The 57,671-nt window shown below is 72.2% G+C and carries 41 protein-coding genes and 1 tRNA gene (2 of these 42 only partly in view); 26 read left to right on the forward strand and 16 right to left on the reverse strand.

The window, feature by feature from the left end; all coding sequences use genetic code 11:
* The 3 genes from ACFVW6_RS20790 to ACFVW6_RS20800 all read left to right on the forward strand — a co-directional run.
* Positions 1 to 21,517, forward strand: the 3' portion of a protein-coding gene (locus ACFVW6_RS20790) for a non-ribosomal peptide synthase/polyketide synthase (RefSeq protein WP_387792409.1). The gene continues 1,373 nt to the left of window position 1, outside the view; 21,517 of the gene's 22,890 nt are visible here — the last part of the coding sequence; its start codon lies beyond the left edge, outside the window; the stop codon is at positions 21,515 to 21,517.
* Between the two features lie 135 nt (positions 21,518 to 21,652).
* Positions 21,653 to 22,984 (forward strand): pitrilysin family protein, encoded by a 1,332-nt coding sequence (locus ACFVW6_RS20795; protein ID WP_357345696.1) that lies wholly within the window; start codon positions 21,653 to 21,655, stop codon positions 22,982 to 22,984.
* A gap of 57 nt (positions 22,985 to 23,041) precedes the next feature.
* On the forward strand, positions 23,042 to 24,481 hold the full coding sequence (locus ACFVW6_RS20800; RefSeq protein WP_378831297.1) for a tetratricopeptide repeat protein: 1,440 nt from the start codon (positions 23,042 to 23,044) through the stop codon (positions 24,479 to 24,481).
* Between the two features lie 4 nt (positions 24,482 to 24,485).
* Here the strand turns inward: ACFVW6_RS20800 and ACFVW6_RS20805 are convergent, their stop codons facing one another.
* Positions 24,486 to 24,818: a helix-turn-helix domain-containing protein gene (locus ACFVW6_RS20805; protein WP_355277778.1), complete on the reverse strand. Its 333-nt coding sequence runs from the start codon at positions 24,816 to 24,818 to the stop codon at positions 24,486 to 24,488.
* A 92-nt stretch (positions 24,819 to 24,910) separates the two neighbouring features.
* On the opposite strand from ACFVW6_RS20805, the gene ACFVW6_RS20810 reads away from it, so the two are divergent.
* On the forward strand, positions 24,911 to 26,116 hold the full coding sequence (locus ACFVW6_RS20810; RefSeq protein WP_355277775.1) for an MFS transporter: 1,206 nt from the start codon (positions 24,911 to 24,913) through the stop codon (positions 26,114 to 26,116).
* On the opposite strand, the gene ACFVW6_RS20815 is transcribed toward ACFVW6_RS20810, so the two are convergent.
* A complete protein-coding gene (locus ACFVW6_RS20815; protein WP_355277861.1) occupies positions 26,113 to 26,508 on the reverse strand; it encodes a VOC family protein in 396 nt (131 codons plus the stop codon). The genes ACFVW6_RS20810 and ACFVW6_RS20815 overlap by 4 nt on opposite strands.
* A gap of 134 nt (positions 26,509 to 26,642) precedes the next feature.
* On the opposite strand from ACFVW6_RS20815, the gene ACFVW6_RS20820 reads away from it, so the two are divergent.
* The 10 genes from ACFVW6_RS20820 to ACFVW6_RS20865 all read left to right on the forward strand — a co-directional run bounded on the left by ACFVW6_RS20820 (position 26,643) and on the right by ACFVW6_RS20865 (position 34,251).
* Positions 26,643 to 27,749 (forward strand): alcohol dehydrogenase catalytic domain-containing protein, encoded by a 1,107-nt coding sequence (locus ACFVW6_RS20820; RefSeq protein ID WP_378831294.1) that lies wholly within the window; start codon positions 26,643 to 26,645, stop codon positions 27,747 to 27,749.
* A 74-nt stretch (positions 27,750 to 27,823) separates the two neighbouring features.
* Positions 27,824 to 28,570: a 4-hydroxy-tetrahydrodipicolinate reductase gene (gene dapB, locus ACFVW6_RS20825; RefSeq protein WP_218717779.1), complete on the forward strand. Its 747-nt coding sequence runs from the start codon at positions 27,824 to 27,826 to the stop codon at positions 28,568 to 28,570.
* On the forward strand, positions 28,567 to 29,064 hold the full coding sequence (locus ACFVW6_RS20830; RefSeq protein ID WP_378831291.1) for a hypothetical protein: 498 nt from the start codon (positions 28,567 to 28,569) through the stop codon (positions 29,062 to 29,064). The genes dapB and ACFVW6_RS20830 overlap by 4 nt, the downstream gene beginning before the upstream one ends.
* Positions 29,065 to 29,067: 3 nt before the next feature.
* Positions 29,068 to 29,520: an NAD(P)H-dependent oxidoreductase gene (locus ACFVW6_RS20835; RefSeq protein ID WP_355277769.1), complete on the forward strand. Its 453-nt coding sequence runs from the start codon at positions 29,068 to 29,070 to the stop codon at positions 29,518 to 29,520.
* Positions 29,517 to 29,753 carry an NAD-dependent epimerase/dehydratase family protein gene (locus tag ACFVW6_RS20840; RefSeq protein ID WP_387792416.1) on the forward strand — a complete coding sequence of 79 codons (237 nt, stop codon included), beginning with the start codon at positions 29,517 to 29,519 and terminating at the stop codon, positions 29,751 to 29,753. Before ACFVW6_RS20835 ends, ACFVW6_RS20840 begins: the two co-directional genes overlap by 4 nt.
* On the forward strand, positions 29,750 to 29,968 hold the full coding sequence (locus ACFVW6_RS20845) for a hypothetical protein (protein WP_378831286.1): 219 nt from the start codon (positions 29,750 to 29,752) through the stop codon (positions 29,966 to 29,968). The genes ACFVW6_RS20840 and ACFVW6_RS20845 overlap by 4 nt, the downstream gene beginning before the upstream one ends.
* A 133-nt stretch (positions 29,969 to 30,101) precedes the next feature.
* Positions 30,102 to 30,776 carry a response regulator transcription factor gene (locus ACFVW6_RS20850; protein WP_355277765.1) on the forward strand — a complete coding sequence of 225 codons (675 nt, stop codon included), beginning with the start codon at positions 30,102 to 30,104 and terminating at the stop codon, positions 30,774 to 30,776.
* Complete coding sequence (locus ACFVW6_RS20855) at positions 30,773 to 31,993, forward strand: sensor histidine kinase (RefSeq protein ID WP_378831282.1); 1,221 nt, start codon at positions 30,773 to 30,775, stop codon at positions 31,991 to 31,993. Before ACFVW6_RS20850 ends, ACFVW6_RS20855 begins: the two co-directional genes overlap by 4 nt.
* Entirely contained in the window at positions 31,986 to 33,011 is a 1,026-nt protein-coding gene (locus ACFVW6_RS20860) for a hypothetical protein (RefSeq protein ID WP_355277761.1), read from the forward strand. The genes ACFVW6_RS20855 and ACFVW6_RS20860 overlap by 8 nt, the downstream gene beginning before the upstream one ends.
* A gap of 40 nt (positions 33,012 to 33,051) precedes the next feature.
* Positions 33,052 to 34,251: a winged helix-turn-helix domain-containing protein gene (locus tag ACFVW6_RS20865; protein ID WP_378831279.1), complete on the forward strand. Its 1,200-nt coding sequence runs from the start codon at positions 33,052 to 33,054 to the stop codon at positions 34,249 to 34,251.
* Between the two features lie 4 nt (positions 34,252 to 34,255).
* Here the strand turns inward: ACFVW6_RS20865 and ACFVW6_RS20870 are convergent, their stop codons facing one another.
* Positions 34,256 to 34,702, reverse strand: a complete 447-nt coding sequence (locus tag ACFVW6_RS20870) for a hypothetical protein (RefSeq protein WP_378831277.1) — start codon at positions 34,700 to 34,702, stop codon at positions 34,256 to 34,258.
* Between the two features lie 149 nt (positions 34,703 to 34,851).
* On the opposite strand from ACFVW6_RS20870, the gene dapA reads away from it, so the two are divergent.
* Positions 34,852 to 35,760, forward strand: coding sequence for a 4-hydroxy-tetrahydrodipicolinate synthase (gene dapA, locus ACFVW6_RS20875; RefSeq protein WP_355277753.1), 909 nt, complete (start codon positions 34,852 to 34,854; stop codon positions 35,758 to 35,760).
* Positions 35,757 to 37,793, forward strand: coding sequence for a ribonuclease J (locus tag ACFVW6_RS20880; protein WP_378831275.1), 2,037 nt, complete (start codon positions 35,757 to 35,759; stop codon positions 37,791 to 37,793). Before dapA ends, ACFVW6_RS20880 begins: the two co-directional genes overlap by 4 nt.
* A 60-nt stretch (positions 37,794 to 37,853) precedes the next feature.
* On the opposite strand, the gene ACFVW6_RS20885 is transcribed toward ACFVW6_RS20880, so the two are convergent.
* Together ACFVW6_RS20885 and ACFVW6_RS20890 are read right to left on the reverse strand one after the other, a co-directional pair.
* Complete coding sequence (locus tag ACFVW6_RS20885) at positions 37,854 to 38,408, reverse strand: hypothetical protein (protein ID WP_378831272.1); 555 nt, start codon at positions 38,406 to 38,408, stop codon at positions 37,854 to 37,856.
* 36 nt (positions 38,409 to 38,444) lie between these two features.
* Positions 38,445 to 38,828 carry a DUF4189 domain-containing protein gene (locus ACFVW6_RS20890; protein ID WP_355277746.1) on the reverse strand — a complete coding sequence of 128 codons (384 nt, stop codon included), beginning with the start codon at positions 38,826 to 38,828 and terminating at the stop codon, positions 38,445 to 38,447.
* 297 nt (positions 38,829 to 39,125) lie between these two features.
* Between ACFVW6_RS20890 and ACFVW6_RS20895 the strand changes: the two genes are divergently transcribed.
* Positions 39,126 to 41,687, forward strand: a complete 2,562-nt coding sequence (locus tag ACFVW6_RS20895; RefSeq protein WP_378831270.1) for a DNA translocase FtsK — start codon at positions 39,126 to 39,128, stop codon at positions 41,685 to 41,687.
* Positions 41,688 to 41,850: 163 nt separating this feature from the next.
* Here ACFVW6_RS20895 and ACFVW6_RS20900 read toward each other — a convergent pair.
* Positions 41,851 to 41,924: transfer RNA gene (locus ACFVW6_RS20900), tRNA-Leu, on the reverse strand.
* Positions 41,925 to 42,360: 436 nt separating this feature from the next.
* On the opposite strand from ACFVW6_RS20900, the gene ACFVW6_RS20905 reads away from it, so the two are divergent.
* Complete coding sequence (locus tag ACFVW6_RS20905) at positions 42,361 to 43,341, forward strand: TerC family protein (protein WP_378831268.1); 981 nt, start codon at positions 42,361 to 42,363, stop codon at positions 43,339 to 43,341.
* A gap of 54 nt (positions 43,342 to 43,395) precedes the next feature.
* Here ACFVW6_RS20905 and ACFVW6_RS20910 read toward each other — a convergent pair whose 3' ends face one another.
* Positions 43,396 to 43,680, reverse strand: coding sequence for a YciI family protein (locus tag ACFVW6_RS20910; RefSeq protein WP_378831266.1), 285 nt, complete (start codon positions 43,678 to 43,680; stop codon positions 43,396 to 43,398).
* Positions 43,681 to 43,716: 36 nt separating this feature from the next.
* On the reverse strand, positions 43,717 to 44,283 hold the full coding sequence (locus ACFVW6_RS20915) for an amino-acid N-acetyltransferase (RefSeq protein ID WP_355277736.1): 567 nt from the start codon (positions 44,281 to 44,283) through the stop codon (positions 43,717 to 43,719).
* Between the two features lie 227 nt (positions 44,284 to 44,510).
* On the opposite strand from ACFVW6_RS20915, the gene pgsA reads away from it, so the two are divergent.
* The 5 genes from pgsA (at position 44,511) to ACFVW6_RS20940 (ending at position 48,222) form a co-directional block, all read left to right on the forward strand.
* Positions 44,511 to 45,122, forward strand: coding sequence for a CDP-diacylglycerol--glycerol-3-phosphate 3-phosphatidyltransferase (gene pgsA / locus ACFVW6_RS20920; RefSeq protein WP_378831342.1), 612 nt, complete (start codon positions 44,511 to 44,513; stop codon positions 45,120 to 45,122).
* Positions 45,119 to 45,610 carry a CinA family protein gene (locus ACFVW6_RS20925; protein ID WP_355277733.1) on the forward strand — a complete coding sequence of 164 codons (492 nt, stop codon included), beginning with the start codon at positions 45,119 to 45,121 and terminating at the stop codon, positions 45,608 to 45,610. Before pgsA ends, ACFVW6_RS20925 begins: the two co-directional genes overlap by 4 nt.
* Positions 45,611 to 45,701: 91 nt before the next feature.
* Positions 45,702 to 46,154, forward strand: a complete 453-nt coding sequence (locus tag ACFVW6_RS20930; RefSeq protein ID WP_355277730.1) for a helix-turn-helix transcriptional regulator — start codon at positions 45,702 to 45,704, stop codon at positions 46,152 to 46,154.
* Positions 46,155 to 46,349: 195 nt separating this feature from the next.
* The gene (locus ACFVW6_RS20935; protein ID WP_355277728.1) at positions 46,350 to 47,174 is read left to right on the forward strand and encodes a PspA/IM30 family protein; all 825 of its coding nucleotides are present in this window, start codon (positions 46,350 to 46,352) and stop codon (positions 47,172 to 47,174) included.
* Positions 47,175 to 47,367: 193 nt separating this feature from the next.
* The gene (locus ACFVW6_RS20940) at positions 47,368 to 48,222 is read left to right on the forward strand and encodes a hypothetical protein (protein WP_355277726.1); all 855 of its coding nucleotides are present in this window, start codon (positions 47,368 to 47,370) and stop codon (positions 48,220 to 48,222) included.
* 59 nt (positions 48,223 to 48,281) lie between these two features.
* Here the strand turns inward: ACFVW6_RS20940 and ACFVW6_RS20945 are convergent, their stop codons facing one another.
* Genes ACFVW6_RS20945 through ACFVW6_RS20975 form a run of 7 tightly spaced genes read right to left on the reverse strand, consistent with a single transcriptional unit; the run spans position 48,282 to position 55,395 of the window.
* On the reverse strand, positions 48,282 to 49,769 hold the full coding sequence (locus ACFVW6_RS20945; protein WP_378831339.1) for a carboxylesterase/lipase family protein: 1,488 nt from the start codon (positions 49,767 to 49,769) through the stop codon (positions 48,282 to 48,284).
* Between the two features lie 50 nt (positions 49,770 to 49,819).
* Complete coding sequence (locus ACFVW6_RS20950; protein ID WP_378831260.1) at positions 49,820 to 50,569, reverse strand: GntR family transcriptional regulator; 750 nt, start codon at positions 50,567 to 50,569, stop codon at positions 49,820 to 49,822.
* Between the two features lie 19 nt (positions 50,570 to 50,588).
* Complete coding sequence (locus ACFVW6_RS20955) at positions 50,589 to 51,803, reverse strand: M20 family metallopeptidase (protein ID WP_378831258.1); 1,215 nt, start codon at positions 51,801 to 51,803, stop codon at positions 50,589 to 50,591.
* On the reverse strand, positions 51,800 to 52,771 hold the full coding sequence (locus ACFVW6_RS20960) for an asparaginase domain-containing protein (protein WP_378831255.1): 972 nt from the start codon (positions 52,769 to 52,771) through the stop codon (positions 51,800 to 51,802). The genes ACFVW6_RS20955 and ACFVW6_RS20960 overlap by 4 nt, the downstream gene beginning before the upstream one ends.
* Positions 52,768 to 53,730 (reverse strand): ABC transporter substrate-binding protein, encoded by a 963-nt coding sequence (locus tag ACFVW6_RS20965; protein WP_378831253.1) that lies wholly within the window; start codon positions 53,728 to 53,730, stop codon positions 52,768 to 52,770. Before ACFVW6_RS20965 ends, ACFVW6_RS20960 begins: the two co-directional genes overlap by 4 nt.
* 40 nt (positions 53,731 to 53,770) lie before the next feature.
* A complete protein-coding gene (locus tag ACFVW6_RS20970) occupies positions 53,771 to 54,544 on the reverse strand; it encodes an ABC transporter ATP-binding protein (protein WP_378831250.1) in 774 nt (257 codons plus the stop codon).
* A complete protein-coding gene (locus ACFVW6_RS20975; RefSeq protein ID WP_378831248.1) occupies positions 54,541 to 55,395 on the reverse strand; it encodes an ABC transporter permease in 855 nt (284 codons plus the stop codon). The genes ACFVW6_RS20970 and ACFVW6_RS20975 overlap by 4 nt, the downstream gene beginning before the upstream one ends.
* Before the next feature lie 51 nt (positions 55,396 to 55,446).
* On the opposite strand from ACFVW6_RS20975, the gene ACFVW6_RS20980 reads away from it, so the two are divergent.
* Both ACFVW6_RS20980 and ACFVW6_RS20985 read left to right on the forward strand, forming a co-directional pair.
* Entirely contained in the window at positions 55,447 to 55,890 is a 444-nt protein-coding gene (locus ACFVW6_RS20980) for a hypothetical protein (RefSeq protein WP_378831246.1), read from the forward strand.
* Positions 55,891 to 55,918: 28 nt separating this feature from the next.
* Positions 55,919 to 56,629, forward strand: a complete 711-nt coding sequence (locus ACFVW6_RS20985) for a PIG-L deacetylase family protein (RefSeq protein ID WP_378831243.1) — start codon at positions 55,919 to 55,921, stop codon at positions 56,627 to 56,629.
* Here ACFVW6_RS20985 and ACFVW6_RS20990 read toward each other — a convergent pair.
* On the reverse strand, positions 56,613 to 57,323 hold the full coding sequence (locus tag ACFVW6_RS20990; RefSeq protein ID WP_378831241.1) for an HD domain-containing protein: 711 nt from the start codon (positions 57,321 to 57,323) through the stop codon (positions 56,613 to 56,615). The two genes, ACFVW6_RS20985 and ACFVW6_RS20990, sit on opposite strands and share 17 nt — an antisense overlap.
* Positions 57,324 to 57,451: 128 nt before the next feature.
* On the opposite strand from ACFVW6_RS20990, the gene ACFVW6_RS20995 reads away from it, so the two are divergent.
* Positions 57,452 to 57,671, forward strand: the beginning of a protein-coding gene (locus ACFVW6_RS20995) for a glycosyltransferase (RefSeq protein WP_378831239.1). The gene runs 932 nt beyond the window's last position; 220 of the gene's 1,152 nt are visible here — the first part of the coding sequence; it begins with the start codon at positions 57,452 to 57,454; its stop codon lies beyond the right edge, outside the window.

Here is a 57,671-nt window from a genome sequence, read left to right on the forward strand (position 1 = left end):
CGGCTATGTGGCCCGGCCCGGACTGACCGCCGACCGCTTCGTCGCCAACCCGTTCGGCGTGCCCGGTGAGCGCATGTACCGCACCGGTGACCTGGTGCGGCAGCTGCCCGGCGGGGACGAGCTGGAGTACCTGGGGCGCACCGACTTCCAGGTGAAGCTGCGTGGCCTGCGGATCGAGCTCGGGGAGATCGAGGCCGTGCTGGCCGCGCACCCGCGCGTCGGCAACGCGGCGGTGGTGCTGCATCGCCATGCCGCCGGTGAGGCGCTGGTCGGCTATGTGGTCAGTGTCGACGGCGCGCCGCTCGACGAGGCCGAGCTGGTCGTGCACGCGAAGGCGTCGATGCCGGAATACATGGTGCCCTCGCTGCTGGTGCAGCTGCCCGCGATGCCGATCAACGCCAGCGGCAAGCTGGATCGGAAGGCGCTGCCGGAGCCCGATTTCCGGGTCGCGGCGGCCGAGTTCCGCGCGCCGGTGACCGCCACCGAGCGCGCCGTGGCCGCGCTCTTCGGTGAACTGCTCGGGGTCGAGACCGTCGGCCTGGACGACGACTTCTTCCGCCTCGGCGGCAACTCGCTGATCGCCACCCGCGCCATCGCCCGCCTGCAGGCGAACTTCGGTGTGCGCGTGGACGTGCGGGACTTCTTCGACAGCCCGACGGTCGCCGTGCTCGCGAAACTGGTCGACGGTGGCGCGATCGACGACCGGCCCGCCCTCGTCGCGGGCCCGCGCCCCGAGGTGCTGCCGCTCTCGCCCGCCCAGCAGCGCATGTGGTTCCTGAACCGGTTCGATCCGGCGACCGGCGCCTACAACATCCCGATCGCGGTCCGCCTGTCCGGCGCGCTGGACCAGGACGCCCTGCGCGCCGCCGTCGGCGATCTGATCGCCCGGCACGAGGTCCTGCGGACGGTGTACCCGGAGGTCGACGGAGTCGGCACCCAGCACGTCCTGTCACCGTCGGCGGCATTCGACTTGCTTGCCGCCGAGTCGAACTCGACGCTCCCCGCTGCTGGCGCTGCTGGCGCTGCTGGCGCTGCTGGCGCTGCTGGCGCTGCTGGCGCTGCTGGCGCTGCTGGCGCTGCTGGCGCTGCTGGCGCTGCTGGCGCGTTGGACGGTCCGGAGGTCGGTGGTGCCGAGACGGTAGCGGCGTCGACGTTGTTCGGTGTGCTCACGCCCATCAGTGTTGTGGCGCAGGACCTTCCCGATGTGTTGGCCGCGGTGATCCTGCGTGGGTTCGACGTCACCGCCGCGCCGCCGCTGCGGGCGCGGCTGTTCGAGGTCGACGGTGACCACGTGCTGGTGCTGGTGGTGCACCACATCGCCTCGGACGGGTGGTCGGCCGGGCCGCTGGTGCGCGACACCATGACCGCCTACTACGCGCGGACCGAGGGCACGGCGCCGGAATGGGCTCCGCTGCCGGTGCAATACGCCGATTACACGCTGTGGCAGCGGGCGCTGCTCGGGGCCGAGGAGGACATCGAGTCCAGGGCCGGGCGGGAGATCGCGTTCTGGCGTGGCGCGCTGGCCGGGCTGCCGGACGAGTCGAGCCTGCCGACCGATCGGCCGCGGCCCGCCGTCGCGTCGATGCGGGGGCAGCGGATCGAATTCGCGCTCGACGCCGATCTTGTCTCGGCGCTGAATTCCGTTGCCGCCGACCAGGGCGCGACCCTGTTCATGGTGCTGCACGCGGCGCTGTCGGTGCTGATCGCGCGCCTGTCGGGCAATACCGATGTGGCGATCGGCAGCCCGGTCGCCGGGCGTGGCGCCGCCGAGCTCGACGATGTCATCGGCATGTTCGTCAACACCGCCATCCTGCGTACCGAGGTGCGCGGCGGGGAATCCTTCGCTGATCTGCTCGGCCGGGTCCGCACCGACGATCTGGCCGCGTTCGAGCACACCACCCTGCCGTTCGAGCGCCTGGTGGAGGTGCTCGCGCCGCCGCGCTCGGCAGGCCGGCACCCGCTGTTCCAGGTCGCGCTGTCACTGCAGAACCTGCCGCAGGCCGACTTCGAGCTGCCCGGCCTGCGGGCCGCCGCCGTCGACCTGCCCTACGACATCGAGAAGTTCGATCTGTCGGTGACGCTGCGTGAGTCCGGCGCCACCGGCCTGTCCGGCGAATTCTCCTACGCCACCGATCTGTTCGACGAGTCCACCGTCGCCCGGATGGTGCGCCGCTTCACCGGCCTGCTCGCCGCGATCGCCGCCGCCCCGCGGACCCCGGTCGCCGACCTGCCGCTGCTGATCGACGCCGAACTCGCCGAGCTGACCGGCCGTTCCGGTGGCCCGGCCGCCCCGTTCCCGCTGCTGCCGCAGGTGCTGGCCGGCGCCGCCGCCGACCCCGGCGCCATCGCGATCCGGGACGGGGACCGCACCCTCACCTACGGCGAACTCGACGCCGCGTCCGCGCGCCTGGCCGCGCACCTGACCGGCCTCGGCATCGGCGCGGGCGACCTCGTCGCCGTGAGCATTCCGCGTTCCGCCGACTCCGTCACCGCCGTCTGGGGTGTCGTGAAGTCCGGCGCGGGCTTCCTGCCGGTCGACCCGACCTACCCCGCCGACCGCATCACCCACATGCTGTCGGATTCCGGTGCGGCCGTGGGTATCACGGTCGACGTGGTGCGCCCTGACCTGCCCGCCACCGTGGAGTGGGTCGTGCTCGACGCCGCGGTCGGCGCCGAACGGGCGGACCGGCTCGGCACGGAGTCGGGTGCCACCGGCGCCGGGTCGGCACCGGGTACCGCCGGAGGTGACGCGGCGGTGTACGCCGATGTGGCAGCACTCGAGGCGGGTGCGTCTCCGCTCGTCTCCGGTCGTCGCGGAACGCGCCGTGCGGTGGATCCACTGGATCCCGCGTATGTCATCTACACCTCCGGCACCACCGGTCTGCCGAAGGGTGTGGTGATTCCGCACGGCGCGGTCGCGGCGTACCTGCCGGTGCAGGCGGGGCGGTACGTGGCGTCGGCGGACGCGCGGGTGCTGCACGTGGCGTCGCCGTCGTTCGACATCTCGGTCGCCGAGCTGCTGCTGACCGTCACCGCGGGCGCGACCATGGTCGTCGCGCCGACCGGCGTGTTCGGTGGGGCGGAGCTGGGTGAGCTGCTGCGGGCCGAACGGGTGACCCATGTGATCATCACCCCGTCCGCGCTGGCCACGGTGCAGCCCGAGGGTCTCGATCAGCTGCGGGTCGTGGTCGTCGGCGGCGAGGCGTGCCCGGCGGAGCTGGTGGCGCGCTGGACCACCGCGATCCCCGGTCTGGTCTTCCGCAACGGCTACGGTCCCACCGAGACCACCATCGTCACCAATATCAGCGAACCCCTCACGGCGACAACGCCGATCACCCTCGGCGCGCCGGTGGAGGGCACCACCGAACTGGTGCTCGACGAGCGGCTGCGGCCGGTCCCGGCCGGTGTGGTCGGCGAGCTGTACATCGCCGGGGCCCAGCTGGCGCGCGGCTACCACCGCAGGCCCGCGCTCACCGCGGGGCGCTTCGTCACCAATCCCTACGGCGCGCCGGGCGAGCGGATGTACCGCACCGGCGACACCGTGCGCTGGGTGCGCACCGACGACGACTGGGACCTGGAGTACCTGGGCCGCAACGACTTCCAGGTGAAGGTGCGTGGCTTCCGGATCGAGCTCGGCGAGATCGACGCCGTCCTCGCCCGGCATGCCACCGTCGACTTCGCCGCCACCCTCGGGCATCGCACCGAGGCGGGCGCGACCGTGCTGGTGGCCTACGTGGTGCCGGTGGCGGGCACGGCCGTCGACACCGCGACGCTGATCGCGCACGCCGCCGACCACCTGCCCGCGCACATGGTCCCGGCCGCGATCGTCGCCCTCGACGCGGTGCCGCTGACCCCGGTCGGCAAGCTCGACCGCGCCGCGCTGCCCGCGCCGGTCTTCGAAGCCGCCGCCTATCGCGCTCCCGAGACCCCGGCCGAGCAGGCCGTCGCCGCCGCGTTCGCCGAGGTCCTCGGCCTGGAGCGGGTCGGCCGCGACGACGACTTCTTCGACCTGGGCGGCACCTCGCTGCTGGCGACCCGCCTGATGGCCCGCCTCGGCACCGACCTCGACATCCGCATCCCGGTCCGGCAGCTCTTCGACACCGCCACCGTGCTCGGCCTCGCCGCGGCCGCGGACCGGCTGCGCGGCACCGGTTCCGGCCCCGCCCTCGTCGCGGGCACCCGGCCCGACCCGCTGCCGCTCTCGCCCGCCCAGCAGCGGATGTGGTTCCTCAACCGGTTCGACCCGGGCTCGGCCACCGACAACATCCCGATGGCGGTGCGGCTCACCGGCGCCCTCGATGTCGCCGCCCTGCACGCCGCCCTCGTCGACGTGCTGGACCGCCACGAGGTCCTGCGCACCCGCTACCCCGAGCGCGACGGCCGGGCGATCGCCGAGATCCTGCCCGCCACCGGCCTGGTCCCCGAGGTCCTGCCGCAGATCGTCACCACGGCGGCCCTGACCGGCGCGGTGCGTGCCTGCGCCACCACGGGTTTCGACCTGACCGTCGACGCGCCCCTCCGGGCCACGCTCCTGCGTGTCACCGACATCGCGGCGGAGTCCGAAGCCGCGGAATCGGGCTCCGGCGATGCCGAGTACGTGCTCGTGATCGTGCTGCATCACATCGCCGCCGACGGCTTCTCCTTCGGCCCGCTGATCCGCGATGTGCTCACCGCGTACGGTGCCAGGGCCACCGGGAACGTGCCGCAGTGGGCGGCGCTGACGGTGCAGTACGCCGACTACGCGGTGTGGCAGCACGGCGTGCTGGGCGATGCCGCCGACCCGGAATCGGTGGCGGCGCGGCAGCTGGCGTTCTGGGCGGACACCCTGGCGGGCGTGCCGGAGCAGCTGGAGCTGCCGACCGATCGGACGCGACCCGCCGTCGCCTCGCGCGGCGGTGCGCTGCACCCGATCGACATCGACGCCGAAACCCACCGGGCGCTGGCCGACTTCGCGCGGGCGCGGGGCGTCACCGTGTTCATGGCCGCGCACGCGGTGTTCGCGGCGCTGCTGGCGCGGCTGTCGGCGACCACCGACATCGCGATCGGCACCCCGGTGTCGGGGCGGGGTGACCGGGCCCTCGACGACCTGGTCGGCATGTTCGTCAACACCCTCGTGCTGCGGACCGAGGTCAGCCCCGCCGCCCCGTTCACCGAGCTGCTGGCCCGGGTGCGCGAGACCGACCTCGCCGCGTTCGACCACGCCGATGTGCCGTTCGAGCGGCTGGTCGAGGTGCTCGACCCGGTTCGCTCCACCGCGCGCAATCCGCTGTTCCAGGTGATGCTGTCGCTCAACGAGGACACGCAGCGCGCCCTCGCCCTGCCCGGGCTCACGGTGGCCGGCGTCGACCTGCCCACCTCGGTCGCCAAGTTCGACCTCGAACTCACCCTCACCGAGCACCGCGACGAGCACGGCGCGCCCGCGGGCCTGTCCGGCGCGTTCCTCTACGCCACCGATCTGTTCGACGCGAGCACCGTCGCCGGATTCGCCACCCGCCTGCGCCGCCTGCTCGACGGCGTCCTCGCCGACCCGGCCCGTCCGGTCGGCGATCTCGACCTGCTCGACCCGGCCGAAGCCACCGAGGTCCTGACCACCTGGAACGCCACCGACCTGGTCCTCGACCCCGCGGCCACGCTCGCTTCGCTGTTCGCCGACCAGGTCGCCGCCACCCCGGACGCTGTCGCGGTGGTCGTGGATACCGAGCCGGTGCCGGTCGGTGCGGCGGGCCTCGGCGACGATCCGGACGCCGTCGAGTCGCTGACGTACGCGGAATTCGCGCGCCGGGTCCATCGGCTGGCGCGACACCTCATCGGTGTCGGCGCCGGACCGGGCTCGGTGGTCGCCGTGGCCCTGCGGCGCGGTCTCGATCAGCTCGTGGCCGTGCACGCTGTGCTCGCGGCGGGCGCCGCGTATGTGCCCGTCGACCCGGACCATCCGGCCGAGCGGACCGCGTACGTGCTCGACCGGACGGCACCGGTGTGCGTGCTGACGGCCGCCGGTCACGGTGTGGCCGTGGCGGATTCGGTCGTCGAGATCGACACCCTCGACCTGGCGGAGCTCTCGGATCAGCCTATCGCCGATGCCGAGCGGGTCACCCCGCTGCGCCCGGACCACCTCGCCTATGTGCTGTTCACCTCCGGCTCGACCGGCAGGCCGAAGGGCGTGGCGGTACCGCACCGGGCCGTGGTGAACCAGCTGCGGTGGCTGCAGCGCGAGTACGCGCTCACCGCCGGTGACGTCGTCCTGCAGAAGACCCCGTTCACCTTCGACGCGTCGGTGTGGGAACTGCTGTGGCCGTTGCAGACCGGTGCCCGCCTGGTCCTGGCCACCGCCGACGGACACCGCGACCCGGCGTATCTGGCCGAGGTGACCGCGCGGCACGCGGTGAGCGTCGTGCAGTACGTGCCCTCGGTGCTGGCCGCCGTCGTCGCCGAGCCGGTCCGCACGGAGAGCCTGCGCCTGGTGTTCGCCGGTGGCGAGGCGCTGACCACCGACCTCGCCCAGCGCGTGCGCACCGCCACCGGTGCGGCCGTTGTGAACCTGTACGGCCCCACCGAAACCGCCGTCCAGGTCACCACCCACGAGGTCGGCGCCGAGCCGACCGCCGCCGCCCCGATCGGCACCCCGGTCGCCAATACCCGCGTGTACGTGCTTGATTCGCGGCTGCGTGCCGTGCCCGCCGGTGTTCCCGGCGAGCTGTACGTAGCGGGTGCCCAGCTCGCCGACGGCTATCACGGCCGCGCCGACCTGACCGCCGAGCGTTTCGTCGCCGACCCGTTCGGCACCGGCGACCGGCTCTACCGCACCGGCGACCTCGTCGCCTGGCGCACCGGCCCCGCCGGACCGGCCCTGCACTACCTGGGCCGCACCGACTTCCAGGTGAAACTGCGCGGACTGCGCATCGAACCCGCCGAGATCGAAGCCGCCCTCGCCACGGTCCCCGGCGTCGACCGCGTCGCGGTGCTGGTCCGCTCCGACGCCGACCGCCCGGACCAGCTCGTCGCCTACATCGTGCCCACCCCCGATACCGTCGCGGGTGATGCGGCTGCCCCGGCGGGTGATTCGCCCGGGCGCGAGCCTCTGTCGCCCGCCGACCTGGATGCCGCCGTCGCGGCGGTGCTGCCGTCGTACATGGTGCCCGGCGCGTATGTCTTCCTCGACGCGCTGCCGATCAACAGCTCCGGCAAGCTCGACCGCCGCGCACTGCCCGCGCCGGAACTGCCGGAGCGCGACTATCGCGAACCGGTGACCGCGACCGAGCGGATCGTCGCGGCGACCTTCGCCGACGTGGTCGGGCTCGACCGCGTGGGCGCCGACGACGACTTCTTCGCCCTCGGCGGCAACTCGCTGCTCGCCACCCAGGTGGCCGCCCGGCTCGGCGCCGTTCTGGACGCCAAGGTGCCGGTGCGGGAGCTGTTCGAGGCCAGCACCGTCGCCGGTCTCGCCGTGCGCCTGGACGCGCTGCGCGGCACCGGCAGCAGGCGGGGACCGGTGGCCGGGCAACGGCCGCAGCGGATTCCGCTCTCGCCCGCGCAGCAGCGCATGTGGTTCCTGCACCGCTTCGATCCCGGCTCGACCGCCTACCACATCCCGGTCGCGATCCGGCTCAGCGGCGACCTCGACACCGCCGCCCTGCGCGGCGCCCTGGGCGACCTGATCGCCCGGCACGAGACGCTGCGCACCACCTATCCCGAGTTCGACGGGCAGGCCACCCAGCTCGTCGGCGCGCCGTTCGTCCCCGACCTCGCGGTCACCGACGTCGCCGCCGAGGCGGTGGCCGCCGCCGTGGGCGCCACGCTCGACGGCGGTTTCGACATCACCACCGAGGTGCCGGTGCGCGCCGCGCTGCTGCGGGTGACGCCGACCGAGCACATCCTGGTGCTGGTCGTGCACCACATCGCCGCCGACGGCTGGTCGATGGGCCCGCTGACCCGCGATCTGGTCGCCGCCTACGCGGCCCGCACCGCCGGGGCCGAGCCGCGGCTGCCCGCGCTGGCCGTGCACTACGCCGACTACGCGCTGTGGCAGACCGAAGGACTCGGCAGCGCCGACGATCCCGACGCGCCGCTGGCCCATCAGCTCGCCTACTGGACCGACCGGCTCGCCGGCCTGCCCGACGTGCTCACCCTGCCCGCCGACCGCCGCAGGCCGCTGGTCGCCTCCCACCGGGGCGCCACCTTCACCACCACCCTCGACGCCGACCTGCACCGCCGGATCGACGAACTGGCCCGCGCGCGGCGCGCCACCCCGTTCATGGTGCTGCACGCCGGTCTCGCGGTGCTGCTGGCGCGCCTGTCCGCGGGCACCGACATCGTCGTCGGCACGCCCGTCGCGGGCCGTGGGCATCGTGAGCTCGACGACATCGTCGGCATGTTCGTCAACACCCTGGTGCTGCGCGCGAGCGTGCCCGCCGCCGTGCCGTTCAGCGCCCTGCTCGACGACATCCGCGCCGGTGACCTCGACGCCTTCGACCACGCCGACGTGCCGTTCGAAAGCCTCGTCGACGCGGTCAACCCGGCCCGCTCCCAGGGCTACGCGCCGCTGTACCAGGTGTCGCTGGCGCTGCAGAACCAGCGCACCACCGCGTTCGAGCTGCCCGGCCTGACCCTGTCCGGGCTGACCCTGCCGGACGCGCCGATCGAAGTGGACCTGGACTTCACCTTCGTCGACCACTACGGCGCCGACGGCACGGCCGACGGCCTCGACCTCGAACTGCGCTACGCCACCGACCTCTTCGACGCCGACACCATCGCGACCCTGGTCGGCATGCTGGAGCGGGTACTGCGCGCCGCCGTCACCGCGCCCGGCACCGCCGTCGGCGACCTGCCCGTTCTCGACGAGGACGGCCGCACGCGGCTGCTCGCCGGTCCGCACGGTGACGTCGAGCCGCTCGCGCCCGCGCTCGCCGAACTCGGTATCGGTGCCCCGCTGGCCGCGCACCTGCTCGACGCGGCCGCGGCCCGCGACCCGCACGCCGTCGCCGCCGTCTTCGAGGGTGCCGAGATCACCTACGGCGCGCTCGCCGCGCGGGCGAACCGGCTCGCGCGCAGGCTGATCGACTGCGGTGTCGGCCCGGAGACCCCGGTCGCGGTCGCCGTGCCGCGCGGCATCGACCTGCTGGTGGTGCTACACGGTGTGCTCGCCGCCGGTGGCGTGTACGTGCCGATCGATCCGGCCCAGCCCGCCGACCGGATCGGGCACGTGCTCGAGACGGCGGCGCCGCGCTTGGTCGTCGCCGCGTCGGCGGGCGACCTCGATCATGTCGACCGGGGTATCCGATCTGCCACGGCCTCGGTGCATTTCGCCGCCGCGTCGCGCTCCGGCTTCCCGGTGCTGACCGTCGCGCAGCTCGAGGACCCGGCGCAGCCGCCGGTACCCGGCGGCCCGGTCACCGACGCCGAACGCCTCGCCCCGCTGCACCCCGCGCACCCGGCCTACGTGCTGTTCACCTCCGGCTCCACCGGTCTGCCCAAGGGTGTGCTGGTCTCGCATCGGGCCGTGGTCAACGAACTGTGCTGGCTGCGTGGCGAATACGACCTGACCGCCGCGGACCGGCTGCTCCAGCGCGCGCCGCTGACCTTCGACGTCTCGCTGTGGGAACTGCTGTGCCCGGCGCTGCTCGGCGCCACCCTGGTCCTGCTGCGGCCCGGTGGGCACCTCGACCTCGCCTACCAGGCGCGGGTGGTGCGCGAACAGGGCGTCACCATCGCCGAATTCGTGCCGTCGGTGCTGGCGGCGATGCTCGCCGAAGGGCTGGCCGCGGACCTGAGTGGGCTGCGGATGCTGCACCTGGGCGGCGAGGAGCTGCCCGCCGCGCTGGCGGCCACTGTGCTCGCCACCGTGCCCGCCGAACTGCACAACACCTACGGCCCGACCGAGGTGACGATCACCAGCACCTTCCAGCAGATCACCGCCCCGGTCGAGCAGACCGAGCTGCCGATCGGCAGGCCGAGCTGGAACGTGCGCGCCTACGTGCTCGACGAGCGGCTGCACCCGGTGCCCGCCGGGGTCGCGGGCGAGCTGTACCTGGCGGGCGACCAGCTCGCCCGCGGCTACCTGGGCAGGCCCGACCTGACCGCCGACCGCTTCGTCGCCGACCCGTACGGGCCCGACGGCGGCCGCATGTACCGGACCGGTGATCTGGTGCGCCGCGATCGCGCCGGCGCGCTGGTGTACCTGGGCCGCAACGACTTCCAGGTGAAGATCCGCGGTCTGCGGATCGAGCTCGGCGAGATCGAGGCCGCGCTCGGCGACGCGCCCGGCGTCACCCACGCGACCGTGGTCCCCGCGACCGACGACGCCGGACGGCAGTGCCTGGTCGCCTACGTCGCCGGTGCGGTCGACCCCGCCGTGGTGCGCGCGCACGTCGCGAGCCGGGTGCCCGCGTACATGGTGCCCGCCCACCTGGTGGTGCTCGACACCGTCCCGCTCAACTCCGCGGGCAAACTGGACCGGGCCGCGCTCCCGGCCGCCGACCTGTCCGTCACCACCGCCTACGTGGCGCCACGCCCCGGCACGCAGACCGCGCTCGCCGCCGTGGTGGGCGAGCTGCTCGGGCTGGCCAGGGTCGGCGCCGACGACGACTTCTTCGACATCGGCGGCAACTCCCTGCTCGCCATGCGGCTCGTCGCCCGCGCCAACGCGGCACTGGGCAGCGCGCTCGACGTGCGCGACGTGTTCGACGCCCCCACCGTCGCCGGTCTCGCCGTCCGCGCCGTTGCCCACGCCGAGCAGCTGCCGCCGCTGACCGTGATGGACCCGCGCCCGGCCCGCATCCCGCTGTCGCTGGCCCAGACCCGCCTGTGGCTGCTGAACCGGATCGACCCCGACTCCGCCGTCTACACGCTGCCCATCGCCCTGCGCCTCACCGGCGACCTGGACACCGACGCGCTGTGGGCGGCCCTGGGCGACGTGCTCGCGCGGCACGAATCGCTGCGGACCGTCTTCCCCGAGGACGCCGACGGGCCGACCCAGGTCGTCCTCCCGGTCGACCGCGTGCTGCCGGTCGCCGACGTCCGCGAGGTCGCCGAGGCGGAGCTGGCCGACGCGGTGCGCGCGATCATCGGGGCCGGCTACGACCTGACCTCCCAGCCCCCGGTCCGTGCCGCCCTGCTCCGGCGGGTGCCGGACGATCGAGCGGCCGCACCCGCGGGCCGCAACGGTGCCGCCTTCGACGGTGCGGCACCAGGATTCGCGCTGCCCAACGGCACGGAGCCCCACGGTGTCGCGGCAGTCGGCACACGCCGTGACACCCGTGCCGCGGCAGTCGGCACGCGCCGTGACACGGTGTCCGACAGTGCTATTCGTGACGGTTCGACGTCCGCCGCTCGCCACGACGACACGGTCACCGACGGTGTCGTTCGCGGCGACGCGCGGGTGGACGAGGTCGAGCACGTGCTGGTGCTCGCGGTGCATCACATCGCCGCCGACGGTGTGTCGACCACGCCGCTGGCGCGGGATCTCGTCACCGCGTATGTCGCGCGCAGCGCGGGGACGGCGCCGGAGTGGGAGCCGCTGCCCGTGCAGTATCCCGACTTCACCCTGTGGCAGCACGCGGTCCTCGGCGACGCCGCCGATCCGGAATCGCGGCTGGCGCGGCAGCTGGCGCACTGGCGCGACGAACTGGCCGGGCTCGCACCGGCAGTGGAGCTCGCCACCGATCGGCCCCGGCCCGCCGTGCGGACCGGCGCGGGCGGATCCGTCGGGTTCGACGTGCCCGCCGGCGTGGTGACCGGGATCGAGGAGCTGGCCCGCCGCCACGGGGTGTCCACCTTCATGGTGGTGCACGCGGCGTTCGCGGTGCTGCTGTCGCGGCAGGGAGCCGGGGCCGACATCGTGGTGGGCACGCCCGTCGCGGGCCGGGCCGATGCCGCGCTCGACGATCTGGTCGGCATGTTCGTCAACACCCTCGTGCTGCGGACCACCGTCGACGCGGGCGCCGGGTTCGGTGACCTGCTCGCCGAGGTCCGCGCCGCCGATCTGCGCGCCTTCGCCCACGCCGAGCTGCCGTTCGAGCGCCTGGTCGAGGAGCTGAATCCGGCGCGCTCGACCGCGTATTCGCCGATCGTGCAGGTGATGCTCGCGTTCGAGCACCGCGACGACACCGGCATCGACCTGCCCGGCCTGCGCATCGGCGAGTTCGCCCTGCCCGCCGCGACCACCCAGTTCGACCTGTCGCTGGCGATCGACGAGATCACCGGCACCGCGGGCGAACCCGGTCTGCGTGGCTGGCTGCGCTACGCCACCGATCTGTTCGACGAAACCACGGTCGTGGCCTTCGGCGAACGCTTCGTGCGTGTCCTGGCCGCGGTGGTGGCCGACGAGACCGCGCCGGTCGGCGAGATCGACCTGCTCGACCCCGCCGAAACCGCGCAGCTGGCGGCATGGAACGACACCGCCGCCCCGCTGGACGCCGAGGCGACGCTCGTCTCGATGTTCGCCGCGCAAGCCCTGCGCACCCCCGACGCCGTCGCCCTCGACTTCGAGGGCCTGCGGATCACCTACGGCGAGTTCGCCGCTCGGGTCGCGCGTCTGGCGCGATTCCTGATCGCCGAGGGCGTGGGCCCCGGCGCCGTCGTCGGCGTGGGCCTGCGCCGCGGCATCGACCTGCTGGTCGCCGTCTACGCCGCGCAGGCCGCGGGCGCGGCCTACCTGCCGCTGGACCCCGACCACCCAGCCGACCGCATCGCCGACGTGCTCGCGACCGCGGCGCCGGTGTGCGTGCTCGCCGGCGCGGGCTTCCCCGGCGCCCGCGTCCTAGATCCGGCGGACCTGGACCTGTCCGGATTCGCCGCCGACCCGGTTACCGACGCCGACCGGATCCGTCCGCTGCGCGCCGCCGACCTGGCCTACGTGCTGTTCACCTCGGGCTCGACCGGCAAGCCGAAGGGCGTGGCCGTGAGCCACACCGCGATCGTCAACCGCCTGGTCTGGATGCAGGACGCCTACCGGCTCGACGCCGACGGCGTCGTGCTGCAGAAGACGCCGATCACCTTCGACGTGTCGGTGTGGGAACTGTTCTGGCCCTTGCAGATCGGCGCGACCTTGGTCGTCGCCCGCCCCGACGGGCACCGCGATCCCGCCTATCTGGCCGAGGTGATCACCCGCACCGGTGTCGATGTCGCGCACTTCGTGCCGTCGATGCTGGCCGCGTTCCTCGCCGAACCATGGGCCGCCGCGTGCGGGTCGCTGCGCCAGGTGTTCGCCTCCGGTGAGGCGCTGCCCGCCGCCGACGCCCAGCGCCTGCGCGCGCTGGTGCCCGGGGTGGCGGTGCACAACCTGTACGGGCCGACCGAGGCCGCCGTCGACGTCACCTTCCACGAGGTCACCGACGCCGACACCGTCACCGTGCCGATCGGCGCGCCCGTCGCCAATACCGCCCTGCACGTGCTCGACGCCCGCCTGCGCCCCGTGCCGGTCGGCACGCCCGGCGAGCTGTACCTGGCCGGTGTCCAGCTGGCCCGCGGCTACCTCGCCCGCCCCGACCTGTCGGCGGACCGCTTCGTCGCCAACCCGTACGGGACCCCCGGCGAGCGCATGTACCGCACCGGTGACCTCGTCGTGCGCACCCGCACCGGCGAACTGGAGTACCTGGGCCGCACCGACTTCCAGGTGAAACTGCGCGGCCTGCGCATCGAACTCGGCGAGATCGAAGCGATCCTGTCCGCGCTCGAGACCGTCGATCGGGCCGTCGTCACCGTCCGCGACGACGGCACCGGCGACTACCTCACCGCCTACCTCGTCCCCGTGAGCCCCGATCGGGCGATCGACCTGGACGCGGTGAAGGCCGCACTGCGGCAAGCACTTCCGGCCTACATGGTGCCGAGCGCCTTCGTGGTGCTCGACGCGCTGCCCGTCAACGCCTCCGGCAAGCTGGATCGGCGTGCGCTGCCCGCACCGGAACTCGCCGCGCGCGAATTCCGTGCTCCGGCGACGCCGTCGGAGCAGCTGGTGGCCGGGGTGGTCGCGGACGTGCTCGGCCTCGACACGGTCGGCGCCGACGACGACTTCTTCGACCTCGGCGGCAACTCGCTCATCGCGACCCGGGTCGCCGCCCGGCTCGGCGCCGCGCTGGACCGGCAGGTCCCGGTGGCACGGATCTTCGAAACCCCCGTGGTGGCCGCGCTGGCCGCCGCGCTCGACAGCGCCGAGGGCACGGCCCGGCTGGCACTGGTGGCGGGGGAGCGGCCCGCCGTGCTCCCGCTCTCGCCCGCGCAGCAGCGCATGTGGTTCCTCAACCGGTTCGACCCCGATTCGGCCGGATACAACGTGCCGATCGCGGTGCGGCTCAGCGGTGTGCTCGATGTCGACGCGCTCGCCGCCGCCGTCGGCGATCTCGTCGAGCGCCACGAAGTGCTGCGCACCTACTACCCCGAGACCGCCGACGGCCCGGTCCAGGAGATCCTGTCCACCACCGAAGCCGGTGTCGCCCTGCGGGTTCGTGACATCGCGGCCGACCAGGTCGTCGCGGCGGTCACCGAACTGGCCGGGACCACGTTCGACGTGACGGCCGGCGTCCCCTGGCAGGTCGTGCTGTACCGGCTCACCGCCGGACGGGACGCCGACACCGACGAGGCCGTGCTGGCCGTGGTCGTGCACCACATCAGTGCGGACGGCTCGTCCGTCCCGCCGCTGGTCCGCGACCTGATGACCGCCTACCTGGCCCGCCGCGACGGCACCGCGCCCGCGTGGACGCCGCTGCCGGTGCAGTACGCCGACTACGCGCTGTGGCAGCGCGCGACCCTCGGCGACGAAGCCGACCCCGGCTCGGTCGCCGCCCGCCAGCTCGACTTCTGGCGCGGCGAACTCGCCGATCTCCCGGACGAACTCGCCCTCCCACTGGACCGCCCCCGCCCGGCCGTGCGCACCCTCGCCGGTGGCACGGTGCCGGTCACGCTCGACGCGCGCACCCACGCCCGGCTGACCGAGCTGGCCAGGGCATCCGGCGCGACGCTGTTCATGGTCGTGCACACCGCGTTCGCGGCCCTGCTCGGGCGCCTGTCCGGCAGCGCCGACATCACCGTCGGCACGCCCGTGGCCGGGCGCGGTGAGGCCGCGCTCGAGGACCTGATCGGCATGTTCGTCAACACCCTGGTCTTCCGCACCCGGCTGGTGGCGGGGGAGACGTTCGGTCAGCTGCTGGCCCGCCAGCGCGCCACCGACCTGGCCGTGTACGCCAACGCGGACGTCCCGTTCGAACGGCTCGTCGAGGTGCTCGACCCGGCCCGCTCCACCGCCAGGCACCCGCTGTTCCAGGTGGGCTTCTCGTTCCAGAACTTCGAGCGCGCCGAACTGGCGCTGCCCGGGATCACGGTGTCCGCGCTGGACACCGACAGCGAGCTGTCCCAGTTCGACCTGCACCTGATCGTCAGCGACACCTACGCCGCCGACGGTGCCGCCGCCGGTGTCACCGGTGTGCTCACCTATGCCCACGATGTCGTCGACACCGCGACCGCGGCCGCCCTCGCGGGCAGGCTGGAACGGCTGCTCACCGCCGTCGCCGCGGCGCCGCACACCCCGCTGGACGCCATCGACGTGCTCGAGCCGGTCGAGCGGACCCGCATTCTCACCGAGTGGAACGCCACCGCGCACGAGATCGACCGCACCGCGACGCTGCTCACCCCGTTCCGCGACCGGGTGCGGGCGAATCCCGCGGCGACCGCGCTCGTCTTCGAGGACACCGAGCTGACCTACGCCGAGCTCGACGCCCGGGTGAACCAGCTGGCCCGCCATCTCGTCGCCGAGGGCGTCGGCCCGGACGCGCTGGTGGCGGTGGCGATCCGCCGCTCGATCGACCTCGTCGTCACGCTGTACGCGGTGCTCACCGCGGGCGGCGCGTACGTGCCGGTCGACCCGGATCACCCGGCCGAGCGCATCGCCCAGGTCCTCGACACCGCGCGCCCGCACCTGGTCCTGTCCACCGCGCGCGACTACTTCGATCGGCAGTCGTCGACGGGGACCGGCATCGCGGCCATGGCGGCGCCCGCGCCTCGGATCGTCGTCGTCGACACCGTCGATACGTCGGTCTACTCGACGGATCCGGTGGCCGATGCCGAACTCCTTGCGCCGCTGCGGGATTCGAACCTCGCCTACGTCCTGTTCACCTCCGGCTCGACCGGCAGGCCCAAGGGCGTGGCGATGAGTCACGCGGGTGTGCGCAACCAGATCGCCTGGCTGCTCGCGCGGTACGGGATCGACGGCGACGACGTGTACCTGCAGAAGTCCGCCGTCGGGTTCGACCTGTCGGTGTGGGGCTTCTTCGCTCCGCTGGCCGCGGGCGCCACCCTGGTGCTGGCCACCCCGGACGGGCATCGCGATCCGCTGTATCTGGCCGACCTGGTCGCCGCGCGGGGGATCACCGTCGCCGACTTCGTGCCGTCGATGCTGGCGATGTTCGCCGCGCACGCCGACGCGCGTCAGCTGGCGAGCCTGCGGCTGGTGTTCGCGATCGGCGAGGCGCTCACTCCGGACACGGTGGCCGCCTTCGGCGCGCATTCGGCCGCGGCCGTGCACAACCTGTACGGACCCACCGAGGCCGCCGTCTCGGTCACCGCCTGGCCCGCCGAGGGCGCGACCGGGCAGACCGTGCCGATCGGGGTGCCCGCCTGGAACACCCGGGTCTACGTGCTCGACGAGCGGCTGCGGCCGGTCGCCCCCGGCGTCGCCGGTGAGCTGTACCTGGCGGGTGCGCAGCTGGCCCGTGGGTACCTCGGGCGGCCCGACCTGTCGGCCGACCGATTCGTCGCCGACCCGTTCGGCGCGCCGGGCGAGCGCATGTACCGCACCGGCGACCTGGTGCGCTGGAACCGCGACGGCGTCCTGAGCTACCTGGCGCGCATCGACTTCCAGGTGAAGTTCCGCGGTCAGCGCATCGAGCTCGGCGACATCGAGGCCGCGCTGGGTGGCCTGCCGGGGATCAGCCAGGCCGCGGCGGTGGTGTCGGCGAGCCCGGCGGGCGACCGGCTGGTCGGCTACGCGGTGCCGGTGCCCGGCGCCGAACTCGAGGCGGCGCAGCTGCGTTCGGCGCTGGCGACGGTGCTGCCGTCGTACATGGTGCCGTCGGTGATCGTGGTGCTCGACGCGTTCCCGCTCAACACCTCCGGCAAGCTCGACCGCAAGGCCCTGCCCGCACCGGAATTCGTGGCCAGGCCGTTCCGGGCGCCGGTCACCCCGGCCCAGCGCGCGGTCGCCGAGGTCTTCGGTGAGGTGCTCGGCCGCGCGCAGGTCGGTCTCGACGACGACTTCTTCGAACTCGGCGGCAACTCGCTCATCGCCACCAGGGTCGCCGCCCGCCTCGGCGCGGCGCTGTCGGCCCGGGTGCCGGTGCGCGCCCTGTTCGAGGCGACCACCGTCGCCGACCTGGCCGACACCCTGGCGGGCCGGATGGGCAGCGGCGCCGGCCTCGCGCTGACCGCCGCCCGCCGCCCGCACCGGATCCCGCTCTCGGCGGCCCAGCAGCGCATGTGGCTGCTCAACCGCCTCGACCCGGCGTCGGCGGCCTACAACATCCCGATCGCGGTGCGGCTGCGCGGCGACGTGGACGCCCCGGCGCTGGCCGCCGCCGTCGCCGATGTGCTCGACCGGCACGAGGTGCTGCGCACCGCGTACCCGGCGATCGACGGCATCGGTCATCAGGCGGTGTGGCAGTTCGTGCCGACCCCGGTCGTGGAGACCGTCGACCCGATCGCGGTGCCCGCGATGGTGGCCGCCGAGATCGGCCGCGGCTTCGATGTCACCGTCGCGCCGCCGGTGCGGGTGCGGGTCCTGCGCAGCGCGCCCGACGACGTCGTGCTGGTCGTGGTGATCCACCACATCAGTGCCGACGGTTTCTCCGCCGGTCCGCTGCTGCGCGACACCACCGCGGCCTACCTGGCCCGGCGCGCCGGCACCGACCCCGAATGGACGCCCCTGGCGGTCCAGTACGCCGACTACACGCTGTGGCAGCGTGCGGTGCTGGGCGGCGAGGACGACCCGGAATCGGTCGCCGCCCGGCAGATCCGGTTCTGGCGCGACGAACTGGCCGGGCTGCCCGGCCTGCTCGAGCTGCCCACCGACCGGCCGCGTCCCGCGGTCGCCTCGCAGCGCGGCGCGAGCGTGGACACCGTGGTGCCGCCGGAGATCTGGCGGCGGGTCGGGCAGCTGGCCCGCCGTGGCGACGCGAGCGCGTTCATGGTCGCGCACGCGGCGCTGGCCGCCCTGCTGGCCCGGCTGAGCGGCACCGGCGACATCGCCATCGGCACGCCCGTCGCTGGTCGTGGTGAGGCGGCGCTCGACGAGTTGGTCGGCATGTTCGTCAACACCCTGGTGCTGCGGACCGCCGTCGACCCGGCCGCGTCCTTCACCGACCTGCTGCGCCAGGCCCGCCGCGTTGACCTCGACGCGTTCGAGCACGCCGATGTGCCGTTCGAGCGGCTCGTCGACGTGCTCGACCCGGTCCGCTCGACCGCGCACAGCCCGCTGTTCCAGGTGATGCTCGCCTTCCAGAACCTGGACGCCGCGCCCACCGAGGTCAGCCTGCCCGACCTCACCGTCACCGGGCTCGATACCGACACCGCCATCGCCAAGTTCGACCTGGACCTGGTGCTCGCCGACACCGCCGACGGCGGCTGCGCGGTGAGTCTCACCTACGCGACCGACCTGTTCGACGCCGCCACCGCGGCCAGGATCGCCGACGGCTACGTCCGCATCCTCGACGCCGTCACCGCCGACCCGGCCCGTCCGCTCGGCGAGGTCGACCTGCTGACCGACGCCGATCGGCGCCTGCTCGACACCTGGTGCGACACCGGGCATCCGGTGCCCGCCGAGGTGCTGCCGGTCGCGTTCGACCGGCAGGCCGCGGCGACGCCGACGGCGATCGCGCTCACCGACGGCGACGTCTCGCTCACCTACGCCGACGTCGCGGACCGGGTGCACCGGCTCGCCCGCCACCTCGTAGACCAGGGTGTCGGACCGGACACGGCGGTCGCCGTCGCCGTGCGCCGCTCGCCGGAGCTGCTGGTGGCGGTGCACGCGGTGCTCGCCGCCGGTGGCATCTACGTGCCGATCGACCCCGATCACCCGGCCGAGCGGATCACCCGCGTCCTGCGGATCGCGCAGCCGGTGTGCGTGCTCACCACCTCCCGTGATCGCGCCGACCTGCCGGTCATCGGTTCCCCGCTGGACGGCGCCGATGTGGTGGAGGCCGACACGGTCGACCTCACCGCCTACCCGGCCGGTCCGCTCACCGACGCCGAGCGCGTGCAGCCGCTGCTGCCCGAGCACACCGCGTACGTGATCTTCACCTCCGGATCCACCGGCCTGCCCAAGGGCGTCGGGGTGCCGCATCGCGCCATCGTCAACCAGCTCGACTGGATGGCAACGGAATTCGGGTTCGCTCCCGGCGACACTGTGCTGCACAAGACACCGGTCACCTTCGACGCCTCGATCTGGGAACTGCTGCTACCGCCGCGCGTCGGCGCCCGCACGGTCATCGCCCGCCCCGGCGGCCACGGCGACCCCGGCTACCTGGCCGACCTGATCGCCGCAGAGCGGGTCGACACCGTGCAGTTCGCACCGACCCTGCTCGCGGCGTACCTCGCCGAGTCCACGGCCCGGCCTTCCGCGGCCGAGCCGGTGCGCAACGGCGGTGCGGGCGCGGCACTTCCGTCGGGCGACGGCGTCGGACCGGTGGTCGACGGCACCGCGCTGCCGTTCGATGACCAGGAGACATCCGCGACCGGTCTGCGCCGGGTGTTCGCCGGTGGCGAGATCCTGTCCCCGGCACTGGCGCAGCGGGCCCGGGACGTGACCGGCGCGCAGGTGGTCAACCTGTACGGGCCGACGGAGACCGCCGTGCAGGTGAGCACCCACGTGGTGGACGACGCCGACACCGTGACTGTGCCGATCGGTACGCCCGTGGGGAACACCGGTCTCCGCGTGCTCGACGCGCGGCTGCGGCCGGTGCCGCCGGGCGTGACCGGCGAACTGTACGTCGGCGGTGCGCAACTCGCGCACGGCTACGTCGGCGCGGCCGGGCTCACCGCCGAGCGTTTCGTGCCCGACCCGTCCGCCGGGCCCGGTGCCCGGATGTACCGGACCGGTGACCTCGTGCGCCTGCGCGTCGGCGAGAACGGGGCGGCCGCACTCGACTACGTGGGCCGCGTCGACCTCCAGGTCAAGCTCAACGGTCAGCGCATCGAACTCGGCGAGGTGGAAGCCGCGCTGCTGGATCACCCCGGCGTCGCCCAGGCCGCGGCCGCGGTGGTGCCGGGTGCGGGCGCGGACCGGCTCGTCGGCTACGTCGTCGCCGAATCGACGGCGGCGCAGCGTGATCCGCTCGACCCGGCCGCCGTCCGCGCGGCACTGGCCGAGGCGCTGCCCGGGTACCTGGTGCCCGCCGTGGTGCTCGTCCTCGACGAGTTCCCGGTCACCACCTCCGGCAAGCTCGACCGCGCCGCCCTGCCCCGGCCGCACCTGCGCCAGGCCGCCTACCGCGGCCCGGTCACCGAGACCGAACAGCGGGTCGCCGGGGAATTCGCCCGGGTCCTCGACCTGGACCGGATCGGCATGGACGACAACTTCTTCGACCTCGGCGGCAACTCGCTGACCGCGGTCCAGCTGTCCGCGCGCCTGAGCGAGGCACTGGGCGTCGCGGTGCCGGTCGCGTGGTTCTTCACCGACCCGACACCCGCCGTGGTCGTGGAACGGCTGCGCGCCCAGGACGATGCGGCCGACGACGCGTTCGCGGTGCTGCTGCCGCTGCGCGCGCACGGCACCGGGGCACCGCTGTTCTGCCTGCATCCCGTGGGCGGTGTGTCCTGGTCGTTCGCCGGTCTGACCCGCCACCTCGACCCGGAGCGCCCGATCTACGGTCTGCAGTCGCCCGCCCTCACCGCGGACGAACCGCTGCCCGGCACCATCGACGCCTGGGCCGAGCGCTATGTCACGGCCATCCGCGAGGTCCAGCCCGAGGGCCCGTACCACCTGCTCGGCTGGTCGCTGGGCGGCCTGCTCGCGCACGCCGTCGCCACCCGGCTGCAGGCCGAGGGCGCCGAGGTCGCGCGGCTGGCCATGATGGACAGCTGGCTCGGCGACGGCCCCGAGCAGACGCCGCTGCCCAGCGTCGGCGACCTGCTCGGCGGCCTCGCGGGCGACGAATTCGACGTGGCCTTCGACGCCGACGGCCTGGCCGCCGCGGCCGCCGAGGCGGGCGGAGCACTGGCCGCGCTCGACCGGACCCGCGTCGCCCGCATCATCGACGCCGCCACCGCCTCGATGACGATGGTCGACGCCTACCGGCCCGAGCGCTTCCACGGCGACCTCGTCTACTTCGCGGCCACCCTCGACGACCCCACCGGCGCGCGCGGCGCGGCGAGCTGGGCCGGCGTCATCGGCGGTGACGTGCACCGGTACGGGATCGAGGCCACCCACTGGGCGATGGCGGGCGACGCCGCGCTGGCCCGGATCGCGGCCGTGCTCGACGCGGTCCCACCCGTGGACGCCGTGAGGGCCGATGCGCGAGCGGGGGTGCGGGGCGCATAGAATCGCGGAGCCGGCCGTCGAGCCTGCTGCCTGCTTCGCCGAGGCATCCGCGCACGTCGCCAGCACCCCTTTCCGAGAGGTTCGAGAAGCCATGTCAGTACAGCCGTCCGGTGGGATCGGGTGACGAAGCCACAGTTGACCGAGTCGAGTACCGAAACCGCTGACGACGTCTCCACCACCGGTGGTGTGCGCCGTACCGTGCTCCCCGGCGGGCTGCGCGTGGTGACCGAGCACGTGCCCGGCGTGCGCTCGGCCTCCATCGGGGTGTGGGTCGGCGTCGGCTCGCGCGACGAAGGTCCCACCGTCGCGGGCGCGGCGCATTTCCTCGAACACCTGCTGTTCAAGGCGACGCCCACCCGCTCGGCGCTCGACATCGCCCAGACGATGGACGCCGTCGGCGGTGAGCTCAACGCGTTCACCGCCAAGGAACAGACCTGCTACTACGCCCACGTCATCGACGAGGACCTGCCGCTGGCCGTGGAACTGGTCTCCGACGTGGTGCTCAACGGGCTGTGCCGGTCCGTCGACGTCGACGTCGAACGGCAGGTGGTGCTCGAGGAGATCGCCATGCGCGACGACGACCCCGAGGACCTGGTCGCCGACTCCTTCCTCACCGCGCTGTTCGGCGACCACCCGATCGGTCGGCCGGTGATCGGCACCGTCGAGTCCATCGAGGGCATGCGGGCCGCCCAGCTGCGCGGGTTCCATCAGCGCCGGTACCGGCCGGACCGGATGGTCGTCGCGGTGGCGGGCAATGTCGACCACGACCGCACCGTCGAACTGGTGCATCGCGCGTTCGGGCCGCGCCTGGACGCCGCCGCCGATCCGGCCCCGCGCCGCGAGGGCAGGTTCCGCGCGCAGACCGCGCCCAGCCTGGTCCGGATCAACCGCGACAGCGAACAGACCCACCTGGTCTTCGGCGTGCGCGCCTTCGGCAGGCACGAAGGCCAGCAGCGCTGGCCGCTGTCGGTGCTCAACACCATTGTCGGCGGTGGCCTGAGTTCCCGGTTGTTCCAGCGCATCCGGGAGGAACGCGGCCTGGCGTACTCGGTGTACTCGAGTGTCGACACCTTCGCCGACACCGGCGCGTTCTCGGTCTATCTCGGCTGCCAGCCCGAAAACCTCGCCCAGGTCACGACATTGGCGCGCGACGTGCTCGTCGACGTGGCCACCAACGGCGTCACCGACGCCGAATGCGCCCGCGCCAAGGGCTCGTTGCGCGGCGGCCTCGTCCTCGGGCTGGAGGACTCCGCCTCGCGGATGAACCGGATCGGCCGCAGCGAACTCAGCTACGGCAACCACCGCAGCGTCTCGGCCACCCTCGCCCGCATCGACGCCGTCACCACCGACGAGGTCAGCGCCATCGCCCGGACCCTGCTCGCCCGCCCCTACGGCGCGGCGATCGCGGGCCCCTACCAGCGCACCCGCGACCTGCCCGCGGCGGTCCGCAAACTCGTCGATCACTGAGCCCGCGCCCCGGCGGTAGTCTGCACGCGGAAGACCGCACAGGGGAGGGGAGAGGCCGTGCCGGTACAGGCGGCGATCGAACGCGCACGGGTGGCCAGGGAACTCGGCCGGATCGAGGAAGCGCGGCGGATCCTCGGCACGGCGCTGGCGACCGCGCCCGACGATCCGGAAGTGCTGGTGGCACTGGGGAATATCGCGCTCGACCGTGACGAGCCCGCCGAGGCGTCGCGCTGGGCGGGGCAGGCGATCGTCGCCGATCCCGACCATCCCGACGCCCACCTGGTGGTCGGGATGGCCGCGGTGCACCTCGACGATCCGCGCAGTGCCCTGCGCCATCTCGAGACCGCGGTGCGGCTGAATCCGCACAGCGCGCCGACGCTGCTGATGCTGGCCTGGCTGCTCGCCTACGGCCCCGAACCCGACCCGGCGCGGGCACGGGCCGTGCTGGCCGAGGCGGTCGAGCTCGTACCCGACGACGCCGATGTCCACTGCGCGGCGGCCGAGATCTACCAGCGGCTCACCGACCAGGACGCGGTCCGCAGACACGTGGCGGCCGGGCTCGCCATCGACCCGACGCATACCGACCTGCTGAACCTGCAGGCCAGACTGGAGTTCCAAGGCGTCGACGGCCGGGCCGGGGCCGTGGCCATCCTGCGCGGGCTCCTCGCGCGTACGCCCACCGATCCCACGGCCCGCAGGCTGCTCGCCGAGGTGCACTGGCGGGCGCTGATGCGGTTGGCCACCTGGGTCTGGGTGTTCGCGGCCGGCCTCGCCTTCGCCACGATGTGGATCCCCGCGAGCGGGTTGCGCGTGCTGTCGCCGGTGCTGTTCGCCGCGTTGCCGCTGGCCTGGTTCGGGGTGTTCCGCAAGCTCCGCAGGCAGTTGCCCGCCGGGTATCTGCGGGCCAGGGTGCTGCGGCCCCGGCCGCTGTTCGCCCTGGTCTCGGTCGGCGGTGCCGGTGTGGTCGCCGATATCGGCGCGGTCGCGCTGCGGTCGCAGCACGTCGAGCTCGTCCGGCTGGGCGGGTGGTGCGTGGTGCTCGGCGCGCTCGGGGCGGCGGTCGGTCATCTGCTGCTGTTCACCGCCTGGCAGCGGCCGGGACGCGACGATCCCGAGGCCGAGGACGGCTTCGACTTCGCGCTGGGAATGCTGGTCGGCTCGGCGCTGCTCGGCGTGCCGCTGCTCGTCATCGCCGGGCTGGGACGCGGATGGGCCCGGCAGCCGGTGACATTCGGCGTGCTGCTGGCGGTACTCGGCATCGTGCTGGGCACCGTCGTGTTCGAGGGCGTCCTCGCGATGGCGCGGGACCGGGCGGGCTATCGCCGCGTCCCCCTGATCGTGGCGACGGTCCTGGCCCTGCTGGTCGCGGCCGGTGCCGCCGTGTGGTGGGGTGGCGGCGAGATCGCCGGCGGCGAGGTGCGCGGGCACGAACTGGTGATGATGCCCGCCGGTCCCCCGCCGCCAGGGGCGCTCGAGTCCCGGGCGGACCAGCCGTAGGACCTCAGTCCGGCGCCGCCTGGTTGGCGGCGGCCACGACGGCGGGCAGCAGGCCGGGGACCGCGTCCTCCACGGCCTCGGCGCGCAGGCGCTGATAGGTCTGGCCGTCGATGGTCAGGCGCTCGATCAGGCCCGCCTCGCGCAGGATCTTGAAGTGGTGGGTCGCGGTGGATTTGTTGATCGCGTCGTAGAGCGCCGAGCAGCGCACCGGGGCGCCCGCGTTGGCCATGCGGCGAACCATCTCGAGGCGGACCGGATCGTGCAAGGCGCTCAGGACAGTGGGGAGCCCGGCGACCGGCAGGGTCGGCGCCGGGGGGAGACCGTTAGCCTGTGTCATGATCTACCTCACTCGGGGGTTTGATACTCATCATACTAGGCGTAGGGTCGACGTCGTTCGATGGTGATCAAACTCTGCTGATAGGGGCTGCCATGGTGGCGACGACGATCGCTCCGGTCGAGTCGGGGAAGCGGTGGGCGTACGGACTCGTCCTCGCCGCCAGCGCGGTGGCGCTCGGTGTCTCCGGCGCGCCCGCGCCGCTCTACGGCATCTATCAGACCGAGTGGCACTTCTCGCCGCTCACCACGACCATGGTGTTCGCCGTGTACGCGGTGGCCGCGCTCGGCGCGGTGCTGGTCTCGGGCCGGATCTCCGATGTGGTCGGCCGCAAGCCGGTGATGGTGGCCGCCTTCGCCACGATGATCCTCGGCCTGGTGGTGTTCCTGCTCGCCGATTCGGTGCCGATGCTGTTGCTGGCCAGGGCCTTGCACGGCGCCGCGGTCGGCGCGACCGTCGTGGCGGGCGCCGCGGCCCTGCTCGATCTGCGGCCGACGCACGGCGCCCGGTCGGGCCAGCTCAGCGGGGTGGCGTTCAATGTCGGCATCGCGGTCGCGGTGCTGGGCACCGCGGTGCTCGCGCAGTACGCGCCGTCGCCGCTGCGCACGCCCTACGTCGTGATCGCGGCGGTCTGCCTGGTCGCGGGCGCGGGCATCCTGGCCGTGCGCGAGCCGCACACCGCGCGGGTGAAATCGCGGATCACGATCGCGAAACCGGCGGTGCCGCACGAGATCAGGGCAGATTTCTGGTTCTCCGCGATCGGTGTGATGGCGGCCTGGTCGGTGCTGGGCGTGCTGCTGTCGCTGTACCCCTCGCTGGCCGCGGCGGAGACCGGCGTGCACAACCTGGTCTTCGGTGGCGTCGTCGTGGCGAGCACCGCGCTCGCCGCCGCGCTGGCGCAGCTGTTCGCGTCGCGGATTCCGGCGCGCCGCGCCGCCGTCATCGGTGACCTCGGTATGGCCGCCGCGCTGCTGGCCACCATCCCGGCGCTGGCCACCAAGCAGCCCGCCGTCGTCATCGTGGCCGGGCTGGTGCTCGGCGCGACCTTCGGCCTCGGCTTCGGTGGTTCACTGCGGCATCTGTCGGAAGTCGTTCCGCCGCACCGCCGGGGCGAGACCATGTCGGCCTACTACCTGCTGGCCTACTCCGCGATGGCGCTGCCGACCCTGGCCGCGGGCTGGGCGGCCACCACCTGGGGCCTGTCGACGGTCTTCCCGTGGTTCATCGTGCTGGTCTCGGTGGCCTGCGTGCTGGCCGCGCTGCTCGGGCTCCGGGGAACCCGAGCAGCGCGTGCGCACTAGGCGGGCCAGCCGCCGTACGGCACGGTGATCAACTCCATGAAGTGGCCGTTGGGGTCGAGGAAATAGACCCCGCGGCCACCGTCGTTGTGATTGATCTCGTTGACCCCGTGTTGCATCGGGTCGGCCCAATGATCCATCTGGTAGCGCTGGATCTTGGCGTAGGCAGCATCGAATTCGGATTCCGAGACGAGGAATGCGTAATGCTGCGGCTGGATTTCGGAAACATGCGGAGGCACCTTCGCGAAATCGAAGGTGACGCCATTGGCGACGGGGACCGGAATGAACGGCCCCCACTCTTTCCCTACGTCCAACCCGAGGAGATCCGCCCAGAATTCGGCGGTTTCCCGATTATCGTGACATCCGACAATGGTGTGATTGAACTGCACTGACAGTGGATTTCTCCTTGTTCGTGATGGCGCCGACCCTGGGCACGGTACGAGGCGGCCGACAGGAGCACCATCACCGCGAACGAGATTAGCCACCGATCCCGGATCGTGCAATCGTCGCGCGGGGTAGCGTCGCGCACATGAGGATTCGTGGAGCCGTCCTGGAACGCATCGCCGCGCCCGCGCCGTTCGCCGAGTCGCGGCCGATCACCGTGTGCGAGCTCGAGCTGGCCGCGCCGGGCCCCGGGGAGCTGCTGGTGCGGATCGAGGCGGCGGGGCTGTGCCACTCCGACCTGTCGGTGGTCGACGGCAACCGGGTGCGGCCGGTGCCGATGCTGCTCGGGCACGAGGCGGCGGGCCTGATCGAGGCGGTCGGCGACGGTGTCACCGATGTGGCGGTGGGGCAGCGGGTCGTGATGACGTTCCTGCCGCGCTGTGGCGAGTGCGCCGGCTGCGCGAGCAACGGCCGCACCCCGTGCGCGCCGGGCAGCGTCGCCAACAACGCCGGTGAACTGCTCGGCGGTGGTCGCAGGCTGCACCGCGACGGCGCCGAGGTGCACCACCACCTGGGCGTGTCCGGATTCGCCACGCACGCCGTCGTCGATCGGCGGTCGGTGGTCCCGGTCGACGCCGACGTGCCGCCGGAGGTCGCCGCGGTGCTCGGCTGCGCGGTGCTCACCGGCGGCGGCGCGCTGCTCAATGCCGCGAAGCCGGGCAAGGGCGATCGGATCATGGTCGTCGGGCTCGGCGGCGTCGGCATGGCCGCGGTGCTCGTCGCCGTCTCGCTCGGCCTCGGCGAGGTGATCGCCGTCGACACCGTCCCCGAAAAGCTGGCGCTGGCAAGGGAATTCGGAGCAACAGCGGCATTCACGCCGGGGGAGATCGCCGAGCAGGGGGTCCAGGCGGAGGTGGTCGTCGAGGCCGCGGGCAATGTGCGGGCGTTCGAGACCGCCGTCGCCGCCACGGCGGCCGGTGGCGTCACGGTGACGGTCGGCCTGCCCGCCCCCGACGCCACCGCGACCATCTCGCCGCTGGCGCTCGTCGCGCAGGGCCGCACCATCGTCGGCAGCTACCTCGGCTCGGCCGTGCCCGAGCGCGACATCCCCGAATACGTCCGCCGGTGGCGCGCGGGCACGCTCCCGCTGGAACGGCTGGTGTCGGCCCGGATCGGGCTCGACCAGGTCAACGCGGCGATGGACGAGCTCGCGGCGGGCGCGGCGCTGCGCCAGGTGATCGTGTTCGACTGACCTCGGCGCCGGGTCACCCGTCGCTGCTCGATAGGCTTGCCGGTAAGGGCGAAGCGAGACACGAGGAGATACGGGTGACCATTCGGGTCGGAGTGCTCGGAGCACGTGGCAAGGTCGGACAGGCCATCTGCGCGGCCGTGGAGGCGGCGGCCGATCTGGAGCTGGTCGCCCAGGTCGACAAGGGTGACGCGCTGGAGACGTTCACCGAGACCGGCACCCAGGTGGTCGTCGATTTCACCCATCCCGATGTGGTGATGGGCAACCTCAAGTTCCTGATCGAGAACGGGATCCACGCGGTCGTCGGCACCACCGGCTTCGACGAGGTCCGCCTGGCCGAGGTGCGGGGTCAGCTGGCCCAGCGGCCCGAGGTCGGCGTGCTGATCGCGCCGAACTTCGCGATCGGCGCGGTGCTGTCGATGCGGTTCGCCGAGCAGGCGGCGCGGTTCTTCGAGTCGGTCGAGGTCATCGAGCTGCACCACCCGAACAAGGCCGACGCGCCCTCGGGCACCGCCTACCGCACCGCCGGGCTGATCGCCGCGGCCCGCGCCGAGGCCGGCGTCGGCCTGAGCCCCGATGCCACCACCACCGAGCTCGAGGGCGCCCGCGGCGCCGACGTCGACGGGGTGCGGGTGCATTCGGTGCGGCTGGCCGGGCTGGTCGCGCACCAGGAGGTGCTGTTCGGCACCCAGGGCGAGACGCTGACCATCCGCCACGATTCCATCGATCGCAATTCCTTCGCGCCGGGCGTGCTGCTGGGGGTGCGCGAGATCGCCGGACGTCCGGGTCTGACGGTCGGACTCGACCCGTTCCTGGATCTGTGAACGCGTCCGAACCCGCCGCGTGGCGACCCGACCGTCAGGTCGCGAAGATCGTCGCGCTGGTGGCGTTCCTGGTGCTGGCGCTGGTCTACTACTTCCTCCGCCTCGGCGGACTCGCCATCGCCTACATCGCCGACGGCGGGTTCGCGGGGATCGCGATCGGCATCGGCATGCTGCTGCTGCCGATCGTCGGCGTGTGGATCGTGGGGGCGACGCTGCAGGCGGCGTTCGCGCACCAGCGCCTGGCCCGCCGGATCGACGAGGAGGGCCTCGAGGTCGACACCTCGGAGCTGCCGCGACGGCCGTCGGGCCGCATCGAGCGCGACGCCGCCGACGCGCTGTTCGAGCGGATCAAGGCCGAATGGGAAGCCGATCCGGACAACTGGCGCTCCTCCTACCGGCTGGCCCGCGCCTACGACTACGCGGGCGACCGCACCAGGGCCCGCGAGACCATGCGCCGCGCGGTGGCCCTGGAAAAACTGGAACGCGAGGACTAGACCGTGGCCAGGTTGCTGCTCGTGCACCACACCCCGTCGCCGCACACCCAGGCGATGTTCGAAGCGGTCGTGTCCGGCGCCACCGATCCCGAGATCGAGGGCGTGGAGGTGGTGCGCCGGGCCGCCCTGGCCGTCACCGCGGTCGACGTGCTCGAGGCCGACGGCTACCTGCTCGGCACCCCGGCCAACCTCGGCTACATGAGCGGCGCGCTCAAACACGCCTTCGACACCGTCTACTACCCGTGCCTCGATTCGACCCGGGGGCGTCCGTTCGGGCTCTACGTCCACGGCAACGAGGGCACCGAAGGCGCGGAGAAGGGCGTCACCGCCATCACCACCGGGCTCGGCTGGGTGAAAGCCGCCGACTACGTGGTGGTCTCGGGCGCACCGGCCAAGCCCGACCTCGAAGCCTGCTGGAATCTCGGCGCCACGGTCGCCGCGCAGCTGATGGAGTGAGCCACCGCTTGGTGACCGGTGCGACGGGATTCGTCGCCGGGCACTGCGTCCGGGAGTTGCTCGAACACGGCTATCAGGTCAGGGCGACCGTGCGGGATCTCGACGCGGTCGACCGGCGCACGCATCTGGTGGAGCTCGCCGACCGGCTCGGCGGCGCGGTGGAGTTCGTGCAGGCGGACCTGACCGCCGACGACGGCTGGGACATCGCGCACGCTGCCCCCGCTGGCTGGTGAAGCTCGCCGCGCTGACCGACGACACCGTCAAGCGCGTGGTGCCCGCGCTCGGCATGCGGGAGCGGGTCAGCGCGGAGAAGGCGAGAGCCGAGCTCGGACTCACCTTCCTGCCCGTCCGGCAATCGGTGCTCGACACCGCGGAAAGCCTGCTCACCCACGGCATCGTCGCGTCGCCTGCGCCGCGCCGGTGGACGCGGCGTCGCCGGACCGCCTGAGCGGGCCGACCGGGGCGAATCGCGACGGCCCCGAATTCTGGTGGGCTGACACGCGGGCGCCGGATGCGGTAGAACTCGACACCGACGGGTCGCGGGCTGGCCGCGAAGGGTGTTCGAGGATGGGGAGTGGTCGGTGAGCGAGTTGCAGCAGACTCCGGCGGTACGGCGGATCGGGCTGGTCGAGGACCACGAGTCGGTCGCGATCGGGCTGGCGGCCATGCTCGGGCCCGAACCCGATCTGGACCTCGTCGCCACCGCCGACACCGTGGCCGGGCTGCTCGCCGCCGACGACGCCCTGGACCTGGTCGTGCTCGACCTGCGCCTGCCCGACGGCTCGACCCCCGAGGACAACGTCACCACGCTGCGCGAACGCGGCATCGAGGTGCTGGTGTTCACCGGTGCCGACAACGCGTTCCTGGTGCGGTCGGCGGCCAAGGCGGGCGTGCTCGGGGTGCTGCGCAAGTCCGAGAGCGTGGCGACCGTGGTCGCCGCGGTGCGCCGGGCCGCCTCCGGGGAACAGGTCGTCACCACCGACTGGGCCGCCGCGATCGACGGTGACCCGCAGCTGTCCGACGTCGGCCTCAGCCCGCGCCAGGAAGAAGTGCTCATGCTGTACGCCTCCGGGGAGAAGGCGTCGCGGGTGGCCCGGCTGACCGGCCTGTCCGAGCAGACCGTCAACGACTATCTCGGCCGCATCCGGCAGAAGTACGCCGACGCGGGCAGGCCCGCCCCCACCAAGACCGACCTGTACAAACGGGCCGTCGAGGACGGCTGGCTGCCCGTGCCGGAACGTCAGCAGCGCCCGTGACCACCACCGCGGTCCGCCCGGCAGCCGGGCCCGTCGCGGTGGACACCGAGCTCTCCCGGGCGGCGACCGACCAGATCCTGCGCAGGCTCGGCGTGGTGATCGGCGTCGGCGCGATCATCGTGATGGCCCTCGAACTGCCCGCCGTGCTGATCCAGCCGGTCAACCGCTCGGTGTGGCCCGAGGTGCATCTGGTGGCCGCGTATCTGTTCTTCGCGCCGCTGGCCGTGGTGTCGGCGCGCGGGCCGGTCACCGCGATCCGCCGGGTCGCCGCGGCGGCCGCGATCTGCTATCTGGTGGCGACGGTGACGACGCCGCTGGTGTACTCCGTGGTGACCGTCGGGTCGTTCGCGTCGTGGCCGTATCGCGGGCTGGTCCTCGGGGTGATGGCGGGCGGGCTGGCCTGGTCGGTCCGCACGGCGTCGTGCTTCGCGGCGGTGCTCGCGGTGGCGACCAGCGCGTCCAATGCCGCGGTGGTGCCGGACAGTACGGCGTGGGCGCTGTTCGGCGACGTCACCAGGGCACTGGGCGTGGCCGCGCTGTTCCTGTGGTGCGTGGTCTACGCGCGCACCGCCGCCGAACGGGTCGACAAGGAAGCGGTCCGGCAGCGCTCGCGGGCGGCGACGGTCGCGGCGACGGCGGCCCGCGAACGCGAGGCCGCCCGGTTCGCCGCGCTCATCCACGACGCGGTGCTGTCGACCCTGCTGGAGGCCTCCCGCACGGCCGGCTCCACCGCGGCCCTGTCCGCCCAGGCGACCCGCACCCTCGAACAGCTCGAACAGGCGCGCAGCGCACCGGAACTCGATCATCTCGACGCGGCCGCCGCGGTGGAGTTCCTGCGGGCCGCGGTGCGCGAGGTCGACGCCGACATCCCGGTCCAGGCGGCGCGCCGCGGCGCGGACCTGTGTCTGCCGCTGGAATCGGCGCAGGTACTCGGCGCGGCGCTGAGCGAGGCCGTGCGCAACAGCGTGCGCCACGCGGAGGTCGCGGGCAGGCGGGTGCGGCGCGACGTGGCCGTCACCGTGGCGACCGGCGGCATCAAGGTGGTGCTCTCCGACGACGGCGCCGGCTTCGACCCGGCCCGGGTGCCCGCCGACCGGATGGGCATCGCGGGCAGCATCCTGGGCCGGATGCGCACCCTGCCCGGCGGGGCGGCCTTCGTCGAGTCCGCGCCCGGCGCCGGCACCGTGGTGACTCTGGTGTGGGGCAGTCATGGCTGAGCGCGACCTGCCGTTCGGCATGCGGGACCTGTTCGGCCTCAGCGACGGCATGGCCTGGCTGTTCGTGGTGATCTTCGAGGCCACCATCGTCATGTACCTGCGGGTGAACTTCGACATCGTCCCGCCGATCCCGGCCGCCGTCGCACTGGTGCTGATGGCCGTCGCCGCGCTGGTGGTGCTGGTCTTCCCGGTGGATCCGCTGCCGTGGCCCGCCACCGCCTACGTCGCCTGCGCCGGACCGGCCGCGATGGCGCTGACGGTGCCGTGGATCGAGAACCCCACCGGCTTCTCGCACCAGCTGTGGACCGCCTACCCGACCTCGTACCTGCTGGCCATGCTGGTGCTGCGGGGACGCATCCTGTCGGCCTGGCTCGGCGTCGCCGCCGCGGCGACCGTGCTCGTCACCATGGGCGTGTTCACCTCCTGGCATCCGGAGACGGTGGTGCGGGCGCTGACCCCGGTCGCCACCGTCGGCGTGGTGACGGTGTTCATGGCGATCGTGCGGCCCACCCAGCGCTCGCTGCGCGAGCTGCGCGGCCAGGCCAACCGGCGCGCGGCGACCGAGGCGGCGCTGGCCGCGGCGAGCGCCGAACGCGACCGGCAGCTGACCCGGCTCGAGCTGCGCGCCCGGCCGATCCTCGCGCGCATCGCCGAGGGCGCCCATCTCACCGACGGCGAACGCGAACAGTGCCGGCTGCTCGAAGCCGAACTGCGCGACGGACTGCGGGCTCCCGAACTGGTCACCGAACAGCTCAGCGCCGCCGCGCGCGGTGCCAGGGCGCGCGGTGTCGAGGTGACCCTGCTCGACGACGGCGGGTTCCGTGGGGTGCCGACCTGGGTGCGCCACAACGTGATCGACGCCGCCATCGAGGCGCTCGACGCCGCGCAGGAGGGCACGGTCACCGTGCGGGTGCTGCCGATCGGGCGGCGCTGGGTGGCGACCGTGCTGGCCGCGGCCGCGACCGGCGACCGGCGCACCGAGATCGATACCGCGGGGGTCGTGCGGGTCTCGACCTGAGCCGCGCCGATCTGTCGTACCCCTGTGCCAGGCTGAGGGAATGCAGCGGATGAATGCGGCGACAGCCCGGCGGATCGCGCTGGCCGCGCAGGGTTTCGGCAAACGTCGCCCGGCCAACCCGAATCGGCGGGCCGTCCTCGATGTCGTCGCCAGAACCCGTCTGCTGCAACTGGATTCGGTGTCGGCGGTGGTTCGGGCGCACTACGCGCCGGTGTTCAGCCGGATCGGTCCCTACGACCGCGGCCTGCTCGAGCAGGCGGCGTGGAGCGACAGCCCGCGCGCCCGCCGCGGCCTGGTCGAGTACTGGGCGCACGAGGCGGCGCTGATCCCGGTCGCGGATTGGCCGTTGCTGCGCTGGCGGATGGCCGAGTACCGGCACGGGCGCTGGTCGGGGATGCGCAAGGTCGTCGAGCGGAATCCGACCCTGGGCAAGGACATCCTCGATGTCGTCACCGAGGTCGGCGCGTCCAGCGCGGGCGAGATCGAACGCCACCTGGAGCTGGACAAGCCCCGCTCCAAGGGCACCTGGTGGAATCTCAGCGACACCAAGATGGTGTGCGAACAGCTCTTCGCCGCGGGCGAACTGTCCATCGCGCGCCGGGCCGGATTCACCCGCCTGTACGACCTGACCGAACGCGTCGTCCCGGCCGACGTCCTCGACCGCGAGATCGGCGAGGACGACGCCGTGCGCGAACTGCTGCGCCGCTCCAGCCGGGCGCTGGGCATCGGCACCGAGACCGACCTGCGCGACTACTACCGCCTGAACCGGCGTCAGAGCGCCCCCGCGATCGCCGCTCTCGTCGACGCGGGCGAACTGCTCCCGGTCGAGGTCGCCGGCTGGGACGCACCCGCCTACCTGCACCCGGAGGCGAGCACCCCGCGCCGGATCACCGGCGCCGCCCTGCTGTGCCCGTTCGACCCGCTGATCTTCTTCCGCCCGCGCACCCAGCGGATCTTCGACTTCCACTACCGCATCGAGATCTACACGCCCGAACCCCAACGGGTGCACGGCTATTACGTCTTCCCGTTCCTGCTCGACGGCGTCCTGGTCGGCCGCGTCGACCTGCGCGCCGAGCGGGGCAGCGGCAGGCTGCTCGCGCCCGGCGCGTTCGCCGAGCCGGGCTACGCGACGGCCGAGACCGCGCACGCGCTGCGCGGCGCGCTGCGGGAGATGGCCGACTGGCTCGAACTCGACGAGGTCGTCGTCGGCGAGCGGGGCGACCTCGCCCCGCTGCTGTGACCGGTTACCAGCCCTTCGGGCCCTGGCCGCGCATCTGATCGCGCAGGGTGTTGGTGACCGCGCCCGAGAGCCAGGAGTTCAGCGACTGCCCGTTCTGCGCCGCGGCTTCCTCGGCCTTGGACTTGAGCTGTTCGACCAGGCGCAGGGTGACGCGGCTGATGTCCCCGGTCATCTCCTCGAAGGTCGGCTGTTCGTCGGAGCCCGACGGCGTGTTCTTGCGCACGTCGGCCACCGCCTCGGTGCCGTCGAGGCGGACGTGCACGGTGCGGTCGCCGAGTTCGGCGCTGATCTCCGCGGCCAGCTCCGACAGCGCCGACAGCAGCACCAGCCTGCTCGAACTCTCCACCGCCGCGGCCAGTGCGGCGGCGGTGGCCTGCGTTTTCTCGTCGCCGAGGGCCGCGGCGGCGATCAGTTCCTCGCGCAGCCGCGCGGTATGAGCGCTCAGATCCATGACATCAGTGTGACGTCATATCTGACGGCGCGCAAGGAAGGTCGTGATGTCACCGCCGAACAGGGAAGACGGCGAAAAACACCCACCGGCAGCCGGATCGGCCGCTAGGGTGTCGAGGCTCATCCGGCGACCGGGTAGCCTTTCTGACCATGACGAACGGTGAATCGACGCCAACGGAGCTGCACGCGTCCGGCACGGTAGGTGTCGCGATGGTGACCCCCTTCAGCGCTGCGGGCAAGGTCGACGTCGATGCCGGTGTGGCCCTGGCCGCACGCCTGGTGGACCGCGGCGTCGACCTGCTGGCCATCTCGGGGACCACGGGTGAGTCGCCGACCACCACCGAGCACGAGAAGGCCGAGCTGCTGCGCGCCGTCGTCGACGCGGTCGGCGACCGCGCCACCGTGATCGCGGGCGCGGGCACCTACGACACCGCGCACTCCATCGAACTGGCGCGCGCGGCCGAGAACGCGGGCGCGCACGGCCTGCTCGTGGTGACGCCGTACTACTCGCGGCCCACGCAGGAGGGCCTGCTCGCGCACTTCACCGCGGTCGCCGACGCCACCGCGCTGCCGGTGACGCTCTACGACATTCCACCGCGGTCGATCGTGCCGATCGCCATCGACACGATCCGCCGCCTCGCCGATCATCCGAACATCGTCGCGGTCAAGGACGCCAAGGGCGACCTGGTCTCCGGTGCCGATCTCATCGCGACCACCGGACTGGACTTCTACTCCGGTGACGACGGCCTCAACCTGCCCTGGCTCTCGGTCGGCGCCACCGGCTTCATCAGCGTGATCGGTCACGTCGTGCCCGAGCGCCTGCGCGAGATCCACCAGGCCTACACGGCCGGTGACGTGGCCAGGGCCAGGGAGATCAACGCGACTCTGCTGCCGCTGTTCGCGGCCATGACCCGCCTGGGAGGTGTGGCGATGTGCAAGGGAGCTCTTCGATTGCTCGGTGTCGATGTGGGTGAACCCCGGTTGCCCCAGCTGATGCCGACGCAGGCGCAGCTCGACGCGCTGGCGCTGGATCTGCAGGCCGCGGGGGTGTCGGAATGACCGAACCCACCGCACGTAAGCCGCGCCGCCGGTCCGCCAGTCGCGCCGCGGGCGCGCCCGAACCGACGCCGACCCCGGTCGAGCCGGTCGCGCCGCCGAAGCAGGCCGTGCCCGAGCCGGTCGCCGAGATCGTCGCCGAGGCCAACCTGGTCGGCGAGGCCGAGGTGGGCACCGATCTGATCAGCGTCGCCGAGGAGCAGGTCACCGCACCGAAGAAGACCTCCGCGCGCCGCGCCAAGAGCAAGCCCGCCGCCGAGCAGGCGCCGCAGCAGCAGGCCCGCGGCGGTGGCCGTGGCAGGCAGGGCGGCGGCCGTGGCCGCGGTTCCGCGCCGGTGGCCGAGCCGCGCGAGAAGGCGCCCCAGGACCGCCTCGGTACCCCGCCCAAGCTGCCCAAGAACGGCCTGCGGGTGCTCGCGCTCGGCGGCATCGGCGAAATCGGCCGCAACATGACCGTCTTCGAGTACGACGGCAAGCTGCTGATCGTCGACTGCGGTGTGCTGTTCCCCGAGGACCAGCAGCCCGGCGTCGACCTGATCCTGCCCGACTTCCGGCCCATCGAGGACCGGATGGACGACATCGTCGCCATCGTGCTCACCCACGGTCACGAGGACCACATCGGCGCGGTGCCGTTCCTGCTGCGCAACCGCCCCGATATCCCCGTGATCGGCGCGAAGTTCACCCTCGCGCTGGTCGCCGCCAAGTGCCGTGAGCACCGGCTGCAGCCCAAGCTCATGGAGGTCGCCGAGGGCGAGACCACCGTGCACGGCCCGTTCGAGTGCGAGTACTTCGCGGTCAACCACTCGATCCCCGACGCCATCGCGGTCGCCATCCGCACCCAGGCCGGCGTCGTGCTGCATACCGGTGACATCAAGCTCGACCAGCTGCCGCTCGACGGCCGCCTGACCGACCTGGCCGGGTTCTCCCGGCTCGGCGACGAGGGTGTCGACCTGTTCCTGGTCGACTCCACCAATGCCGAGGTCCCCGGCTTCGTCACGCCCGAGCGCGAGATCGGCGGGGTGCTCGACAACGTCATCGGCAAGGCGCGCAACCGCGTCATCGTCGCCTCCTTCGCCAGCCACGTGCACCGCATCCAGCAGGTCGTCGACGTGGCGCAGAAGTACAACCGCAAGGTCTGCTTCGTCGGTCGCTCGATGGTGCGCAACATGCAGATCGCGCAGGACCTGGGCTACCTGACGGTGCCCGACAACGTGGTCGTCGAGATGGATCAGGCCGCGAACCTGCCCGGCAACCGCCTGGTGCTGATCTCCACCGGTTCCCAGGGCGAGCCGCTCTCGGCGCTGGCCCGGATGGCGCGTGGCGATCACCGCCAGATCAACATCCGCGCCGACGACCTGATCGTGCTGGCCTCCTCGCTGATCCCCGGCAACGAGAACTCGGTGTTCGCGGTGGTCAACGGCCTGGCCAGGCTCGGCGCCACCGTCATCACCCAGCAGAACGCGAAGGTGCACGTCTCCGGGCACGCCTCCGCCGGTGAGCTGCTGTACCTGTACAACGCGGTGCGCCCGACCAATGCCATGCCGGTGCACGGCGAGTGGCGGCACCTGCGCGCCAACGCCGCGCTCGCGGTGGCTACCGGCGTGCCGGAGGAGCGGGTCGTGCTGGCCGAGGACGGCGTGGTGGTCGACCTGGTCGACGGCATCGCCTCCATCGTCGGCCGGGTGCCGGTCGGGCACGTCTACGTCGACGGTCTCTCGGTCGGCGACGTCGGCGAGTCGACCCTGTCGGACCGCCTGGTCCTCGGCGAGGGCGGCTTCATCTCGATCACCGTCGTCATCGACTCGACCACCGGCAAGGCGGTCAGCACCGAGCTCAACGGGCGCGGCTTCTCCGACGACCCGACCGCGCTCAACGGCGCGAACGAGCTGGTGGAGTCCGAGCTGCTGCGGCTGGCCGGCGAGGGCATCACCGACACCCATCGCATCGCCCAGGGCGTGCGCCGGGTGGTCGGCCGCTGGGTCGCCGACACCTACCGCCGCCGCCCGATGATCGTGCCGACGGTCATCGGCGTCTGATCCACCCGGACACGAGAACCGCCGGGTGACAGCGTCACCCGGCGGTTCCTCGTTCGTCGGTCAGGCCTGGCAGGCCGCGGAGTCGAGCTTCGCCGACTTCACGATGTTGCAGGCGAAGGTGTGCGAGACCTTCCAGGAATCGTCCTCGGCGACGAAGTCGACGAAGGCGTCCTGCACCGGCTTGCCGTCGATGGTGACGTCGGCGTCGGCCTTGAGCTTGCCGTCGGCGGGCTCGCCGACCTTGGTGATCGCGACGGTCACCTTGTTCTTGTTCGCGGCGTCGACGAACTTGTCGACCAGCATCGGATCCTGATCGGCGTCCTCGATGTAGGTCTTCTTCTCGTCACCGGTGAGCTTGCCCGCCAGCGCCCTGTTGATCCGGCTGTTGAGCTCCTCGGCGGTCGGCTTGGGCAGGTTGGGCGGGGTGGTGACGGCGAGATCGCCGCCCTCTTCCTTGCCCTGCTTGGTGCTGCCCGATTCGAAGCCGGCGCCCGCGGCGGTCGTGCTGCTCGCGCCCGCGCTCGACGAGCTCGCATCGCTGCTGCACGCGCTGAGCCCGAGGGCCGCGACGATCGCGACGAGGGCGGCGGCGGTCTTCATTGGACGGTTGTTCACTGCAACTCCCCAGATACGGTTCGGAGACGGGTCGGGCTAGAGCTGGTAACCGCTGGTGCAGTTCCAGTGCTTGATGGCGGCGTTGCCCGGATTGTTGTTCAGCGCTTCGCGTTTGGCGCCGCCGATGGTCGACGCGGAGCCGTAGCTCCACCAGCCGCGCGAGATCGCGATCGCGCCACAGCCGTTGCGGTAGGACACCTTCACATCGCACCCGCCGCCGCCTCCGCCGCGGCGGCAGGCCGCCATCGCCCCCGCCTCCGCGTCGGCATAGCTGCCGTAGTCGGTGGCGTACCCGTAGACCCCCGGTTTGACCGACACCGCGATGGCGCCGTAGTAGCTCCCTTGCGCGTTGGCCGGAGCGATGTGGCCCGCGACCAAGGCCGCGGTCGTCGCGCCGAAAACGGCAACGCTGGTGAGCATTCTCTTCACGTGTAGCTTCCCCTTCACGAGCTGCGGGTCATCGACCCGATCGAGCGCAGTCAACGTAACGGCCCGATCGTCGCGCGCGCCACCGATCCGGCGCCGAAACGGCCGAATTACAGGGGTTCGACAAGGATTCGATAAGCCACGGGCCGCGAAACGCGGTCGGGCGCGAGTTCTCCCCGTCCCGACCGGGGCCCCGCGACCTGCGACTCCGGGTGAGATCAGCGTCGCAACCGGGGTGGGACCAGTGTTGCGGATGGTCCGGACGGGGCCTGAGCGGCTAGCCTGATGGTCATGGCAGGTAAGTCCCGCAGCACCACGACCTCTCGGGCGCGGGCGGGATCGAGCCGGGGGCAGACGCCGCCGCCGCGATCTCGTTCCACGACACCGCGAGCGTCGGCGGCGCCACGCGGGCGCACCGCCCCCGCCCGCCGACCCGTCAAACGCGCGTCGAACACCGCGCCGCTGGCCGTGATCGGGCGCGGCGTCGGCAGCGGCTGGACCATGCTGGCCCGCGGCGTCGGCGCCACCACCCGCACGCTGAGCCGGGCGGGCGAGATCGAGCACCGGCACCGGCGCGACGGCATCGGCCTGGCGCTCATCGCGGTGAGCGCGATCATCGCCGCCGCCATGTGGCTCTCGGCGGGCGGACCGGTCGGCCGTTTCCTCGAAGACGTCGTGCGCGCCATCGCGGGGACGGCGGGCGGATTGGCGCCGCTGCTGTTCATCGCGCTCGCCGTGGTACTCATGCGCACCGAGCCGCACCCGGAGATCCGGCCCCGGCTGGTGCTGGGCGGCTTGCTCGTGGTGCTGCCCGCGCTCGGCATCTGGCACCTGGCCGCCGGGTCACCCACCGACGCGCACGGGCGCTCGCGGGCGGCGGGCATCCTCGGCTATGCCATCGGCGGCCCGCTCGGGCAGGGCCTCACGCCCTGGCTGGCGCTGCCGATCCTGTTGCTGGCCATGGTGTTCGGCGTGCTGCTGCTCACCGGGACGACGGTGCGCGAGGTGCCCGCGGTGCTGCGGGAGTACTTCGGCCTCGGCGAACACGGCGACGACGACGATCCCTACGATCCGGCCAATTACGACGACGACGGTTTCCCGCTGCACCGCAACGGCACCCGTCGTCGTGGCCGGACCCCCGACGACAACTACCCGACCGACGAATTCGGCGGCTCCGACGCGCGCACCGAATCGCTCGGCGAACCGCCGCTGCGCGAGGCGAAGCAACTGCAGCTCGACGAGGAACCGCCCGCGCCCGAACCCGCGCCCAAGCCGGCCCGCAAGCGTCCGCCCGCCAAGGTCGTCGACCAGACCCCGCCGCCGCCCGCGGCGCCGGAGTTCGTCACCGACCGGGTCGTCGACGGCGACTACACGCTGCCGCCGCTGACGCTGCTGCTCGACGGTGAACCGCCCAAGAAGCGTTCGGCCGCCAACGAATCGATGATCGAGGCGATCACCGAGGTGCTGGTGCAGTTCAAGATCGACGCCGCGGTCACCGGTTTCGTGCGCGGCCCGACGGTCACCCGCTACGAGGTGGAGCTGGGCCCCGGCGTCAAGGTCGAGAAGATCACCGCGCTGGCCCGCAACCTCGCGTACGCGGTCGCGACCGAGAACGTGCGCCTGCTCGCGCCGATCCCCGGCAAATCCGCGGTCGGCATCGAGGTGCCCAACTCCGACCGAGAGCTGGTGCGCCTGGCCGATGTGCTCAAGTCGCCGCACACCCGCAACGACCACCATCCGCTGGTGATCGGCCTCGGCAAGAACATCGAGGGTGAGTTCGTCTCGGCGAACCTGGCCAAGATGCCGCACCTGCTGGTGGCCGGTTCCACCGGTTCCGGTAAGTCGAGCTTCGTCAACTCGATGCTGGTCTCGCTGCTGCACCGGGCCACCCCGGACGAGGTCAGGATGATCCTGATCGACCCGAAGATGGTGGAACTCACGCCGTACGAGGGTATTCCGCACCTGATCACGCCCATCATCACCCAGCCGAAGAAGGCCGCCGCCGCGCTGGCCTGGCTGGTCGAGGAGATGGAGCAGCGCTATCAGGACATGCAGGCCAACAAGGTCCGCCACATCGACGACTTCAACAAGAAGGTCAAGTCGGGCCAGATCACCGCGCCGCTGGGCAGCGAGCGGGTGTACCGGCCCTACCCCTACATCCTGGCCATCGTCGACGAGCTCGCCGACCTGATGATGACCGCGCCGCGCGACGTCGAGGACGCGATCGTGCGGATCACCCAGAAGGCCCGCGCCGCCGGTATCCACCTGGTGCTGGCGACCCAGCGCCCCTCGGTGGACGTGGTCACCGGCCTGATCAAGACCAACGTGCCCTCGCGGCTGGCCTTCGCGACCTCCTCGCTCACCGACTCGCGCGTCATCCTGGATCAGCCCGGTGCGGAGAAGCTGATCGGCATGGGCGACGGCCTTTTCCTGCCGATGGGCGCGGGCAAGCCGACCCGTCTGCAGGGCGCGTTCATCTCCGACGAGGAGATCCACGCGGTCGTCGAGTTCAGCAAGACCCAGGCCGAACCGGAGTACCAGGAGGGCGTGACCGCCGCCAAGGCAGGCGAGGTCAAGGACGTCGATCCCGACATCGGCGACGACATGGACGTGCTGCTGCAGGCGGTCGAACTCGTGGTCACCTCGCAGTTCGGCTCCACCTCGATGCTGCAGCGCAAGCTGCGGGTCGGCTTCGCCAAGGCGGGCCGGTTGATGGACCTGATGGAGACGCGCGGCGTCGTCGGGCCCAGCGAGGGCTCGAAGGCGCGCGACGTGCTGATCAAGCCCGACGAACTGGACGGCTTGCTGTGGTCGATCCGGGGTGGCGACCCCGGCGGCGCCGAGGACGAGTAGGTCGAACGCACGCCGGTCGGCGCGCGATACTGGTTTGCTCTGACCGTGCCGGGAGTAGTCGGCGACGAACGAGGAGGGACCGTGGCTCACCGCGGAGTCGAACCGCGCGTCCGGGCCTTATGAGAGCCCGTCGGCACCTGCGTGAGCCGGGAGTGGTGAACGGTTCCCTCGGCGAGAGTCGAACTCGCACTTGCCGGTACCTGAGACCGGTGCCTCTGCCAGTTGGGCTACGAGGGAATGACTGATCGCCCCGGGCCGCGCCGCGGCGGGCTGGGGTACGTGACAGGTCCGCGAGCGGTCGGCTCGCGCGTGGGGGAGGGGTGCCTGGCGCTCAGCGCCGGACGATGCCGGTCAGCAGTCGCCGCGTGCGCTCGACAGGCGCTGCGGCAGCACGGCACCCAGGGGTAGCCGGTGCATCTCGACACGGCGTTCGTACTTCGCGGTGGATCCGTTCACGGCTAGCTCCTCTCGGGGTACCGATGGGGTGACGATGCGTCGACGGTAGCAGCGGTCGGCGCCCGGCGAAACGGATTTTTCCGACGCGCCGACCGGCCCGTGCGCAGGTCAGCGTGCCTGTGTGTGAAATCATGACGAGCAAGCGTTCCGCAAAGCCGACTGAAACGGACATTTCGGGCATGATGGACGGCATGAACTTCATCGATCGGACCACCACATGCAGGTGACCACGCTCGAGTGGGTGATCACCGGTCTGGTGATCCTCGGCTTGTTCGTCTTCGACTTCTTCGCCCATGTGCGCACGCCGCACGAACCGACCTTCAAGGAATCGGGCTTCTGGTCGGCCGTCTACATCACCCTGGCGCTGCTGTTCGGCCTGTTCGTCGCCTGGAAATGGGGCGGCACCTACGCCGGGGAGTACTACGCGGGCTTCGTCACCGAGAAGGCGCTCTCGGTGGACAACCTGTTCATCTTCCTGATCATCATGAGCACCTTCGCCGTGCCGCGGATCTACCAGCAGAAGGTGCTGTTGATCGGCATCGTGCTGGCGCTGGTGATGCGCGGTGCGTTCATCGCCGTCGGCGCGGCCGCGATCAGCGCGTTCAGCTGGGTGTTCTACCTGTTCGGTGCGTTCCTGATCTATACCGCGGTCAACCTGCTGCGCGAGAGTGGACACGAGGTCGAGCACGAGCAGCAACGCGACAGCCGGATCGTCGCGCTGGCCAAGCGGATCCTGCCCACCACCGACCAGTACGACGGCGACAAGCTCGTCACCCGGATCGACGGCAAACGTGTGGTGACCCCGCTGCTGCTGGCGCTGCTGGCCATCGGCTTCGCCGACCTGCTGTTCGCGCTGGACTCGATTCCGGCCATCTACGGCCTCACCGAACAGCCCTACCTGGTATTCACGGCCAACGCCTTCGCGCTGATGGGCCTGCGGCAGCTGTACTTCCTCATCGGCGGCCTGCTCGACCGCCTGGTGTACCTGTCCTACGGCCTGGCCGCCATCCTGGCGTTCATCGGCGTCAAGCTCGTGCTGCACGCGCTGCACGAGAACACGCTGCCGTTCATCAACGGCGGTGAGCACGTGAGCGTGCCGGAGATCTCCACCGTGTTCTCGCTGAGCGTGATCATCGGCATCCTGGTGATCGCCACGGTGGCGAGTCTGCTCAAGACCCGTCGCACCACCTCCTCCTGACCGCGCGCTGCCCGGAACCACCGTGGTTCCGGGCAGCGCTGTGTCAGCGGCCGCTCACTCGGCGAAGGCGCCCATCACCGGCTGCCATTCGACGACCCGCACGGCCTCGATCAGGCCCAGCTTCGCGAACGGGTCCTCGGTCAGCAGCGTGGTCAGCGACTGCGCGTCCGCGGCGCGGAAGATCAGCAGCGCGCCGGTGCCGTCCGGGTACGGGCCGCTGGTGAGCACCGTGCCCACCTCGACGAGCGCGTTGAGCCACCCGCGATGCTCGGGGCGGTTGGTCGCCCGGTCGGCCGCGGTGGCCTCGGTGTAGGTGTAGTGGACGGCGAAGATCGGCACTTCTCGGTCGCTTTCTCGCGGTGGACTTGCGGATGTTCAGAGAGTCAGCAGCATGCGGGTGTTGCCGAGGGTGTTCGGCTTGACGTAGCTCAGGTCGAGGAACTCCGCGACACCGGTGTCGTAGGACCGGCACATCTCGGCGTACACCTCGGCGGTGACGGGCGTGCCGTCGATCTCGACGAATCCGTGCCTGCCGAAGAAGTCCACCTCGAAGGTCAGCACGAACAGCCGCTGCAACTGCAGCTCGCGCGCGACCGCGACCAGCCGCTCGACGACGGCGCCACCGACCCCGCGGCCCTTCACCACCGGATCGACCGCGACGGTGCGCACCTCACCCAGATCGGCCCACAGCACGTGCAGGGCGCCGCAGCCGACGACCTGTCCGTCGAGCTCGGCCACCCAGAACTCCTGGACCGACTCGTACAGCGTGACCAGGTTCTTCTCCAGCAGGATGCGGCCCGCGTACTCGTCGACCAGACGCTTGATCTCGGGGACGTCCGAGGTTCGGGCTCGTCGCACGACCACACCGGAGACAGGCGCCACAGTGGGCGCGGCGGGATGCGCGTCGCTGGTCGAACCACCCAGTGGTCCCCGTGAGGTCATGGGGTGCACAGTAGTCGGCCGGGTTACCGATAGTCTGAACATGTGCCGCACATCCTGTCGTTCCGCTCACCGCATCGCGCCGGGCTCGACGACCGGATCGGACGGCATTGCCCACGCGAGCAAACCGCGCGCGAAACGGGTGGATTTCGGCGCAGTGCCGGTGAGTGCCGAGAGGGCGGGGCATGAGCGTGCGACCCGAAGAGATCGACCGCGGGTGGGAGGCGGCCATGGCGCCGCGGGTGGTGCAGGGCCGCGCCGAGGAGCAGGTTCCCGTCCTCAATATCGCGAACGTGCTGACCATCGCGCGCATCGTGCTGGTCCCGCTGTTCGTGCTGGCGCTGTTCGCCGAGGGCGGGCACGACACCCGCTGGCGGATCATCGCGGCCGCGGTGTTCGGGCTGGCGGCGATCACCGACCGCTTCGACGGGCAACTGGCCCGCAAATACGGTTTGGTGACCGATTTCGGCAAGCTGGCCGACCCCATCGCGGACAAGGCGCTGATCGGTTCGGCGCTGATCGGGCTGTCGATCCTGGGCGATCTGCCGTGGTGGATCACCGTGGTCATCGTGGGGCGCGAGCTCGGGATCACCCTGCTGCGGCTGGTCGTGGTCCGGCACGGGGTGATCCCCGCGGGTCGCGGCGGCAAGCTCAAGACGCTGGTGCAGTCGATCGCCATCGCGCTGCTGCTGTTGCCGCTCTCGGGCGCCTTCGCCACCGCGGGCATGGTGCTGATGTACGTGGCCGTCGCGCTGACGGTGATCACCGGCCTGGACTACGTCGGCCAGGCGGCCCGCCTGTGGCTGGCGGGGAGACGCGCGCGCGGCGAGTCCCGCTCGTGAGCGATCCGCTCGTCGGCGGCGCGCCGGTCGCCGAGCTGGTCGGGGCCTTGGCCGCGGCCGGTCAGACCGTCGCCACCGCCGAATCGCTGACCGCGGGCCTGCTGGCCGCCACCGTGGCCGGGGTGCCGGGTGCCAGCGCGGTGCTGCGGGGTGGGCTGATCGTGTACGCGACCGACCTGAAGAACCATCTGGCCTGCGTCGACGACGACGTCCTCCGGGTCGACGGTCCGGTGGCCGCGTCGACCGCCGAGCAGCTCGCCGTGGGGGCCAGACAGCGCTGTGGCGCCGACTGGGGTGTCGGCCTGACCGGGGTCGCCGGACCCGATTCCCAGGACGGGCACCCGGTCGGGACGGTATACCTCGGATTGGCCGGTCCACGGCACAGTGAGGTGGTCCGGTTGAAACTCGACGGCGACCGGTGGACGATCAGGATCGGTGCGGTGCACAGCGCGGTGCGGGAGTTGCTGCGCTGTGTGACGACGAACTAGCCGCGTCCGGGAACCACCGGCCGATGCTCGACGTTGTGCCAGAAAGAGGTGAGCACCGCTACGGCGGTGACACGAGGTGGAGGAGAACGAGATGACGCTGCTGCGGGAGGCAATCGGGGACAGTCTGCGGCGTGCGCGTCTCGCCCAGCATCGAACGCTGCGCGAGGTGTCGACCTCGGCGCGGGTGAGCCTCGGCTATCTGTCGGAAGTGGAGCGCGGCCGCAAGGAAGCCTCCAGTGAACTGCTCGCCGCCATCTGCGAGGCACTGGACGTGCCGCTGTCGCGGGTGCTGTGGGACGTGAGCACCATCATGGCCGGCGCCGACGGTTCCGCGCCGCGCGAGCCCGCGCTGACCGGCCCCGCCGCCGAGCGCGAGGCCACCGCCGCCGAGCCCGCGGCCGCCGAACCCGCCGCCGCGCCGGAGCAGGCCGCCACGGCGAGCGCGTCGGCCGAGCAGGGCGCCCGGATCGGCATCGCCGAGGACACCCGCATCGTCATCCCGGCGCCCAGGGCCGAGATGCTGGTACTGGTGAAGGGAATGTGACGCGGCGAACCACGTGCCCGACGCGCGAGACGCTGCACACAGCTGGTGAGAACGGATAGATTCTCATCAGGCGTCGATCGGGCCGGTCGCACCGGCCCGGGTGCCGCATGGTGAAGGATAAGCACATATCTGGTGCGTGACGGTCGCGCACCACCAGTCGCACGAGCGACGCACAGATGGAGGCGGGATCAATCGATGGCTAATCCGTTCGTGAAGGCCTGGAAGTACATGATGGCCCTCTTCGACTCCAAGATCGAGGAGCATGCGGATCCGAAGGTCCAGATTCAGCAGGCTATCGAGGAGGCGCAGCGTCAGCACCAGGCGCTGTCGCAGCAGGCAGCGTCGGTGATCGGTAACCAGCGTCAGCTGGAGATGAAGCTGAACCGCCAGCTCGACGAGGTCGAGAAGCTCAACGCCAACGCCCGGCAGGCCGTCACGCTGGCCGATCAGGCGGCCGCCGCGGGCGACACCGAGAAGGCGATCCAGTACACCAACGCCGCCGAGGCGTTCGCCGCCCAGCTGGTCACCGCCGAGCAGTCGGTGGAAGACCTCAAGGTGCTGCACGACCAGTCCCTGCAGGCCGCCGCGCAGGCCAAGAAGGCGGTCGAGCAGAACGCGATGATGTTGCAGCAGAAGGTGGCCGAGCGCACCAAGCTGCTCAGCCAGCTCGAGCAGGCCAAGATGCAGGAGCAGGTCTCGGCCTCGCTGCAGCAGATGGACTCCACCCTGTCCGCGCCCGGTTCCACGCCCAGCCTCGACGCGGTGCGCGACAAGATCGAGCGTCGCTACGCCGATGCGCTCGGTGCCGCCGAGCTGGCGCAGAACACGGTGCAGGGCCGGATGATGGAGGTCCAGCAGGCCAGCATCCAGATGGCGGGCCACAGCAAGCTCGAGCAGATCCGCGCCTCGATGCGCGGTGACGCGCTGCCCACCGGCAACAACGCCGCGGCGATCGATCCGGCGCAGCAGCAGCCCGCGCAGGCGCCGCAGATCAACAAGGGCCAGGCCGCCCAGCAGTAGGAAGTACCGGCCCACGCGGGTTCGCGGACGCGGGTCGGGCACCGTTGCTTGCTCGTTCGTCGGCGACGCAACGGAGCCCGACCGGCGATCGGCCGCGAACCGGTGGGCGCCGCCGCCCTGGTCCCCGGTGCGGGTGGTGGCAACTTGTCGTCGTCTGCTGCGACACTGGTCCGTGGCGACGAAAGGATGAGGGATGAGCGGGAGAACACGGCGCGAGCGAGCCGAGATCGTCGATCCGGCGGCGCCGGTGGGGCCCACCGTGTCCGGTGGGGTGCCCGCTACCCTGCGCGAGGTCGGTGAACAGGCGATGGTGGCGGTGCGCCGCTGGGCCGATCCGCGCGAGAAGGAATTGCGCCGCAGGCGCCGCGCCCGTCGGCGCAGCTTCCAGCTCGGCACCGCCACGGGCATCACCACCGTCGGCGCGGTGGGCCTGGCCGTGGTGTCGGCGCCCGCCTGGGCGGTCGTCGTGATCGGTGGTGGCGCGGTCGCTTTCGTGACCGGGACCGCGTTGAGCGCGCGTCGGTATCTGCAATTGCGCGGTCAGCCGTTGCCGCAGGCGGCCTTCGTCGCCCGTAAGACGCCGGGCCTGCGCTCGGTGGCCCGCGGTCCGATCCAGCGCCTGATCCGCGCCGAACGCGCGTTGCACGGGCTCGGCGCCCAGATCGCCCGCACCCGCCGACTGCCCGAGGACGAACTGCGCGACCTGCTCGAGACGGCCCGCTCCGGCGCGGCCGCGCTGCACGCGCTGGCCACCGACATCGTGGCGATGGAGCAGGCCGCCGACACCGTCGGCCGGGCCAATCCCGATACCGTTGCCGCGCTGAAGGTCACCGTCAACGGGGTGCTCGCGCGGCTGGAACACGGTGTCATGGAATACGAACAGCTCGTCGCCGCGGCGGCGCGCATTCTCGCCGTCCCCGAGGACACCGTGGTCGCCTACCAGTTCAACGGCATCGTCGCGGATCTGCGCGAGGCCGCCGACCGGCTCGACGGCTGGGCCCAGGCGCTCACCGACCTGGCCGACCGCCCCGTCACCGGCCCGCGCTAGTCCGACAGACGCACGACGACTTCCGGCCCCGGCGCGCTCGGCGTCGGGGCCGATTCGGGTCAGGCGATGGTCTGGCGCAGCGCGTCGAGTTCGGCGCCGCGCGGGTTCGCCACCGTGGAGGACGCCGGGGTGTCGAAGATCCGCACCTGTTTGTTCTCGCTGTCGAACGCAGGCCACCCCGGGTCGCCGTCGGTCGCGAATCGCACCCAGGCCGCGTGGATTTCGTCGGCCAGTGCCTGCGGCGGGTGCGGACCGGTCAGCGCATGCGCCCCGGCGAGCGCGTCGAAGACGAACGGCACCTCGAGCACGTGGCAGGCGCCGAGGCCGGGAAGATCGGTGGGCCAGGCGAATTCGTACACGTGGGTGGGCGCGCCCGCGGCATTGGCCTCGGCGAAGTCGACCGTGCCCGCCCGGAAGCACCAGTCGGTGAGGATCGCGTTGAAGATCTCGGCCGGGCCCGCGTCGGGGCGCTGCGCCGAATACGTCTGCGCCACCGCCGGATCGATGCCGTAGCGGGTGAGCACGAACGGCAGCGTGTCGGCGGTGACGGCCGCGGTGATGCCGGTCGGGACGGTGAAGAACCGGAACTCGTCGGCGGTGGTGCCGGCGATGAGCGGTACCGCGCGGTCGGGGTTCGCGGCCAGCACCGCCGTCGGCGCGCCGGGGACGATGTCGTCGTCGATCACCGGGAACAGGCTCATGATGCCCATGCCCTGCCCGACCACCGACGCGCCCCAGCGCCGGGGGTCGGGATCGGTCATCACCGCGAGGGCGACGGCGTTCTGCGCGGCACGCAACTCGTCGGGGCCGAGCCCACCGAAATCGGCGGCGGTCGGGGCGATGCCCAGTTCCGCGGCCAGCGCGGCGGACACCTTGCGGGCGTCGTCGGCGTCGGCGGCGACCGCGCCGTTGCCGCTCTGCATGATCGCGCGGCGGAACAGCCCGGTCGACTGCGGCGCGGCGATCAGTGCCGCCACGCTCATCCCACCCGCCGACTCACCGAAGACGGTGACATTGTCCGGATCGCCACCGAAGGCGGCGATATTGTCGCGGACCCAGCGCAGCGCGAAGATCTGATCGTGCAGCCCGCGATTGAGCGGGGCGCCCTCGAGCACGGCGAAGCCGGAGATCCCGAGCCGGTAGTTGATCGACACCAGCACCACACCGTCGCGCGCGAACGCCGTGCCGTCGTAGATGGCGCGCGCGTTCGACCCGCGCACGAACGCGCCGCCGTGGATCCACACCAGCACCGGCAGCCCGCTCGCGCCGGGATCCGGGGTCCACACGTTCGCGTTGAGGTATTCGTCGCCGGGTATGCCGTCGCTGCCGATCAGTGCGTGGATCGGTGCCGGATAGGGCGACTGCGCGCAGGTCCCGCCCATCTGGCTCGACTCCCGCACACCGTCCCAGGCGGGCGCGGGCTCGGGCAGCTGGAAACGTTTCGCGCCGACCGGTGCCGCCGCGTAGGGCACCCCGAGAAATCGGGTGACGCCCGCCTCTGTCCGGCCGCGCACCGCGCCGCTCGCGATGGTGACGATGGGTTCCATGGACTCCTCCTCGCTCACGCCCCGAGTATGGCCGGGCGCGCCGCACGCCGTCAGCCGTTCGGCGCAGACATGCGCAGGGTGATCCGGTCACCGCGCATCCGGACGAACTCCAGGCAGGCCGGGTGGCCGTCGCTGAGCCGGGTGATCCGCTGCAGCACCAGCAGCGCGCCGCCGGGCGGCAGCCCGAGCAGCGCGGCGGAGTTGTCGTCGGCGGTGACGGCGTCGAGGTTGATCGAGACGGTGGTCAGCCGGTCGTCGGCGGCCCGCTCGATCAGGGCGAACAGGTCCTCGGTCTCCAGATCGGCGTGCAGCAGCGCGGTGCCGATGTCGAGCGGCAGGTAGGTGAGGTCGAGCGAGATCGGCTCGCCGTCGAGGCGGCGCAGCCGCTCGATGTAGCAGACGTGCTCGTCGGGACCGAGGCCGAGCGCGCTCGTCACCGCCGTCGGCGGCCGGACCTGCCCGGCGGTCCGGACCTCGTTGACCACGGTCCCGTGCCCGCGCAGCGACGCGGCCAGGCCACGGGTGGCGGCGATGGTGTGCTCGAGCTTCGGGCGGCGCACCACCGTGCCGATGCCGGGAAACCGGTCGACCAGGCCCTCGCGCCGCAGGATCTCGAGTGCCTCGCGAATACTGTTGCGCGACACGCTGAATTCGCGTTGCAGCACCGCCTCGGCGGGCAGCTTGGTCTCGATGGTGCCCTGGGCGATCTGGCGGCGCAGCACATCGGCGACCTGCCTGGCCCGATCCGAGCGCAGCCGTCGGCCGGGGTGCGCGCGGATCGGGTCGGGCTGGTGGGTCACGCGCCGAGCATACGCAGCCTCACCTGGACGGACGCAGATACCGGCCGATGGCGGCGGCCAAGGCGTCGACCGCGAACTCCATGGTGGCGACGCCGATGCTCTCGTCGTAGACCGCCCAGCCGTCGTCGCCGGGGCCGAAGGTGACCGCCGGGATGCCCGCGTGCCGGAAGCGGATGGTGTCGCAATAGGCGGGTTTGGCGTAGGTGCGGACCTCGCCGCCGCCCGCGTCCCGGTAGCCGGCACGCAGCGCCGCCACGATCGGTTCGTCCGCGTCCAGGGGCACCGTGCCGGGGACGAAGGTCGGCCCGGGGGCGTAGGCGACGTGCACGTCGGTGCCCGAGGTCGGGTGGGCGCGGGCGATGTCGTCGACGCGTTGCAGCAGCTCGGCGCGATTCACCTCGGGACCGAGTCCGACGATGGCGATCCGCGCCGACGCGGTGAGCGGGGTGAACTGGGCCATGCCCGCCTCGCCCGCGTCCAGCCCGACGACGCTGTGTCCCCAGCCGGTGGGCAACCCCGACAGCCCGGCCAGCACGGCGAGCAGGGCGTGCGCGGCATTGATGCCGGTGTCGGGCCGCCAGATGTGGCTGGACCGCCCGGTGACCGCGATGTCGACGAGCGCGTGGCCGGTGTGCTGGGTGGCCACCGCCACGCCGGTACCGGTGTCGTCGGTCCAGGCGGTCGGCTCGACGGTGATGCTCGCGTCCGCCCGCAGCCCCTGCTGCTCGAGCAGATACAGCGCGCCCTCCACGCCGTTGCGTTCCTCGTCGACGGTGAGCGCGACCACCAGCGTGCCGGTCTCCGGCGGCGTGGCGCACACCAGCGCGACAGCGCGCAGCAGCGTCGCCAGGTTGCCCCTGGTGTCGGAGGTGCCGCGCGCGTACACCCGGCCGTCGTCGACGACGGCGCGGAAGGGGTTGTCGCACTTGGTCCATCGGCTGGGCGGCCCGGAGGGATAGGTGTCGAGATGGTCGTTCAGCAACAGCGTCGGTCCCGGCCCGAACACCTTGGTGGCGATCAGGTTGGCGCGCGTCGGGGTGCGGCCGACGAGACGGGTCGCGAAGCCGAGTTCGTCGAGCAACGGGGCGATCTCGCGCGCCGCCCTGGTCTCCTCGGGCGGCCGCGCCGGACCGTCGAGGCTGTTCTCGCACCAGGGCTGACCGGCGGGAACCAGCAGCTCGACGAGTTCGGTGACGCTCAGGGCGGTCAGGCGGGGGATGTGCACGGTGGTCACGTCAGCGACTCCAGATGTTCGGTGAGAGCGGTGCGCAGCGCGGGCCCGGTCAGGCCACGCGACACCGCGACGGTGAGGAACACCCGCACCTGGTGCGGGGTGATGCGGTCGGCGAGCAGGACACCCGCCTCGACGAGCAGGCCACCCCCGCCGCGATAGCCGTAGACCGCGGCGGTGCGGCTGTCGGCGGCCCGGGTGGCGACCACCACCAGGGTGCCCGCGGCGGCGAGCTCGGCCGCGGCGGCCGCGAGGGCCGGTGGCAGGTTGCCCGCCCCGTTGCCCGCGACGACCACGGCGTCGGCACCCGCCGCGACGGCGCGCAGCGCGGTGTCGTCGGCCGCCATCGACGCGCCGACCAGCGGAACCCGGGCGAGGACAGTGCCCGGTGCGCCCACGGTGGCGGCCGGCGCGGGCGCGGGCTGCTCGACCGCTATCGCGGTGCCCGTGACGACGCCCAGCGCGGCCCGTCCCGGGGTCGCGAAGGCCGCGAGCCCGGTGCCCGACACCTTCTGCACCCCGCGTCCGAGCCAGAGCGCGCCGGCGAAGGCCACGACCGGCTCGGTGGACACCGGTGTCGCCACGGCGGCCACGGCGGCGCGCAGATTGGCCAGCGCGTCGCTGCCCGGTTCGCCGCCCGGCGTCATCGAACCGGTCACCACCACGGGCACGGTCCACGGTCCGGTGTAGGTGAGCCAGGCGGCGACCTCCTCGATCGAGTCGGTGCCGGTGGTGACGATCAGGCCGCCGCTGCCAGCGGCCACGGCGGCCGTCATCGCCGCGTGCAGGGCCCGCAGGTGCGTGAAGTCGACCTCCGAGCCGCCGACCCGGGCGATCTCGACGGCGGCCACGGGCGGTGTGCCGCCGAGCAGCCCGGCGACACCGTCGGCGTCGAGGGTGGGTACGGCGAGCCCGTCGACCAGCCGCATGCTGATCGTGCCGCCGAGGGTGAACAGGGTGGGCGCGCTCATGACTGCGGCAGCGCGCTCGGGTCGAGCAGGCGCGGATAGTCGGCGGCGGGAACCACCGGATCCAGGTAGTTCCGCGACCGCGCCCAGGTGGCCAGCGCGTCGAGGTTGCCCGCGAGTTCCGGTCGCAGCTGCAGCGTGAAGTCGAACTCGCCCAGCACCTTCGCCACCAGCGCGGGCGCCAGCTTCGTCGCGTCGGCGACCGCGGCGGTCGCGGCGGGATCGTGCGCGGCGAGGGCGGCGCTCGCCTCGGCGACGGCGTCGAAGAACTTCCGGAAGGTCGCCGCCTTCTGCTGCGCGACGGCGGCCTGGGCCAGGTACAGGCTGTGCTGGCGGTAGGGGTCGGTGGTCACGTCCAGCTCGACCGCGTCCGCGCCGAGCACCTCCACCGCCTGGGCCTGGTAGGGCTGGAAGATCGAGACGGCGTCGACGTCGCCCTTGGCGATCGCCGTGGTGATCGCCGCGGGTGCCACCTGGACCAGTTCGGCGTCGACCCCGGCACTGGTCAGGGCCTTGGCCGCGAAGTAGGCCGCGCTGGTGCCGAGCGGGGTGCCGATCTTCTTGCCCGCCAGCTGGTTCAGGTTCTCGATGCCGCGGCGTGCCACGATCCGCGAGCCCATCCAGCGCGACCCGTCGGCCACCACCCGCAGCTCGTTCGACTTGGCCAGCGCGCTCGCGGTGGGCACGTCGGCGGCGGTGGTGATATCGACCTGGCCGCCCTGCAGTGCCTGCAGAGCCTGCACGCCGGTGGCGAAGTTGACCACCCGCACCGTCACCCCGTGCCGGGTGAAGGCGCCGCTGTGCTGGGCGACCGGGATCTGCGCCCACGACGGGTCGACGACGAAGCCGACGGTGAGTGTGTCGGCGCCGGTGGATGTTTCGCCCGCGCAGGCCGACAGGGACAGGGCCGCGGTGGCGGCGACGAGCAGAGCCGCGCAGGCTCGGCGCAGTGGTCCGGACATGGGTGACCTCCGAGAGTGGTTCCGAGTGAAGAGAAGAGAGTCAGTACGGGAGCAGATCGTCCGCGTCGTCCCGCAATTCGGCGTGCAGCCGGCGGCGCAGGGCGCTGTAGCCGGGCAGCTCGGCGAGGCGGTCGGCCGGGCGCGGGCGGGGGAGCGGATTGTCGAGGCGGGCGCGAATCCGGCCCGCGCCGAGGACGACGATGTGGTCGGCGAGCCGGATCGCCTCGTCCACGTCGTGCGTCACGAACAGCACCGTGCGCCCCGAACTCGACCACAGCTCGGTCACCAGATCCTGCATGTGCAGCCGGGTCTGGGCGTCGAGTGCGGCGAACGGCTCGTCCATGAGCATCACCTCGGGTTCGCCGGCCAGCATCCTGGCCACGCCGACCCGCTGCCGCATTCCGCCCGAGAGCTGGTGCGGCCGACGGGTGGCGACCTCGGCGGGCAGGTGCACATCGGCGAGCAGCTGTGCGATGCGGGCCGGGCGGGCCCGGCGCGGGACACCGGCGGCGCCGAGCACGAAGTCGAGATTGGCCCGCACGCTGCACCACGGGAACAGCACGTCGCGCTGGAACACCACCCCGCGGCGCGGCGCGGGCCCGGTGATCGGCACGCCGTCCTCGGTGACCACCCCGGCGGTCGGCAGCCGCAGCCCGGCGAAGCAGTCGAGCAGGGTGGACTTGCCGCAGCCGGACGGTCCGACCAGGACTGTGCAGGAACCGGATTCGATGGTCAGCGACAGATCGTCGAGGACCGGGCGGGTCCGGCGGGGGAAGTCGACGGTCAGACCGCGCGCGGTCAGGGTGACGCTCATCGTTCCTCCTGGTCCCAGCCGATGAACGGGGCCGCCGCGCGCGCCACCACCTGATCGCACAGCACGCCGAGGACGCCGAGCACGAGCAGGCAGAAGATCATCCGGTCGACCTGGGAGAACAACTGCGCCTGGGCGATGCGATAACCGAGCCCGACCGTTGTTCCGGCCATTTCCGCGACCACGATCAAGACGAACGCGGTCGCGGTGCCCACCCGCAATCCGGTGACGATATCGGGAAATGCTTCGGGCAGAACTACGCGCACGAGTGTGCGCCAGCGGGAAGCGCCCGCGCAGCGCGCGACTTTCAGGAAATCGGCGGGCGTCGCGGAAAGTCCGGAATGCGTATTGATCCACACCGGAACGAAGACGCCGAGCGCGATGACGAAATGTTTACTGCCTTCGCCGAGCCCGAACCACAGAATGGCCAGCGGCACCAGCGCCACGGTCGGCACCGGCGCGAACAACCGCAGCACTGGCTGCACGATCAGCCTGCCCGCGCGGGTGGTCGCGGTCAGCGCGCCCACCGGGATCGCGACGAGCACGCCCACCGCGAAACCCCGGATGACGCGGTCCAGACTGGCCAGCGTGTCGGCCCGGAGACTGCCGTCGCGCCACATCGCCGCGCCCGCGGCGGCGATATCGCCGAGACCGGGAAAGAGGATGTCCGGGAATATCCCGGCCGCGTGCACCGCGGTCCACAGCGCGGCCACGGCGACGATTCCGATTCCCGCGGTCAGGACGCGAGCGAGTGGTGTGCCCAGTCCGCGAAGAGCGCGATATGTCCGTTGCCGGGTGGGCGCCGCCGATATCGGTGCGGCGCGGGTTTCGAGGGTTTCCGTGGTCACGGCCATTCCCGCCTTTCCTGCGTCAGGAATGTTATAGAGCCGGGGTATTACGCCGAGGTGTCCGAATTCGCGTCCGCCGTGCTACGCCACCTGCACCGCCGGGAAACGCCCGCTGACGGGGCCGCTCCGGTCGGGATCCGCCACCGGATTCACGCTGATCCGAAGGTGACGGCCCGGGTAGTCCCGGTGTGTCCCGGCCTCGGGGTGAACCCTGAGATCGCCCCCGATTTCCGTGCTGACCTGGTGATTTATCGGATCGCGGGTGGGAGCATCGAAGGTGTCGGATCGCCGCGGGGCGGTCACGGAACTGGCGAGGAGCACATCATGGTCTGGAAAGTCATCGGCATCGTCGTGGTCGCGTTGATCGCGTTCTGGATCATCGGGGCGCTGATCAAGGCGCTGCTGCCGGTCCTGGTGATCGCCGCGATCGGCACCGGGGTGTACCTGCTGTACAAGGCGATGACCGGCTCGAACGACAAGACCACGCTGACCAAGCCGTAATCGCGGCGTCCGCGATTAGCATGGCCGGGTGGATCAGGTACCCGAGGACTGGCAGCGCGGACTGGTGATCGTCGCGCATCCCGACGACATCGAATACGGAGCGGCCGCCGCGGTCGCGCGGTGGACCGGACAGGGCAAGGACATCCGCTATCTGCTCGTCACGCGCGGTGAAGCGGGCATCGCGGGCATGCCGCCCGCGCAGGCCGGGCCGCTGCGGGAGATCGAGGAGCTGGCGGGCGCGCGGGAAGTCGGCGTCCACACCGTCGAATTCCTCGACCACCCCGACGGGCGGATCGAGGAGGGCTTGGCGCTGCGGCGGGAGCTGGCCGCCGCGATCCGCAGGCATCGCCCGGAGATGGTGGTGCTGTTCAACTTCGGCGACACCTGGGCGCCCGGGATGGTCAACAGCGCCGATCATCGGGCGGTGGGCCGCTCGGCGATGGACGCCATCTCCGACGCGGGCAACGAGTGGATCTTCCCCGAGATCGCCGACCTGGCGCCGTGGTCGGCGCGCTGGGCCGCCGTGGTCGGTCCGGTCGCGACACACGCGGTCGACGTCGGCGAGCAGCTGGCGCGGGCGAAGGCGTCGCTGTCCGCGCACCGGCGCTACCTCCAGGTCCTCAGCCCGGTACCGGTCGAACAGCAGGTGGACGAGATCGTCTCCTACGCAACGGGTCCCAAGGACGGGTTCCCCGCCGCGCACGCGGTCGGATTCGAGCTGTTCACCTTCGGGGGCTGAGCCACCTCTCCCGGGGTGGGCTGACGGCGTCCGCGCCGGGTCGGGTCCGCACCGGCCGATCGTGGCGGGCGAGGGCGGCGACGCGCTCGACCACCGGACGCCACTGCGGCAGCGGCGCGACGGACAAGCCGACGACCTTGCCCGCGTCGTCGGCACGGCGCAATGCCAGCGCGGCGGCGAAGTCCGGGTCGGCGCGGAAGGCGCGCGCCTCCTCGGGCGACATCGGCCCGCCCTGCGCGATCAAGGTGCGCAGGCTCGAGGCGGACAGTCCGGCGGCGTGCGCCGGATCCGTCGCCACCAGAAAGCGTTTGGCGACCACGTGCAGTTCCACCAGGCGCGCGACCCGCTCGCCGAGCAGCGCACGCACCGCGTCGGCGCCGTGGCGGCCGTGGCCCGCGTCGTCGCCGGGGACCAGCACGTGCCCGATGTCGTGGACCAGCCCGGCGACCTGGAGTTCCAGGTCGGCGGGCTGGTCGCGGCGGAGCAGTTCCGCGCACTGGCGGTCGTGATCGAGGATGTCGACCGGATCGCCGGTGCGGTCGGCGGTGTCCCAGGCGTCTTCGCAGCGGGCGAGCAGCGCGAACAGCGCGTCGACGGTGGTGATCGCGCCGCCCGAGCCTGGCGCTGCGTGCGCGGGTGTGCCGGGGACGGGTTCGCCCGATGGTGGGTCGGGCGTGGGGTTTTCGGGCCGCACGACAGATCACTCCTCGCGATTCGACGGGCCGGCGGACGCGCGCCCGGCTGTCGTCGTGACGGTAGCCGACCAGCCGGTAGCCGGCTGGGCGCGGCGAACCATGCCGGGAGGTATGGCACGCTGACGGCATGCGAGTAGCTGTGGTGGCCGGGCCCGATCCGGGGCATGCGTTTCCCGCGATCGCGTTGTGTCTGCGATTGCTGGCCGCGGGCGACGAGCCGGTGCTGTTCACCGGCCCGCGCTGGCTCGACTCGGCCAGAGCCGTGGGCATCAGTGTGCGCAGGCTCAAGGGGCTGGCACCGCGACCCACCGACAACGACGCCGACGCGGGCGCGCGCATCCACGAAC

It is taken from the genome of Nocardia sp. NPDC058244, from assembly GCF_042882065.1.
Classification (GTDB): Bacteria; Actinomycetota; Actinomycetes; order Mycobacteriales; family Mycobacteriaceae; genus Nocardia.

Bases quoted from the DNA above. Each gene is read 5' to 3' on its own strand.
- ACFVW6_RS20880 (WP_378831275.1), top strand. From the start codon at position 35,757: ATGACCGAACCCACCGCACGTAAGCCGCGCCGCCGGTCCGCCAGTCGC.
- ACFVW6_RS20905 (WP_378831268.1), top strand. From the start codon at position 42,361: ATGCAGGTGACCACGCTCGAGTGGGTGATCACCGGTCTGGTGATCCTC.
- ACFVW6_RS20970 (WP_378831250.1), bottom strand. From the start codon at position 54,544: ATGAGCGTCACCCTGACCGCGCGCGGTCTGACCGTCGACTTCCCCCGC.
- dapA (WP_355277753.1), top strand. From the start codon at position 34,852: ATGACGAACGGTGAATCGACGCCAACGGAGCTGCACGCGTCCGGCACG.
- ACFVW6_RS20895 (WP_378831270.1), top strand. From the start codon at position 39,126: ATGGCAGGTAAGTCCCGCAGCACCACGACCTCTCGGGCGCGGGCGGGA.
- ACFVW6_RS20960 (WP_378831255.1), bottom strand. From the start codon at position 52,771: ATGAGCGCGCCCACCCTGTTCACCCTCGGCGGCACGATCAGCATGCGG.
- ACFVW6_RS20810 (WP_355277775.1), top strand. From the start codon at position 24,911: ATGGTGGCGACGACGATCGCTCCGGTCGAGTCGGGGAAGCGGTGGGCG.
- ACFVW6_RS20940 (WP_355277726.1), top strand. From the start codon at position 47,368: ATGAGCGGGAGAACACGGCGCGAGCGAGCCGAGATCGTCGATCCGGCG.
- ACFVW6_RS20805 (WP_355277778.1), bottom strand. From the start codon at position 24,818: ATGACACAGGCTAACGGTCTCCCCCCGGCGCCGACCCTGCCGGTCGCC.
- ACFVW6_RS20935 (WP_355277728.1), top strand. From the start codon at position 46,350: ATGGCTAATCCGTTCGTGAAGGCCTGGAAGTACATGATGGCCCTCTTC.
- ACFVW6_RS20965 (WP_378831253.1), bottom strand. From the start codon at position 53,730: ATGTCCGGACCACTGCGCCGAGCCTGCGCGGCTCTGCTCGTCGCCGCC.
- ACFVW6_RS20865 (WP_378831279.1), top strand. From the start codon at position 33,052: ATGCAGCGGATGAATGCGGCGACAGCCCGGCGGATCGCGCTGGCCGCG.
- ACFVW6_RS20890 (WP_355277746.1), bottom strand. From the start codon at position 38,828: ATGCTCACCAGCGTTGCCGTTTTCGGCGCGACGACCGCGGCCTTGGTC.
- ACFVW6_RS20860 (WP_355277761.1), top strand. From the start codon at position 31,986: ATGGCTGAGCGCGACCTGCCGTTCGGCATGCGGGACCTGTTCGGCCTC.
- ACFVW6_RS20820 (WP_378831294.1), top strand. From the start codon at position 26,643: ATGAGGATTCGTGGAGCCGTCCTGGAACGCATCGCCGCGCCCGCGCCG.
- ACFVW6_RS20975 (WP_378831248.1), bottom strand. From the start codon at position 55,395: ATGGCCGTGACCACGGAAACCCTCGAAACCCGCGCCGCACCGATATCG.
- ACFVW6_RS20915 (WP_355277736.1), bottom strand. From the start codon at position 44,283: ATGACCTCACGGGGACCACTGGGTGGTTCGACCAGCGACGCGCATCCC.
- ACFVW6_RS20930 (WP_355277730.1), top strand. From the start codon at position 45,702: ATGACGCTGCTGCGGGAGGCAATCGGGGACAGTCTGCGGCGTGCGCGT.
- ACFVW6_RS20945 (WP_378831339.1), bottom strand. From the start codon at position 49,769: ATGGAACCCATCGTCACCATCGCGAGCGGCGCGGTGCGCGGCCGGACA.
- ACFVW6_RS20870 (WP_378831277.1), bottom strand. From the start codon at position 34,702: ATGGATCTGAGCGCTCATACCGCGCGGCTGCGCGAGGAACTGATCGCC.
- pgsA (WP_378831342.1), top strand. From the start codon at position 44,511: ATGGCGCCGCGGGTGGTGCAGGGCCGCGCCGAGGAGCAGGTTCCCGTC.